This window comes from Micromonospora fiedleri (assembly GCF_016774385.1).
GTDB classification, from domain to species: Bacteria; Actinomycetota; Actinomycetes; order Mycobacteriales; family Micromonosporaceae; genus Micromonospora; species Micromonospora gifhornensis.
The window spans coordinates 1-57094 of sequence record NZ_JAETXL010000014.1 but is presented as its reverse complement, the minus strand read 5'-3'; the positions used below and the strand labels follow the sequence as shown (position 1 = coordinate 57094).

Sequence of the window (57094 nt, the reverse complement as noted above, 5' to 3'; positions counted from 1 at the left end):
ACATCCGATCCTGCCGATGACCGGATGTCGGAATTCCACCGGAGGGTGCCGAGCAGTGATGGATCTACGGGCCGCTCGGCGATGCGGATGTCCGTGCTTCGTCACGGCGAGGCAGCCGGTCAGGCTCAGGCAGGGAACCAAGCAATGCCGGCAGGGCGCCAAACACGAGGGGAAGACCGCTTAGCTCGCTGATCCCGACCCATGCGATGCCGTCATGCTCGTCCGGTGCGCGGTTGGTGGGAGAGCCGACCCATTCTCTGATGTGCCAGACGCCCACGTGAACGGCGTCCTCGCCACTGCCGGCATGCCAGTCGCCGAGCCGTGACGCGGACGCCGCCACAATGTGAACCCCTAGCTCCTCGCGCATCTCACGCGCGAGGGCCTGCAGTTCCGGCTCACCCGCTTCGACATGGCCCCCGGGCAGATCCCAGAGATCCGGGTATGCCCGGCGGGTCGCACTGCGGTGTACCAGCAGGACCGCGCGGTTCTGCAGGAGTGCGCCGCAGACGACGACATGCATGAGGGGATCAGAGCACAGGGATGGGACAGGCTCGCTCTCCAGCCAGAGGGCACGGCGGACTTCGGGCTCTGCCGCCGTTTGTAGGCTCGGCCCGTTCGCCGGCCGTCACTGTTGCGTGGATTGCTTGGTTCGCCCGCCGTAGAGGGCCACGAAGACGCGGTCCCGCAGGATCTCGTACTGCTGGCGGCATCGCCGAGGTGGGCCCGGCGGGCGTTGCTGGACTTGACCGCCGACAACGACTTCCGGTGGCTGGAACTGGTCAGCTGTCAGGTCGACCTCGCGGCCGTCGGCCAATCGATTCCAGTAGTGGTAGCCGACCCTGACGTCTCCGGCGAGGACCTCGCCGAGGATCAGCTCTCCGCCCAGCAGGTCCTGGATGATCAAGGCAGTCACTCCGCATTGACCACGGGCCGGGTTGCCGGTGTGCCAATCCCGCACATCGTGCGGGTCGCAGGTATCCGCTCCCCAGCCGCCACGCAGTACCGGCCGCAGCATCTCCAGGTCAATCGCGAGAGGGATCGATCGTCGGTCGCGCTCTTCAGACATCACCCAGGAAGGGTGATCCTTCGACCGGGTCGAGAGTCAAGGGACAACCCCGCCTCGGGTCCTGGCCGACCGAATGGCGCCACGAGCGGGCACGCTCACGCCGCGTACGGCGCTACCGGCTCGAAAGGGTAGGCCTACGGGGTGGAGGGGCCTTCAACCTGGATGTCACTGTGGGACGCTGGAAAATGATGGTGGTATGCCGTAGATGCCGGGTGTGGTCACGGTGGCATCGTCGATAGCAGTCGGGGCGATGCTCCAGCGACCGGCTATCGCCAGCACGTCGGACTCGCACGGCGTCGTGTCGTACCAGGCTGTCCACTCCTCATCAGACCAGTTCTCGCACCCCGGCGTCAGGCCACGAATGCCGATACCCAACTCGATCTCGTCGGCCGTCGCAGCACCGACGAACAGCGGCACCTCGCCTAGCTCGCCGATGAAACAGTAGGCGCGCATCAGCTCCCCATCCCGGGCCCAAGCCCAGGCGTGATAGTCCGGGACCCGTTCATTGGCGAAGAACTGCACCTCCCCCAGCTGCCGACTGAGCGCGGTGAGCCAGTCAGGAAAAGATGACTCCGCCGCGTCGAAACCCGGCGGCAAATGCCGGCGGCTGTGAGCAAGGGTCCAGCCCGGCACAGGCGCGGCCACATACACACCGTGCTGGTAGGCGCGGCCAGTGCCGGTTGCCCAATCGAGGAGTTCCCGGTCGTACAGTCCCAGCGCGTCGGCGACCTCGACGGGGGTCCGGTTCCGGACCGCCAGCCACGATGTCTTGTAACCGAACCCAGTCATGCCACCCATGATCCCCACTGCCCACGTAGCCGTCACCTAGAAGCATCCGGATCTGTCGCCGGCCGGGCGTTGCCGTGTCGGTGACCGCTACTTTCGGTATATCGGTCCTTCGGCCGTCTGGGCTCGTTCCCCGTCCGTCTGCCGGACCCGACGATGCTCAGGCATCCGAGTCTGCGGGTGTAGAACGATCGTGGCCCTCGAGCGTGTTCTCTAGGCTCACGCCATGTCGGCAGAGCGCGGATTCATTGATCTAGGCGACCACGATCACCAGTCACTGTCCTCGGGCCGGCCAGCCCCTGACCGCGTTACAGGCAGACGAAAGATGGGTGTACGGCTCGTCGCTGCCTTTGTGGTCGGCATGGTGCTTGGCGGTGTAGCGGTCAACCAGTTGCGGGACTCGCGGGAGGAACGGGAGCGGAACTCTTCGATCTCACTCGTGGCCTTCGTTGCATCCGGCGGTAGCGGGGGTGGGGACGCCAGGGGCATCTACCAGATGGCAGGACAACTGGCGGTGATCAATGCGGGGCCCGCGCCGATCACTGTCCGCGCGACGTCCGGTCAGCTGCCGGGTATCCGGGTCCGAGGTGCCGGGCAGTCTCCGCTGCTGCGTCCCGGCGGCACCGCCTGGATCGAGGTCGAGGTGCGCATCGACTGTTCGATCCCGTTCGGCAGCGAGCCGTTATCGACCCGGTTCACGGTGGAGGCCGCCGACGGGAGGGTCAGGGAGGTCAGCCACCCCGTCGCCGTGATCGGCAGCGCCTGGCACCGTGAGGTCGAGCAGCCCTGCGCGCACCTCGCTGACCTGGTCAAGCGTGACGGCTAACGGGCAGCCGCAGACCCATCGGCGACCTGGCGCGAGCGCCACGAGCAGAATCAACCCACGACCGCGTACCCGGACATGCCGCAGAGCCCTCGTCGCCGTCACCGGACGGCAACGGAAGCGGTCATTGGCTTTGCGTTTCATGACGATGGTGACCGCGATCTGGTCCGGGGCCAGTGCTGCGAATCGAGTATCGCGTCGGCCGGTAGGTGCGGACGCGTGGGTGAGCGGAGCGGCGGAACGCGGATTTTCGGACAGGGCTTGTCCTGAGTCGGCTCGCCCATAGGCAAGCACGGACGGCACCTGGGCCGTCGAGACGACCCGCAGTGGAGCCGTGCTGTCCGGGAGTAGCCCGGTGAGTGCCGCCCGTTCCTCAGCTGTTCACAACGGTCGGATCGCGATGCGGTCGACGGTGGCGCGCCTGCACTGGTCACGCGCGTGCTGTGCGGGCCGCGGGGCTCGGTCTTGACGGGATGACCTGTGGCCTGCGGTAGCGACGCCGGGTCCATCCAGGCCGTTGCCGCCTCGGTCATTGCGGCGTGGACGTCCCAGCCGGTTGCGCGGAGGCGTTCGGCCAGTTCGGTTACTTTTGGCGGCCGGCGGAGCGGCGCACACGACGAGGAGGGCGACCGGGTCGGCTTCGGTCATGAGTCTGGTACTCCTGCTCGGCCGGCAAGAGCTCGCAGGCCAGAGGTGTGGCGGGGGCGTTCCCGCCGGAGCAGTTTCGTGATGAGGCCGGTGGCTGTGACGTTGAGCCTGATCGCCTCGGGGGCGAGGCGCTCGTACTCGAGAAGCTGGAGCATCGCCTGTGGGTCTGAGTCGCGGGTGGCGCTGTGTGCTGCGGCAAGGTCGAGGTGTACCTGGGCGCGTCGGCTGGTCAGCGCCTTTGGGGGCGGTGAGGTATCAAGCTGATCGGCGGCACGGAGCGCACGCTGGTTGTCCTGGAGTTCGACCGCGACGGAGATTGGGTGTAGTTGGACGTTGGTGGGGCCGAAGGCTGTCCACAATTCGTTGCTGTTGCGGCGGAGTCGGTCGGCGGCGGATTCGGCGGCTTCAGGTACGCCCACGCGGTGCGGGCGTTGGTGCCACGTGCTGCCGCCACTGCGGCGTGCAGCAGAAGCGCCCCGTAGGCCGAGAGGTAGGCGGGTGTGCGATGCAGCTTGTGACGTGCACTACGAGGAGGCTGCCTCACGGTTCAGCGGGGTAGCTTGTCGCGTAGGTCCTCGACCTGGCGTTCGAGTCGGTTCACCGCGTTCTCGTTGTTGAGGAAGGTGGTGAGGCCGGCGGCGAAGGCGATCGCGATCAGGACCGCGAGGACGCTGAGGATGAGTGCGCCGACGGCGAGACCCCGGCCAGTCACGTTCGGTCGACCGGCCATCCGCAGGCCGATGACGCCGAGGATGATCCCGATGATGCCCAACACCAGTCCGACTGACGCCAGGATCGCGGTCAGGACACTGATCAGGGCAGCGACCCCGAACACCAGGGCGAATGTGGCAGCGGCGCTGGTCTTCGCGGTCGTGCCACCTCTGCCCGACCGGGAACCCACCTGCGAACTAGATGCATTCATCTCTTTCCTTCCTCGCACTGACCCCAGGAGCTTTCGGCGACGCGTTCCCCTTCTTCCTGCCCTTACACGCGCTCGTCCGAAAGCCCCGCTTGCCGGGTCCACTTCAGGGAGGATTCGGCTCGCGGCGGCGCTGCCGAGATGCCCCCTTCGTTCTGGTCCCTACGCCGCGGCATCACCTTCCAGCGCACCAAGACCTGGAAGGAGTCGCCCGACCCTGATCGCGACGCCAAAGCTCGACCGGATTGAGCAGGTGCTGGACTGCTTCCCGGACCGGGTCTTCGCGTTCGACGAGTCCGGGCCTCTGGGGATCCGGCCCACCGCGGCCCACCGCGGGCTGCCGCTGCCTCGACCAGCGTCTGTACCTGATTCTGCGACGACTTCTCCCGCGCAAGCGCCCCCTGGTGCGCCGCCAACCAGGTCGACCTCGTGTTCCTGCCGACCTACGCATCCTGGCTGGCCATTATTCGAGGTAGCTCGGACTATCGGACGTGCACCAATCCTAATGCCGGAGCCACTTCAGGTAGGCGTCATATATCTTCAGCAGGACGTCCGCCGACTCGCGGGCGGCGAGAAACTCACCCAACTGATCAAAAAGCATCCCGATGAGCTTCTGCTCATCGTCCGAAGACAGGCCAGCCAGCCCTCCTTGATAGCCATCGGGCAACGCGAGTCGCAGCAATAGCCCGCGCCAATTTGGCACCATCACCAACTCGAACTACAAGCCACTCACGAAAACCCGCAAGCATGCCACCCTGCTGACCTACGTTAACACCTTCTATGAACGCGGCCGCCTGCCCGAATGACCCATCCACGCCAAGCACCGCAGGGTGATCTCGGAGAAGTTCTAGAGTGCGCTTCAGATCCATGCCCTCACCTCAGAATCCGAAATTAATAAGTTCACGGTCCAGCCAAGCGCGTTTGTATTCAGCAACAGGCACGCCCGTCCTGCCGCTGAACGCGTCAATGAGGTGATCTCAGCAGCGCAAAAGTGTTGATTAGTACGACACGGGCGAAGGTGTCGAGTCGGGCGGTGATGGAAACAGGCGTGGAGCCATCGATAGACACGTCCTTGCGACAGAAACACGTCTTCGAGAGGGCTCCACGTGATTGCCTATCGTGCCATGGTCGACGTCCCGAGGGAACTCGTGCAGCATCTCGGCCGGCTGCTTGCCGCCGAGCGTCGAGCCAAGGGGACCCGGCGCGGCACTCGCGCGTTGACCTGCTTCTACCAGGCGTTGTTGGTGCTGATCTGGTTCCGCAAGGGCGAGGACCTGGCCCTGCTCGGCGCGGGGTTCGGGATCTCCCGGGCGACCGCGTACCGCTACCGCGACGAGGGCATCGCGGTACTCGCCGCGCAAGCAAGCGACTTACACACCGCGCTGCGCCGTGCCGCCGACGACGGCTGGTCGCACGTGATCCTCGACGGCAAGCTGTTCGACTGCGACCGCCTCACCGAGACCACCCTGTCGGTCAAGGGCGAGACCATCGACGCCTGGTACTCCGGAAAGCACCGCGACTTCGGCGCGAACATCCAAGCGATCATGCGCCCAGACGGGCTGCCGATCTGGACCTCGCAGGCTATGCCCGCGCATCTGCACGACACCAGCTGCGCCCGCGAACTCGGTGTCACCGCCGCATTGAACTGGTCCGCCGCCGAACTCGACCTGCCCACCCTGGCCGACTCCGGCTACGAAAGCGCAGGCCACGGCATCAAGACACCGATCAAACAGCCCGCCGACGGCAGCCGACTCGCACCCGACAACCGCGCCTACAACCGGCTGCTACGCGGCCTGCGCTGGCAAGGCGAACGCGGCTTCGCCATCCTGACCGGACGCTGGAAAACGCTCCGCCACACCACCGCCAGCCCACGCCGGATCGGCGAGATCGTCGCCGCCGCGCTACACCTGACTCACTTCGAATACCGCTACCTACCCGAATCTTGCTGAGATCACCTCAATAACTCTGCCATCTTTAAGGACAACAGTGTGGGAATGCCATCCTGCATCCTGGCCGCGATACTTCCCTAAAAAGATCACCATGAAGCCGCCACCATCCTCCAAACGACCACCGATGATCCCGTAAACGCCGCAACCGCGCTACAACGCCTCAGTCCCCGCACCGTCATCGTCACCGCAGGCCAACACGGTGCCGCCTACTCCCATCCCGACGGAGCCGCCACCGTACCCGCGCCCACCGTCCACGCCATCGACACCACCGGAGCCGGCGACACCTTCCTCAGCAGCCTCGCCCTCGACCTCGCCCACAACATCGCGCTACACAACGCCATCACCACCGCCGTCCAGACCAGCTCCCACACCGTCCAACACGTCGGCGCCCACACACCAGCTCACAGGACCTGATGCGGCAGCCGCCCCGACACCGTCAGGCCTGCATCTGATCCGGACCTGCGCCCGTAGGCCGATGCGTGGTGGCGTGTCGATCGGGAGCGTGGCGACGCGTCTCCCCCTCATGCATCAGCCCGTGCCCTGCTACGGATCCCGGGTCCCCGTGCTGCCAGCATGTCGCGGCTACTGACCGTCGCCTATCCTGTCCGGATGGGTGAGCCGGCGGATGACCTTGGCCGCCTTGATGCCTTCACCTACCTGACGGTGCCTGAACGCGGCGTCTACCTCGCGATCATGCGTCTGTTCACGGCGTCGCTGATGACTGACCTCTCCGCGCAACAGGTGGTCGAGGAACTCGCCGCCCACGAGATCGACATTTCCCTCGACACTGCGGTGAGCCGCTTGAACCAGCTTGTCGGGTGGGGCAACCTGCTGCCCAGCTCACACACGGTGCGCGTCAAGAGCATCGAGGAGTACCAGCGCGCCCGGTCCCGTTATCAACTGTCTCCGCTCGGCGAACGGGTGCAGCGGCAGGCCGACGAGGTGCTCTTGAGCGCGGACGCCGCCCGGGAGATCAGTCGGGAGCTGCTGGGCCTGCTCGCCGCCGGTCTGGGTGACCTGGTGGATCGGGTCGAGCAGCCGGGCGGCGTCGATGCCGGCACGGCTCGCGAGGCGGTCGCCACGATCTTCGCCCAGTTCTGGGCGTTCCGTGACTCGGTACGCGACTTCTATGCTTTCCTCGGGCAGGTCCTGGCCCGCTACGACCTGGACAGCGCGGAGTACCGAGGCTTCAAGGATCTGCTCCTGGACTACGTCGAGTCGATCACCGAGGAGATTGTGCTCCTCGCGCCACGCATCGACCGTCACCTGCACCGCCTGGGGCCGTATCTGCCCGCTCTGGTGCATGTCCTGCGCGAAGGCGGGCTGGCCGGGGCCGCCGCCGACCTCGGCGTTGCCGTACAACGCAGCCGTGGTCATGAGCTCGCTGACTGGGCTGCGCTGCGGGCGTGGTTCAGTGACGTCGACGGTCGCCGCAGCGAGGTCACGCAGCTGCGCGATGCCACTATGCGGGCCCTGCAGTCGCTGCTGGCCAATGCGAAACGGATGGTCCGTTCCACCGGCAACGGTGCCTCTCGCCGTCGGGAGCTGCTGCGGTTGGCGGCCTGGCTGGACACCGCCGATGAGGAGACGGCCGCTGATCTGTTCACCTCGGCGTTCGGCCTCTATCCTGCCCGGCACCTCGGTCTCGCCGCCGAGGCGCAGGTGGTGGTGCCGGCGACGGCGAGTTGGTGGCCGGCGCCTGCCGTGCAGGTTCCCGTCGCGCTGCGCGAGCGTGGTGGGCGGGCGCCGCGCGGACGCGCTTCCGCAATCGCCGACCGCAGCGGGCAGAAGCAGGCGTTGATCGCACAGGCTGCCGCTCTTCATGAGCGGCGGGTCTCGGCCGCGGCGGAGTTGCTGTCCGCCGCCCCCGATCTGGGGGCGGTGCGTCTGTCCGCCCCGGCCATTCATCTGCTGCTCGAACTGATGGCGCAGGCTCTCGGTGCCGGTGATCCACTGCTGGGCAACGCGGTGGCTCTGGTCGTCGATCTGCAGCTGCGCTGCGAACTGTTGAGCAAGCCGCGCCACGTGTTGACCCTCCGTTCGGCTGTCGGTGATTTCACCGCCCAGGACATCGAGATCTCGATCATCCGCCTGGAGGACACCGATGGCTGACGAGCACGACATCGCGCTGGCGGTCGAGCGCCGCCGAGCGGTGCGGGCCCTGCTGTCCGCGCCGCTGCTGCTCGCCACCGACGATGATTTTCCGCTGGTCCGTCGGCATGCCGAATGGTTGAAGAGCTGGTTCGGTAACTTCCTCGGCTACCGGCTGGTGGTGGAGGCCGGTTTCGCCCGGCTGTTCAAGCCCGGCCTGGGTCCGGGGCGGGGCCGACCGCTGCTGCGCGCCAGCGGGCCGTTCACCCCACGCATGTACACGTACCTGACGCTGGGCGTAGCGGTGCTGCTCACCTGCCCTGAACAGGTGCTGTTGTCCCAGCTCATCGCTGATGTTCGGGCGGCGGCGGTGGAGGCCGGTATCGCACTCGGTGACGCTCAGCGGCCGACCGAACGTCGTGCGCTCAGCGCGGCGTTGCGGCAACTGGTGTCCTGGCAGGCGCTGCGTGAGGAGCAGGGGACGGTCGCCGGTTACGCCGACGATGACCGGGCAGAAGCCCTGCTCACCGTCAACCGTGACATCGTCGCGCACCTGGTGGCCACCCCGCCGGGCCGCAGCGTCACCGCTGCGGAGTTCGTTGGTGCTGCCGCCGAGCCCGGTCCGGGCGGCACCCGCCATGCGGTACGGCGGCGGCTGATCGAGCAACCGGTGGTGTACCTCGACGAGCTGAGCGCCGCGCAGCGGGCCTGGTTGCGTCGGGAGCAGCGCCGAGAGGAGCGGTCGTTCCTGGAGTACGCCGGTTTGCAGGCGGAGCTGCGCGCCGAGGGTGTCGCCCTGCTCGACCCCGACGACGGCCTCACCGACGTGCTCTTTCCGGGGGTCGGCACGGTCGCCCAGGCCGCGCTGCTGACGATCACTGCGCTGGTCGAGCAGTTACGTCCGGCGCCGGGGCGGCTGGTGATCGGGGTGCCCGTACCCGAGCACGTGCTGGACGGGATTCTGGCTGACCTGGTCGACCGTCATGCCCGGCGGTGGGCGGGCCGGTATGTCGAGGATCTGTTGTTGCTGCGAGAGGCGGTCGTCGCGTTGCTCATCACCATGGGGCTGTTGGCGCGGTCGGCGCCGACGGTCGCCGACGCCGAATCCACCGAGACCATCGCCGCCGAGCGGGCGGTCGACGCGCGCGCTGCTCGCGGTGACAGCCCCGAGGGTGGTCTGGTGCTGCTCGCGGCCGCGGCCCGCTACGCCGCGAGCGAGGCGGTGCGGTCATGAGCAGCACGGCCGTCGCCGCGTCCGGGACGCAGGTCGCGGTATCGCATCCGCACCGGTACCGCCTGCACCGTGCGGGGATCTGCAACATCTGGCAGTACGACAACCAGGTGTTCCAGTTCGAGCAGGGCCGGCTGTTGCTGCGCGGGAAGAACGGCGCCGGGAAGTCGAAGGCCCTGGAGTTGCTCCTGCCGTTCCTGCTCGATGGTGACGTCAAACGGCTGGATGCCACTGGCGCGGGCCGCACCACGTTTCGGTGGCTGATGAGTGAGGGTGCCAGCGGGGTGAACCGGCAGGGTTTCGTCTGGCTGGAGCTGCGGCGCGTCGATGAGCACGGGCCGCCGCGGTTTCTGACGCTGGGAGCGGTCGTGCGGTGGTCGTCCTCGACCGCCGAGGCACGGGTCACGTATGTCGTCACTGCGCGGCGCGTCGGTATCGACGTCGATCTGGCCGTCGATCGGCAGCCCGTGCCGATCGAGCGGCTGCGGGAGACACTGGGTGAGGCGGCGCTGCTGGGCAGTGCGCGGGACTACCGGGCGCGGGTGGGTCGTGAGCTGTTCGGGATCGCCGATGCGGGCCGGTACCGCAATCTGGTTCACCTGCTGTACCGGCTGCGTCGTCCCACCATCGGTGACCGGATCGAGGCGGGTCAGCTCGCCGCCGAGCTGAGCGAGGCGTTGCCGTCGGTCGACGATGACGTCCTCGATTCGGTCGCGCACAACCTTGACGACCTGGAGACCGTCCGCGCTGATCTGGGTCGGTTGGAAGCCACTCACGCCGCGTTGGCCGACCTGATGACGGCCTACCGCGGATATCTGCGCGGTGAGCTGCGCCGCCGGGTGCAGGCGGTCGACGATGCCCTGTCCCAGTTGCGTGCCCAGCGCCGCCAGGCCGGCCAGGCGGAGCGGGAGGTCGCGGCGGCGCTCGATGCGCAGCGGGCCGCGGAGGCGGTGGTGGACGGCTGGGAGCAGACGCAGCGGCAGGCCCGCGCCGAACTTGGGGCGCTGCGCGACAGCGCCGCCTACCGGGCCGTGCAGGAGTTGGGGCAGCGTCGTCTCGCGGTGCGGGCGCTGGAGTCGGCGGCCCGGTCCGCGGCCCGCGCCGCGGACGCGGACCGGCAGACGGTCACCGACGTCGTGGCACGTCTCGTCGCGGAAACCGGCCGGCTGACCGACACCATCGGCGAGCTGCGGGACAGTCACCGACGACTGCGTGACCTCGCCGCCGAGTCGGGCCTGGACGTCGGGCATCTCGGGGCCGTACCGGAGTCGCGTGGTCTCGGCGCTCCCGCCGACCCTTCGGTCCAGGTGCTGCACCACCGTCTGGCCGCTGAGGAGTTCGGGGAGCACCGTGTGCGCGTCGCCGGGGCCGAAGCGGCGGCGCGGGCCCGGCGTACGGCGGTGGCCGACGTCCAAGGGCGCCTGGACGAGGCGGACACGGCCGCCGCCGTCGCCCTCCGGGCGGAAGCCGATCGTGATCTGCTCGACGAACAGCAGCACACCGCGCAGGAGCACCTCGGTGATGTTGCCGCCGCCCTCGCCACGGCCAGCGGCGCCTTCGCGCATGCCGTACAGGAGTGGATGGCTCTTGCGGCCCTGGCCGGCGCGGACCTCGCACCGTTGCGGGAGGTTCTGCTCGGTGATGACCCGTTGCCGGCGGACGCACCGGCGCAGGTGCGCGCGGCGGCTGAGGCCGCCGCGGAGCCGTTGCGGGCTGCGGCCGAGGCCCGCCGCGATACGTTGCGCGCCCAGCGTCTCCAGGCCCAGACCCACCTCGACGAGGTACGCGCAGAGCACGCGCGGTGGAGCGCGATGACCGACCCGGAGCCGCCTCGGTCCCGGTTCCGTAGCGGCTCGCCCGCACGGCAGGGTGTGCCGTTGTACCGGCTTATCGATTTCGCCGATCACCTCGACGAGCGGCAGCGGGCCGGAATCGAGGCGGCGTTGGAATCCAGCGGGCTGCTCGACGCTCTGCTCGCCGAGGACGGCACGGTGGTGGACGCGGCCAGCGGTGAGGTGATCCTGCGGCCCGGTCCGCCCGAGCCCGCACCCACGGTGCAGCAGGCGCTGGTCGCGGTGGCCGGGGCGGAGCATGTGGCGGGCATTCTGCGCAGCATCGGCTTCGGGTCGGCCTCGGACGCGGGCAGTTGGATCGCCGACGACGGCAGGTGGCGGCTCGGGGTGGCCTACGGTGCCTGGACGAAACCGGCAGCCGAGTATGTCGGCGCCGCCAACCGTGCCGCTCTGCGTCGCCGTCGCCTCGCCGACCTGCAGCAGCAGGTGGACACGCTGACGAGCCGGCTCGGCGACCTCGACGGGCAACTCGACGTCAACGACCGGCACCGCGAGGCGCTCGCCGCCGCGCTGCGGGCACTGCCCGATGGTGGCGCGCTGAGCCGGGCGTGGGCGCGTCGTGATGAGGCGGAGGCGACGGCCGACCGGCTCGCCCGCCGGGCGGCCGAGGCCCGGCGTCGGGCGCGGGAGCTGCGGGGCGTCGCCGACGAGCGTCGAGGCCGCGCGCAGTCCGTGGCGCAGGCCCATCTGCTCCCCGACGACCGTGCCAGTCTCGACGGCATCGATCAGCGGCTGCGCCAGCTCGGTGCCGAGATGCCCCGCTACACCCGGGACATCGGGCAGTTCATCGACCAACTCGCACCGTACGAGTCGTTGATCGGCCGGCATGTCGAGGCCGTGGACACCGCCACCAGCACTGCCGACGAGGCGCTGCTCGCCGCCGAGGCGCACCTGGCCGCGGCGGAAGCGTTCGCCGTGCTCGAACGGTCGCTCGACGCCGAACCGGCGGAGATCCATCGGCAGGAGGCCGCCGCCGAGGCACGGCTGCGTGCCGCCGAGACGGAACTGCCGCCGGCTCGCCGCGGCTACGACCAGGCCCGCGACCACCGGGTCCGGGCCGAGGAGACACGCGACCAGACCCGGCGACTGCTGACCCAGCAGGAGCAGGTGGCCCTGGACGCCGGCACCGCGCTGCCCCGCGTGCTGACCCTGCCCGGTGTCGGTGACGCGCTCGCGCTGGCCGGTGACATGTCCTTCGCGCCGGGCACCGGGACCCCACCGGAGCGGATCCGGCAGCTCGACGAGCTCGCCGGCCGGCTCCGCGACGCGCTCGGCAGGCCCCAGCAGGACCTCGGCGAAAACGCCCTGCATCAGCGTTACAACGACGTCCGCAGCCGGCTGCCCGGCGGTTTCGACCTCATCTGGGAGGACCGCGCCGGGGTCAAGGTCGTCGAGATCGCCGACGACATCGGGCAGCACCCTGCCGCTGTCGCGACCGCTCGCCTCGGCGCGGAGCTGGAACAGAAGCGGTCCGCGGTGGCCGAGCGGGAACGGCACGCCTTCGAGCGTTTCCTGCTCGGCGAGTTGGGAGACGCGTTGTCCCGGCAGATGCGTGCGGCGGAGAGCCTGGTGTCGACCATGAACACCACCCTCGCCGGGGTACGTACCTCCCACGGGCTCGGCGCACGGCTGGTGTGGTCGCTGAAAGACGACGCGGAAGCGGACACCCGTACCGCCGTCGCACTGCTGCGCACGCCGTTCGAGCTACGGACCCGGGAGAACAACGACCGGCTGCGCGCGGCGCTGGCCGCCCGCGTCGAGGATGCTCGACGCGCGGACCCCTCCGCCGGGTACGCGGTCCACCTGCGCGCCGCGCTGGACTACCGCAGGTGGTTCGGCTTCACCGTCAGGGTCACCGACCAGGCCAACCCGAACCGGGAGCGCACCCTGTCCGCGCGTACCGCCATGTCGCAGGGCGAGCAGCGGGTGGTGTCGTACCTGGTGCTGTTCGCTGCCGCCGCCGCGCACTTCACCTCCGTCGGGGAGTCCTATCCACAGGCCCCACGGCTGATCCTGCTCGACGACGCATTCGCCAAGGTCGACGAGCCCACCCACGGACGCCTGCTCGGCCTGCTGGTCGACCTCGATCTGGATGCCGTTCTGACCAGCGAACGCCTGTGGGGGTGTTTCCCTGAGGTGCCGTCGCTGGGCATCTACGAATGCCTGCGGGACCCGACCCAACCCGGCGTCGCCACACTGCACTTCCGCTGGGACGGCCGCCGCCGCACGGTGCTCACCTCATGATCCCGGCCGGGGCGCTCGACTATCTCCGGTCCACCGGACTACGACCACTGTGGAGCGCGGTACACGCCCGCCTGGTCCGCAACGGTCGGCTGGTGACCGGACGCCTGACCCTCACCGGGCTGACCGACACGCAACGCGAAGCCGTCGGCCACCTCCTCGGCCAGGCTGTCGGACCGACACCCACGATAAAACTGGCCGACCTCGACCGACGGCTGCGCGACAGCGCCGCGGGAACCGGACTGCTCGGCGTGGTGGAAACGGTCATCGGTGCGGTACCCGACCGGCGCGCCGACGCCGACGCGGAGTCGGCCCGGCGAGCGTTGCTGCGCGAGCACGCCAACGCCGCCCTCGTCACCGCCGGCCTGACCGACCGCCCCTGGACCACCCTGTGGCTGGACCAGCTGTGGCGGCAGGGCCTACCCGCCCGGCTACCCACCGACGAGGTACGGCGCACCGTCAGCCAGGCAGCCATGACGCTCGGCCTCACCGTGGGTGAACAGGCGCGCACCTGGTCCCGGGGCGAACTGGCGCAACGGGTCACCGGCAGCGCCCACGGGCTCGACGATGACAGCCCGCTGACCCGTCTCGTCCTACGCGGACTCGCCCTCGCCCTCACCGGAGGCTCAGATCTGCCGCAGGGTGCGGCGCAACGCCGCGCCCTCTGGGATGCCGCCGGGGTAGCCAGCGACACCGTGGCGACCACCGTGCTCACCTACGGACTACGTCCCCTCGGCAACGACTGGCTCCGCTTGCGCGCCGACAGCGGCGCCGAGACCCATCTGACGCTCCGGGAGATCCGTCGCCTCACTCCCCTACGGCTTCACCCGCAAACCGTGTACGTGTGCGAGAACCCGCGGGTCCTGGAGGCGGCGGCGGACGCCGGTGCTGCGGCAGCGATCGTCTGCACGATGGGCAACCCCACCACCGTGACCCTCGCCCTCCTCGACGCCATCATGGAGTCGCCAGACGTGCGTCTGCTCTACCACGGCGACTTCGACTGGCCCGGCATCGCCATCGCCGACCGCATCATGCAGCGCTATGACGCCCGACCCTGGCAGTTCATGGCCGCCGACTACCGCTGGGCCGTCGCGCAGGCCATCGAACGGGGGACGCCGCCGCAGCCACTCATCGGCCGTGCCGCCGAGACTCCATGGGATCCCGCGCTCTCCACCACGATGGCGCAAACCGCCACCGCCATCCACGAGGAGGCGGTGATCGACCGTCTCCTCGCCGACTTCGAACTCGATCCGTCGAGGAATGTCACGCCGCAGTCCTGGAGATAGACAGCCCGTCAACTACTCAGCCAGGAAGCTGGAGATCGCCTCGGTGGAGGAGGCGCCCTTGGTTGCGGTGTAGAAAAGGTAGGGCACTTCGGCACGGTTGCATCGGCGCGGTTGCAGAACTGCTGGGATGAGGCGCGACTTACCGACCTGGTGCCGACCCCGAATGGTGACCGCCAGTCCGGCCCTGCCTGTTGCGAGCCGGTCCAATCGCTTTTGCAACAAGGCAAGTTCGGCCGCTCGGCCGACGAAAACCCCGCCATCAGGTAATCCCGATCTACGTAGACGACAACTATGTAGATGCGGTCTACCCAACTCGCTGCCGCTCGACGTCCGGCCAGTCAGCACACCGGCCGGTGCCGTAGGCGTGGTGCCGCGCCGCTGCGGGGAGACGGCAGCGCGCACCGCGCGCGGCACCAGGAAGCGGACCTTTTGTGCTGCCCTGAGCACCCGTGATGACGTCGTGCATTGCCAGGTTGTCCACAGGTGCTTGGTGCGCCCTGGTTCTTCGGTACGCCGAGACGTCGCGGGTGACCACCGCCAGTTCCTTCAACCCGTCGATCGGCCACTGGTCGAACTGCCGCCGCACGCCGCGCTACTCACTGGCAGCGGGCAGGCGCGGTGGTGCGCCGCCCGTCTTGAGGAAGGTGCCCGCTACCTGTATGGCCGTGTCTGGTCGCAGCCGGAGATGCTCGGTGGGGTATTCGGTGGGTACTCCGCCCAGGTCGAAGTGGAGTTCCTGGTCAGGCGGTGGCACTGTGGGGTCGTTGAGGTAACCGCCGTCGTCGGCGATGTGTACCGCGAAGGCGTGGGCGCGGTGGCCGAGCCCGATCTGGACGCCGGGTGGCAGGTCGTCGGAGTCGTCGGTGATGTCGCTGAAGATCGTGACGACGACGGCCTCGCCAGCCTGGTGGATATCGCGCAGGAGGGCTTCCAGGGCCGCGGGGTCGGTCAGGTCGACCTCGTGGTTGTCGCGGTGGTCGCCCCGGTCGTAGGTCCAGGTCACCTTCATGCGATCGCCTTTCCGTTGCCGGTGTAGGTGCGCCAGTGGCGTACCTGCCCGTCATCGTCGCGTACGTAGACGTCCAACTGCGCGCCGGCTGGCAGCAACCGGGAGAGGATCTTCTCGCAGCCGTAGGGGGTGTAGTCGCAGGGCGGATTGTTCGTGACCACGGCCGCCCGAGTGACGTGTTCGCGGCGCATCCGGGCGGCGAACTTGGCCTCCAAATGATCGGTCGTGGTGGCGATGAGTTGGTAGGCCGGTTTGAGGTCGACGGCGGCAGCCGAGTCACGGCCAGACTTCATGGGTATCCGCTGTCCATTGATCAGCGCCACACCGGAGGTCGGATCCTTTGCCTCCCGTCGAGGCAGGTCGCGAGCGGCGTCCGTCAGCCACTCGGGAAGCGGTTCGGACGGGGCAGAGTCCTCGGTAACACTGCTGAAGGTGTCGCGGCGGGTGGGCGGTTGGCTGATGGGGCCACCACCGCCCGTCGTCAGTTTCCCAGCTCACCGACCTGCCGAGCCTGCGCCAGCGCCGCGTCGACACGGCCTCGGGCCTCAGCCTTTCGAGTACGGACCCCCGCCAGAATCTGCATCACCTGCTGCAGACGCGCCAGCGTCGGACCGGGCTGACCGCCCTGCAACGCTGCCACGACGAGCCGCCGCGCCTCGTCGACCGCGGACGCCGCCGCTGCCACGCTGCCATCCACCGTATCCAACGCCGCGACTACCGGGGCGAGCACGGCAATGGTCTCCTGTGGCGACGATTGTTGCGCCACAGAACCTACCGACCGCGATGCCTCACTCAGGACGCCCGATGCCTCGTTCAACCGGGACCGGGCCTGCCCAAGCACCTCTCGTGCCCGGCCGAGAGCGGCCGCGATACCAATAAAGCCAGAGGCCACCGCCCGAGCGGCGACCTGCTCGATGGCGCGGTCGATCGCCGCGGTCTCATGCTGTGACCGGTCTACACCCGCGGTCATCGCCAGCAAGTCGACGCCGATGGTGTCGGTCAGCGACATCGCCCAATCCCCCGCTCGAACGCCTCGCGCCTACCACCCAACGGTGGCAGCCTAGAGACGCTCGCCAGCGGAAAACAACATCGGGAAGCGAAGCTGCCGGAGATGTCTTCCGCCTGCTTCCGGCGAGCGGATCCCGGATGTCCGGGCCATCGGTGTGCACCGAGTAGAGTCGCCGGCCCGTCGACGCGTTCACGAGCAGACCCTCGTTCCGGTATCGCAGAAAGTCGCCTCGGGGCATGGTCAACGCCGCCGCTGGTTGCGAAACTGCTTCAATCTGGGCCAGCACGGGCAATCGGGGCTCTCAAACACCTCGGCAGCTATGTGTACTGGGCAGGCGACACCCTGTCCCCGGCCGGTGGGCCTGACCACCAGCCGGGCCGGGCTCGGCGTCGGCACGACCCGGACGGAGGAAGCAATGTCCCGCACACCGCTGTCCCTGCCGCAGCCGCCCGCGCGCGCGTCCGAGTTCGGCCGGGACGCGCTCATCGTCTGCGAGAACCTGGTGCGGATCTACCAGACCGGTTCCATCGAGGTGCAGGCCCTGCAGGGACTGGACCTCACCGTGGACAGCGGGGAGCTGGTCGCCGTCGTCGGCGCCTCCGGGTCGGGCAAGTCGACGCTGCTGTCCATCCTGGCCGGTATCGACGCCCCCACCGCCGGGCGGGTGCGGGTCGACCGGTGGAACCTGCTGGGGATGTCCCGCGCGGACCGGGTGGACTACCGGCGGCACACCGTCGGGTTCGTCCGGCAGCAAACGGCGAGCAATCTGATCCCGTACCTGACCGCACGGGAGATGGTGGACCTGCCCATGACAGCGGCCCGCACCGGCAAGGAGGAGCGCCGCAAGCGTGTGGCCGAGCTGTTGGACAGCCTCGGTGTCGCCGACTGCGCCGATCGCCGCCCGGGGCAACTGTCCGGAGGGCAGCAGATGCGGGTCGCGATCGCGGTGGCACTGGCCAACCGGCCGAAAGTGTTGCTCGCCGACGAGCCGACCGGCGAGTTGGACGCCGCCACGTCCGCGGAGGTTTTCGGTGTGCTGCGGGACGTCAACCAGCGCTACGGCGTCACCGTTGTCGTGGTGACCCACGACCCGGAGGTCAGCGGCCAAGTGGAGCGGACCGTCGCGATCCGGGATGGGCGTACCAGCAGCGAGGTGCTGCGCCGCACCACCACCGATGCGGTGGGTGACACGCACATGGTCGCCGAGGAGTACGCCGTGATGGACCGTGCCGGGCGGGTGCAGGTGCCCCGCGACTTCCGTCAGGCGCTGGCGCTGACCCGACGGGTCCGGCTGGCCCTGGAAGCCGACCACATCACGATCCGCCCGTCGGGAAACGGCGAATGAGCAGCGAGCCGCTGCTGCGCGCACGCGGCGTGCATCGGCGTTTCCGCACCGGGCCGACCGTCGTGCACGCGCTGCGCGGTGTGTCGTTCGACGTGGCCGCCGGTTGCATGGTGGCGCTCGTCGGCCGGTCCGGTTCGGGCAAGACCACCCTGCTCAACGTCATCGGTGGTCTGGATCGCCCGGACGCCGGCACCGTACACGTCGACGGCGCCGACGTCACCGCGCTCGACGAGGACGGCCTGTCCCGGCTGCGGCGCGAGAAGGTGTCGTACGTCTTCCAGAGCTTCGGGTTGATTCCGGTGCTGTCGGCCGCGGAGAACGTCGCCGCCCCGCTGCGGCTGGCCCGCGTCGCTGCGGCCGAGCGGGAGCGGCGGGTCGAGTTGCTGCTGGATCTGGTCGGTCTGGCCGACCATGCCCGGCAGCGGCCGGCCGAGTTGTCCGGCGGGCAGCAGCAGCGGGTGGCGATCGCCCGCGCGCTGGCCGCCTCGCCCCGGCTTCTGATCGCCGACGAGCCCACCGGGCAACTGGACGCGGAGACAGGCCTGTCGGTGATGGCTCTGCTGCGTGGGGTGGTCGAGTCCGAAGGTGTCACCGCACTGGTGTCCACCCACGATCCGGTGATGATGGCGTTGGCCGACCGGGTGATCCGGATCCACGACGGGCACCTCCACGACGAGGCAGCCGGGCAGCTGGGCGAGCCTGTGCCGGACGCGGGGTGACACGGCCGATGCTGAGGCTCGTCCGGCGGCGTGCCCGCGCGCAGTGGCCGTTGCTGGCGGCCCTCGTCGGGGTCGTCACCGTCGGCGCGACCCTGCTGGGCACCTGCACTCTGTTGAGCACCCGCACCGCCGAGCGGGCGTTGGAGGTCGCCATGGCTCGCGCCGCCCCGGCTGCCGTCGACGTGACCGTCTACACCGGCACCGTCGAGGGCCCGGACGCGCAGTCCGTCGCCGCCGACACCCGCGCCGTGCTGGCCGCCACGCTCGCACCGTTCCCGGTGACCACCACCGCGCGGGCGTCGACGGTGCTGCGGGCACTGCCGCCCGCACTCGCCCCGGGCACCACCGTCGGAGCCCAGGCGTACCTGTCGGGGCTGGACGACCTGCCGACCCGAGCTGAGCTGGTCACCGGGCGCTGGCCGCGTGAGCGTGGTGACGCGGTGGTGTTGGAGTCCACCGCCCAGCTGATCGGCCTCACCCCGGGTCGGCGGGTGCGCCTCGGCGCCGAGCTGGCCCACGAGCCCGTCCCGGCCATCGACGTGAGGGTCGTCGGTGTGGTGCGGCCGTTGCCGGGGCGCGGCTGGGACCGTGACCCGCTGGCCGCGGCAGGTTCCGCCACCGGCTACCACGACGGCCGCTTCCAGCAGCCGGTCAACGCCTACGGCCCGTTTCTCGTCGATCTCGCCGACCTGCTCACCAGCGGCGCGACCATCGGCCGGATGGAGGTCACCGCCCATCCGGACCTGTCCCACGCCCACCGACGCGACCTGCAGACCGTGGCCGGCGCCGTCCGCGACGCGGACCGTCGGCTGGCCGGTACCCTCGGTGACCGTGTCCGGCTCGCACGGGTCGCCTCCGACCTGCCGCTGACCCTGCGCTCCGCCGACGACCAACGGCACGCCACCGCCGCCCTCGTGCTCGCCATCGCCGTCCTCGGTGGTGTCCTGACCGCGACGGCACTCGTCCTCGCCGGCCGGCTGACCGCCGGCATACGCGCCGACGAAACCGCCCTCCGGACCGCCCTCGGCACCAGCCGCCGCCAACTGGCCGCCACCGCGACACTCGACGGCGGGCTCGTCGCCGCCGTCGCCGTCATGCTCGCGATACCGGCCTCGTCGGCCCTACACGCCGGCCTGACCCACCTGCCTCCCCTGAACGACGCCGACCTCACCACCGCGCCGACCGTCACCGCCGCCCAGGTCCTCACGATCGTCGGCGGCGCGCTGGTCCTCGCCGCGATCCTCACCGTCCTGGCGATCCGACCCGGCCCGGCACCCGGCGACCGCCGCACCCGCCGCGCACTGCTGGCCCGATCCGGCGCCGACCTGATCCTCGCCGCACTTGCCGCCACCGCATGGTGGCAGCTGTACGCGCAGCCCACCACCGCCAGCCCCCGCACCGACACGGTCCGCATCCTCGCACCGGCGCTGCTGCTCACCACCGGCGCCGCCCTGACACTGCGGGTGGTACTGCCCGCCCTACGCGGCGCCGACCGGCTGGCGTACCGGACCCGTGGGCTGGCGCTGACGCTGGCGGCCGCCGAAGCCGCCCGCCGACCCCAGGCCGTCGCCGCCGGGCTCCTCGTCGCTCTGGCCTACGCGGCCGCAACCTTCGGTCTCGCCTTCGACACCACCTGGCACCAGTCGCAGCGTGACCAGGCCGCGCTCTCCGTCGGCACCGACCTGGCAGTGTCCCTCGACGCGACGCCCGTGCCCGGCGACGGCGCGAACCTCGCCGCAGCCACCGCCGGGACGGTAAGTCCCGTCCTCGACCGGGGTACCGCCGTCGGTCAGTGGCTCGGCACCGCCGGCGACGCACCACGCCTGGTCGCCGTCGACACCACCCGCGCCGACGCGCTGCTCCGCGGACGCCTCGACCACGACCGCACCTGGACGGACATCAGCGCACCACTCGCCCCACCCACCCCCGTCACCGGCCTGCCCGTGGCAGCCGGCGCCCCACTCGTCCTGAGCGGCACCACGACCGGCGGCCCCCCACTCACCGTGACACCCCAACTGCTGCTGCAGGACGCCACCGGTCTGCGCACACCCTGCACCGGTCCCCCCGTGCCACTCGACGGCCGCACGCACCGGCTGCCCGCCTGCGCGACCGCCGACGGACTGCACCTCGTCGCGGTGTCCCTGCCGGTCACCGCCGACCCCAATGCCCCACTCGGCAGCCCCATCGGCATCACCGTCACCCTCACCGTGCCGCCCACCACATCGGCGGACGGATCACAGTGGACGGCCACGTCCGCGCCGCCGATCCCGACCAAGTTACGCAACCCGACCGTCGTGCTCTCCGCCACCGCGACGGAGACCGCACTGCGGATGGCGGCGACCGTCGACCTCGGCGACGCGGACGCCGCCCGCACCCTCGTCGCCACCGCCTTCCCCGACCCCGGCCCGGTGCCCGTCGCCGTCGGCACCCGCTTCGCCACCGCGGTCGGCGCCGACATCGGCAGCCAACTCAGCATCACCGTCGGCACCACACCCGTCCCGATCATCGTCACCGAGATCGTGCCGACCGTACCGTCCGCCCCCGGCGCCGCCGCCGTCCTGGCCGACCTGGACACCCTGTCCCGCGCCCGCGCCGTCACCGGCGACCTGACATTCCCGGTCGACGCCTGGTGGGTCGGCCACCCCACCGACCCCGGCGCCGCCGAGCGGGCCACCGCCCTGCACCTGGGCACCGTCACCACCCGCGACGCGGAAACCGCCCGCCTCACCAGCGGCCCACTGCACGCCACACTGCCCGCCGCACTCCGCCTCATCGTCCCCGCCTCGGCCCTGCTGCTGCTCGCCGGCATCATCGCGCACGTGACCTGCGACCTGCAGGTCCGCGCCGTAGAGGTGGCGCGGCTACGCGGCCTGGGGATGACCCGACGCGGCATCCGGGCCGTACTCCTCGGCCAGCACACCGTCATCCTGCTGCCCCTGCTCGCCGCCGGCACGGCCGTCGGCGCACTCGCCACCCGCCTCGTCGCTCCCCTGCTCGTACGCTCCGACACCGGCGCCGCACCCATCCCGGCCGCCCAACCGCACTGGCCGTGGCCGGCCGAGGCCACGCTGCTCGCCGTCATGCTGGCCGGCTGCCTGCTGACGGTCGCCGCGGTGGTCAGCGTCCAGGTCCGCCGGGCCGACGCCGCGCACCTGCGGGTGGCGCCGTGAACCGGTGGCTGACCCGCCGGTGGCCGGCCCCGCACTGGCCCAGCGTCCGCGGCCGTGGCCGCACCGACGCGGGCGCACTGCTGCTCACCGCCGCCGTCATCGCCGTCGTCGCGCTGCTCGCCGCAGCCGTGCCGGCGCTGCTGCGTGCCGCCGCCGACGACGCCGTCCAGGACACGGTCCGCCGCGCCGGCAACAAGTCGCACCTCCTCGTCCACGCCGACTGGGAACGCGACGACGGCCCGACCGGCGGACGGCTGCGGATATCCCGCCTCGCCGACGACGTCGACGACCTCCGCGCCCGGGCGACCTACACGCTCGGACCCGACCTGGACACCGCACTGCTGCCGTCCATCGCCGTGGTCAACAGCCCGATCCTGCGCATCACCGACGGCAACCTGCCACGTACCGTCCAGCTCACCTACCTGGCCGACGACCTCGACGGCCCGGACGTGACCTGGATCGCCGGCAACGCACCCGGCCCCGCAATCCCCGAACGGTCCATCGAGATCCCCTACCACGGGCCGCCCTGGCCGGTGCAGGTCGGCCTCTCCGAGGCCGACGCCGCCGCCCTCCAGGTCGGCCCCGGTGACCGCATCCCGGCCGAGGACGACCACGGACGCGACAAAGACATCCGGATCAGCGGGATCTACCGACCCGCCGACAGCACCGACCCCGCCTGGCGACTCGCCCCGGCGCTGCTGCGCCCCGTGCCCGGCGCCGACGGCCCAGGCACCACCCGCGTCGCCGCCCTGCTGTCACGCGAGTCGCTGCCCGACGCCCGACTCGCCTTCGACCAGGACCAACTGCGGCGCACCGTCCACTTCGCCCCCGCACCCGACGCACTCACCTGGGACGCCACCGCGACGCTCGCCGACCAGGTGGTCAAACTCAAAGCATCCTCCGGCTCATCAGCCGCCCGCGACGGCTCCCTGAAATGGGAATCGCAGCTCGACACCGTCCTACGCGACGCCCGCACCCAGATCAGCGCCGCCTTCACCCAGGCCGCCGTCCTGCTCGCCGCAGTCCTGACCGCCACCGTACTGGTCCTGCTGCTCGCCGCCGATCTGCTGGTCCGCCGCCGTACCCCGGCGCTGAGCGCCGCCCGGCAACGCGGTGCGGCGCTACCGGACCTCGCCGCGGAACTGATCATCGAGTCCACCGTGGTGTCCCTGTCGGCCGCCGCCGTCGGCCTCGCACTCGCCCACACGACCGCACCAGGCGCCTCCTGGACCTGGACCATTCCCGTGGTCCTGGCCGGCGCCCTCGCCGGGCCGACGTTCGGCACCCTCGCCGCCGCCCGCGCCAGCCGCGACCGCCACCAACCCGCCAACCCGGCCGCGCGGCGCTGGATCCTGACCACCGGCCGGCTGCGCCGCGCCGCCGTGGAAACCGCCGTGCTGATCGCCGCGGTCGCCGCCGTCGGCACACTGCACCAGCGCGGACTCCTACCCGACGCCTCCCACGGCGACACCGGTGAGCTGACCGGCGACCTGATCCTCCCCATCAGCGCCGTCGCCCTGAGCGCGCTCGCCGGCGCGCTCGTCGTGCTGCGGCTGCTGCCCGTCGGACTACGGATCGCCCTCCGACAGGCCCTGCGCTCGCGCCGCCCGCTGGCCGTGTTCGGCGCTGCCCGGGCGGCCACCACCGCCGCACGCGCGCTGCCGCTGCTGGTGCTGATCAGCGCCACGGCGCTCGCGTCGTTCGCACTTGTCGTCGGCGCCACCATCACCCGAGGTCTCGACGACGGCGCATGGCACACCACCGGCGCCGACGCCCGCCTCGACATCAGCAGCGACGTCCAGGCCGCGACCCCCGCACTCGCCGAACGCATCGCCGCCGCACCAGGGATAGAGCAGGTCGTCGCCGCACAGATAACCGACTCCGCACCGCTCTTCACCGAATCGACACTGCTCACCCCACGCCTGGTCATCGTGGACGCCGCCGCGTTCGGCCGCCTCCTGGCCACCACCCCGCTACCCGACGCCCCGGCACTGGCCCAGCTCACCGCACCCGGACCTGACCCCGCCGCCGTGCCCGCGCTGGTCCGATCGAGCACCGGCGACCTGCACACCGGCACGCAGCTACAACTGTCCCGCGACACCGGCCCGACGATCCGCCTCACCGCAGTCGGCACCGCTCCCCCCGTCGGCGGCGCCGGCGACGTCGTCATCGTGGACGCCGCCGCCCTCGCCGAGGCCGGGCTGCCCGCCGTACTCAACACCATCTGGGTGACCGGCCCCGGCACAGCACAGGCCGTGTCGCACAGCGGCGTCCCCGCCGACATCGTGCTGCGCACCGACATCCTGCAGGCACAACGAGTCGCGCCACTGACCGCAGGAACACTACGGCTGGCCTGGACGACCGCCGCGGTGCTGCTGGCGCTGGGACTGCTCGGCCTCACGCTCGCCGCCGCCGCCGGTGCGCAGGAGCGGTGGCAGACCCTGACCCGACTGCGGACCCTCGGCCTGCGGCCACGCGACGCCCGCTGGGTCGCCGCAGGAGAACTGCTGCCACCGGTCGTGGTCGCCGCGGTGTGCGGCCCGCTACTCGGAGCCCTGCTCGCGCACCTGACGCTCGGCCCGCTCGAGCTACGGCTGCTCACCGGTCAAGCGGCCGACCCGGCGACGGTCCTGCCGTGGTGGCTGCTCGGCCTGACAGGTGTGGCGCTGGTGGCGGCGGCCGCCGCAGTCGTCCCGGTCGAGGCGGCGCTGCGGCGACACGACCGACTCAGCGAGGTACTCCGCGCCGGCGAGTAACCGGGCTACGAGGATCGCCCAGACCACCACGAAGCCATGGTCGACATCAGCATGGTCATGACCATGTCCCGCCGACTCGTCCGCACCGGCGGCTCGGTAACCAAAGTTCCCGGACGTTCACTCGGGGAGAATGGTGACATTCTGCTCGAGCAGTTCGTCCACGAGCTTGGCGTAGCGTTCCGGGCCCCACTGGGGTGGCTGTTCTCCGGGCTGGGGCTCGTCTCCGTTGTCCACGAAGAACTTCTCGTGTCCGCCCGGGGTGAAGATGACAAGCATTCTGGCGTCGGTGTCGCCCACGTTGGTGAACCTGTGCCGGTTGCCGCGCGGGATGAAGACGAAGTCACCGGCCTCGGCCACGTGGAGTTCATCGCCGTTGAGGAACTCCAGGCGGCCCGACAGCACGTAGAACGCTTCGTCCTCGTTGCCGTGGCTGTGTGCGACCGGTCCGGCCCCGGGTGGCACGGTGGCTTCGATGAATCCGAGAGAGCCGTTGGTGTCGTCTGCGGTGACCTTGATGGTGTAGGTGTCACCTGCGAGCCACCTGTGGGTGCCCTCGGAGTGCCGGACGAAGATGCCGCCGCGAGCGGTCCACCGCGGGTCGTTCTTGTCGGGCACGGGGAACGGGAAACTCATCTGCTACTCCTTGGACTCGTGCAGGGAAGGGCAGCCGGGTGCCGCCCTGTTGCGTGGGCTTTTGTGGAGGATTCAGGGAGGACGCTCGTCAGGCCTTTGCAGATCGGTGCAGGATGCCGTCGGGGTCATAGCGCTTCCACAGCTCGCGGACCCGGGCGCCGGTCGGCCCTGGGTAGGCGCGAGCGAATGTCGTCATATCGGGATGGCTCTCGAAGTTCACGTACGCGCCGTCCACGTGCGGCGCGAAGGCGCCCCAAGCCGTCGAAAGGGCCTTCCGGCCGTACGGTGGGAACGTCGAGGCGATGACCAGCGTCTTGTGGTGACGATGTGGGTAGGCGGTGGCGTCCGGGTCCAGGTCGTTGGCGGCGCCGCCGAGTGAGCGCAGCTGGATGAGGACCGGGTCGCGGCCCGTCACCGCCTTCACCAGGGCGCGGGCCGCGTCGCGGTTGATGCCCGCGAACAGTCCGTTGGTGGTGTGAGTGGGCATCTGACCGGTATTCGGGTGCAGATGCGCCGGTGGGACCAATTTCGGGTACGGCAGGACCTGTGCCTGTTGGACCGCGATTCCCCTGATATCGAGGAGCGGCTGAAGGGCTTGCTGGATCGTGGCCGGCTTGTCCGAGGCCACGACGGCGGTGATGGAGGCGACCGGCGTGTTGCCCTGGGAGGTCAGCATCACCGCCGTTGTCAGGGCACGTGGCGCGGCTGCCATGACGGCACCCCAGCGCTGCAGGTTGCCGCCGGCCCCATCCACTCGCATGACGAGCTGGGCGAACCCGACGTCACGCAGTTCGATGGCCTCGATCTCGAAGGCCACCGCGATCCCCGCGCCGGCTCCCGCACCGCGCATCACCCACAACAGATCGGGCTCGGTGGCGGCATCGGCGCGGACCTGGGTGCCGTCGGGCAGCACCACATCCACGGCGCGGACGTGGTCGATGGTGAGTCCGTAGTGCCGGACGAGCCATCCGATGCCGCCGGCCGTTGCCAGGCCTCCGACACCGACGTTGCCGTGGTCGCCGGAGCTGATAGCCAGTGCGTGCGGGGCGAGTGCCTGTGCGACCTGCGCCCAGCGGGCGCCCGCCTCCACCCGCACCAGGCGCGTACCGCGGTCGAGGACGTCGACGCGGCGCATCGCGCTCAGGTCGATGACGAGTCCGTTGTCGTTCGTGGCGCTTCCGGACAGGCCGTGCCCGCCACTGCGGACCGCGAGAGGGAGATTCCGCTCGCGGGCCAGCCGCAGCGCTGCGGCGACGTCATCGGCCGACTCGGCGAGGATGACCGCTGCGGGCCGGCCGACGGTGGTGTACGTGGAGCGGAGCAGTGCGTAGCGAGGATCGCCCTCGGTGACGATTTTGCCGGTCAGGCCGGCCGGGACGGGGCCAAGGCGCGTGGTCATCGTGTACTCCTGAGGGCTTCGACGCGGTCGCGGACCGCCGGGACAATCTCGGAGGCAAAGATCGAGAGCTGGTTTTCGTGGTCCGCCACGGGCCAGAACACGAAGGTGTCGAACCCGAGGACGACCACCCACTCGCTGAGCGTGTCCACCCATTGGCGCACGCCACCCACCAGCCCCTGGGCGCCCCGGAAATGCCCGATGGCGCCGATCACGTTGTAAATTCGCCGAACCGATTCCGGGGCACGTCCGGCAGCCGTAGCCGCCTCATCGATGATCTGCTGGCGGGCGGGCACTTGCTGCGGCGGAACGTAGATGTTGAGCGGCGAGACCCACCCGTCCGCCGCCCTGCCGGTGACCGCCAGCATCTTGGGCCCTTGGGCACCGAGCCAGAGTCCGACGGGCTTGGGCGGCCGAGGGCCGGCGCGATAGCCGGTCACCGAGTGATGGGGGGTTTGCAGTCGTACGGGGTCCGCGGCCAGGGCCGCCCGCAGGAGCATGAGCGACTCCTCCGTGAAGGTGACCATCTGTCCGCCGCGTCGAGGCACACCGCCCATTGAGGCGATCGCGTCGGCAAAGGCGCCACCGCCGACGCCGAGGTGGATGCGGCCGTCGGTGAGCACGCTCAGCGAGGCGGCGGCCTTGGCGAGCATCGTCGGTGGGCGCAGTTGCAGGTCCGCCACGTCGGTGAAGAAGGAGATGCGCTCCGTGGCCGCAGCGAGGCTGCTGATCAGAGTCCAGCTGTCCAGGTGCCCCGGCTGGTAGGGGTGGTCCTGCACGGCGAGGAGGTCCAAGCCGAAGTTCTCGGCCAGACGCGCGAGGTACCGGGTCTGGTCCAGTGACGCGGCCGAGGGATCCAGGCTCAGCCCGAAGGCGAGAGGGCGTCCGTAGTCGGTCATGGGTCCACGATGCGGCGGACGGCACGTCGGAACAAACGACCGGTAAGATGCTTATCTTTAGTAAGTAGATGTCGACTCGGGAGCCGCAAGATGATCAACACGCAGCAGCTGCGCCCGGAACGCAACTCGATCCACGATGACGCGTGCCCGAGCTTCCAGGAGACGCTCGAGCTGATCGGGCGCCGCTGGACAGGCTCGATCCTGGCCGCCGCCGCTCAAGGCGCTCGCCGCTTCGGCGAGTACCGCGCCGCCATCGATGGCATCTCCGACCGAATGCTGACGCAGCGCCTGAAGGAGCTCGAGGCAAACGGGCTCATCGAGCGGACCGTGATCCCCAGCACGCCGGTGCAGATCCGCTACGACCTCAGTGCCGACGGCAAGACCTTGTCGCAGGCCCTGCAGCCGCTGACGAGATGGAGCATCGAACGTTCCGCTCGGCGTGCACGGTAGTCCTGCGGCCGGCGGCATCCCTGGCGCTCGCCGACCAGGTCGTGTTCAAGCACCAGGCCGCACAGGCTAAAGATCGAGGTTGCTCGAACTCGTTCTCAGCCTGCGGTGGATTATGCCGACGTAGGCCGCAGTAGGGCCAAGCACAGCACCGGCGCCGCACAAGCACAGCAACAGTGTGCCAACGACCGTCGGTCCGTCGGTTAGTACTGTTAGACCGGCCACATAGGCCATGGCCAGCACCGCCGCGACGGCGAAAGCGACCAGCAACTTCATGTGAAGGCGTCCGCTCTTCGCGGTGATCTCGCCAACCCAGCCCGCCGGCACGAACAGCAACGGCACGAGGGCGGCACCCACACACGTCAGCGAGCAGCACATTGCCGGAAGTGCGAGTGGGCCACCTGGATCCCCGTTGGTGTTCCAGGCGTACACGAGCAGCCCGGCGTAGACGAAGGGCGCCTGAGCGACGAACACCACCCAGGCGACAGCCGCACCGACAGCGTGGCGATTAGTCGTACTGCTCATGACGCCTCCCGTGCGACGACCCTATCCCCGCCGCCCGCACGGTGCCGGCACGGCCCGGCTGTGCTCAGCTGATGGTGGCGAGCAGTTCCCGGCACGCCTGCTCGCAGGCGCGGCAGGCGTCGGCGCAGATCCGGCAGTGCTCGTGCTTATCGGCGTGGCCGGCGCACTCGTCCCCGCAGGACTTGCAGGCGGCGGCGCATGCCTGCAGCAGGGTGCGGCTGATGTTGGCGTCGTAGCCGGTGTGTCGGGACAGGACCCGGGCTGTGGTGGCGCAGATGTCGGCGCAGTCCAGGTTGATCGACTTCGGGTACGTCTCAAGCATGGGCAGCGTGGTGCTCGGCATCGGGAAGTTCCTCTCAGCGGTGCTCTGCCGCGCGCTCAACGCCCGCTACTTCGTCACCGTCGCCCCCGCGCACCGGGCCGAACTGCCCGACGTCGGACGGGAGCTGCTGGCGGTCGCCGAGGCGGCGGGGCTCACCGCGTACCAGTGCGAAGCTCACCACATCCTCTACCAGGCCGCGCTCGCCGAGGCCGACTTCGACCGGGCACGCCACCACGTCGACCGGGCGATCGAGGAGGCCACGACCGGTCAGCTCGGCCTGATCCTCGCCGTCATGTGATGGTTCACCGGCCTGCGTGCTCTCTTCGCCGGTGATCTCGATGAGGCGTCGCGCCGGTACGCGGAGATCAGCGACCGGATGAGCCGTGTCGGTGGTCCCAACGCGGCGGTGATGGGGCTGATGGGCCGGTTCACCGTGCTGAGCACGGTCGGGCGCGGGCACGAGGTGATCGAGGAGATTCGGCAGGTGCATACCCGGGTGCCGGACGACACGCACGACGTGCTCGCCCACGCGCTGCTCTCCGCAGGCGACCGGGAGGCCGCCCGAGCTGTCTGGCGGCCGGACACCCCGATCCGCCCCGACGCGCCGCCCTGGGCGACCCGGCCGTCGTCGCGCACCGCGACGCCGGGCTCCGGCTGACCCGCCGGGTCGGCGCCGTGCCATGGAGCGACGAGTCGGCGTACGTGCCGGCGGCGGGGCGTTGAACCGGGTCACCGCCACGCGGACGGGTTACCCGCCGAAGACGATCGCTTCCCGGCGGCGGAAACCCGGTCGCAGCGCCGCGAGCATCAACCGCAGCACCGGTCCGGCGATCCTTCTCAGTTCGGCCAGCTCCTCCGGGCGGGCGTACTGTTCGATTCTGGGCAGTTCGAAGCGGAGCGCACCGCCTCTACAGACCGCCCGCTCCACGGTGTTCCAGTCGGCCACGCTGACATAGCTCCGGATCACCGGGAAGATCAGCCGCTCCTCCTCCTCAATGTGCTCGTCGAGGACATCGCGCAGCTGAACCAGGGCTGCGGCGAGCTGCGCTGCGATGGTGCGTACCCGGCCCGCCCCTGACGAGCCCGAGGCGAACACGGCGACCAGATCGTCGGCTGCCACCCGTACCTCGTCGAGGACCGGATCGAGCGCGGCGTGGTCGTCACTGAGTTCCCGCAGATCGATCTCCGCGCCGGCCGATCGTTGCAGCACCGGCCAGAGGACCTCGTCCTCCATCTTGTGGTGGTGATGGATGCCGTCACAGAGCAGCCGCAGGGCCGCCGCCCGCCGCCGGTCGTACGCGAGTTGTCCAGCAGTCATGCGACTGAGCAGCTCGGCCAGCCGACGAGTGTCGGACCGCATGGTGCGGTGGTTGATCCGGAAGCCGACAAGGTTCGGCTTGGGTTCGGGAGTCGTGGTGGCCATGGTCTCCTCCGGCCGCACCGCTGGCGGCCTGTTCGGGATGGGGCGGTCAGTGGCGGGCCGCCACGGTGCCGGCTACGGACGGCCGACTCGCTGTCGTGCTTCCCCACTCTCCGGCGCGGCGCCTGGCACGCACTTGGTGCCGACTTGGCGCGCGCTGCGCGGGATATGCCCGGCAGTCAGTGCGAGACCTGATCAAGTGCCCGCTGCTCTGGCTCCGGCTCGGGGCGGGGGCTTGGTGGCGGCGGCGCGCGTGGGCTGCTGCGCTCCCCGATCGCCGGTCCGCTCCAACAGCGCCGGATGAGGGACCGGCGACGGCAGTTCCCGCAGGTGCAGCAGTGATGTTGGTTCGGTTGCCTGCAACCCGTTGTGGCGTCAGCTGCAGAAATCGGCCTGGGCGCGAAGCGCCACCGCCGAGGCTTCGCCCTTGGCGTACCTGGTGGCACACACCACCACACCGGTCTCGGCGTCGGACCAGGTGGAAAGCTTCCCCTTCGCCGTGCTGCCGTCCGGGCACTCAGCGGTTAGCGGTACGGAGAGCCGCTGCACCGCCGCGTAACCGACGTACGTACGCGGTTCCTTGACACCTGCCAGGAAGCGGTCCAGGTCGACGAGGGTGTCACTGGTCCCAGAGGCGACATAGTCAAGGGAGCCCTCAATGGCGGCGACCGCCGCGGCCCTGTCGACGCGGGAGATGTTCCACTCCACCACGGGAACAAACGGCTGGTCGATCTCGGGTGGCAGAACCTCATCGCCCAACTCCGGCACCACCTTGCGGACCGCGGTGAACGTCCATTCCGCAGGGCCGGGCGCCGGACCGTCGGCGACCACGCTGGTGGGCCAGCAGTCCGTGCCGCTCGGATCTGTGCCAGCCGGGCTACCTGGACCTGCGGAGGCAGGACTGCCCGCTGTCGTCTTCACCGATGTTGGCTTGCCGCTTGCGGTACAGGCAGTGACCGAAAGCGCCAGTAGCCCGCTGACCGCCAACACTCGTGCCAGCCTCACGACATCACCATTCTCTTCGATAACTGCTCTTGGCGACGGCCGCCATGCTGCCGGAGGGCTGGGTGACGTCGCATTGGACGGCACCGACCTCCTGCACGTGGTGCGACCTGCCGGTGCCCTGCCCGGAGACAACGACCGAGCCGCTACCACTGGAGCAGGTGTTCTTCTTCCAGTTGCCCGTGACCTGGACCCTGCCGGCGTAGGTGACAACGTACTTGTTTGGCTTCACGGTGGCGGTCACCGAGACCGAGGACGAGCTCGTGCTGCTGCCGGAGACTGCGAGAGATAGGCTCGTGCTCGCCTCCAACTCTCCGATGATTGCGCTTGCGGAGATCGACGCACCAGTGGTGATTGTGACGCCGGCGGTGAGCGTCTGCTGGTGGCCAGTAGTGCAGCCCCCCGATTCGAAGATCAGGGCCAAGGCGGCATTTGATAGTCGAGAGTCAACTGCGTCGACTCGTTACTGCCCCCGTGTCGCTCCTACCTGCGTGAACGTAAGGTACATGATCCTCTATCCTCGGGGAAGGGCGTAACGCGTGCGGCATGCCGCAGGGCCGACCACAGGCCACGAACCCCGTCCCCATCCCGAACGACCACACCCGGAGCAAGCCGATCAACCTAACTAGCAAACGGCCCACTCTTCTTCGCCACGAGGCCGCCCCGGCTTTCACCCGGAGCGGCCTCCTTGCGTTTGCGGTCCACGCCTGTCCCGTGCTACAGAGGTTGAAAGGCTGAAGTTCGGGTCGTCACGGTAGTTCGGGTTCGAGGGTCATGCCGGTGTTGGCGAGGAAGCCGGCAAGGAGATCGGTCTGTTGTTGGCAGGCTCGTAGCCGTTGTCTGACCAGGTCGGCGAGGTGGTCGACGCCGTTGGCGGCGGTGTTGGTCAGGCCGCGTTTCATCCAGCGCCAGACGCCCTCGGCGGGGTTGAGGTCGGGCGCGTAGGGCGGCAGGCGGATCACGGTCAGCCAGGTCCGGGCGGCGATCAGGGCGTGCATGCGGCGGCTGACGTGCACGTTGAGGTTGTCCCAGATCAGCACGATCGGCGTCTGGAGGCGTTGGTGGGCTTGGTCGAGGAAGGCGATGTAGTCGTCCTCGCTGAAGCTGCCCCGTTCGCCCGCGCGTGCGCGGTGCAGCCGGGTTCGCCACATCAGCCGGCCTCGCTGTCCGGGCTTGAGGCAGACCAGGCCGGCGATCGAGACCCGGCCGGAGCCCTTGCCGGAAACCTCGACGACGGGCGTGTGTCCACGCCGGGCCCAGGTCTTGGCCACCGGCGGTCGCAGAACCTGCCCCGCCTCGTCCTGGAAGCAGATCCATGCGCCGCGGGCTGCGGCTAACCTCTTACCGACGGCCACCGCCCCCGGTGCCAACTTGCGATCGCCTCGGGGTCACGCTCGACCGCCCGGCGAGTCGGGACCTGCTGGCTGTAGCCCATGCGGTGCAGCAGGTACGACACCCCACGCAGGGTGTAGCCGACCGCGAAACGCCGTTCGATGACCTCGGCGACACGCGCCAGGGTCCAGCGGGCATCCTCCCAGCCGTGGGCACGAGGACCCTCATCGAGCATCTCCGCGAGTTCTTTCCGCTGGTCAGCCGAGAGTTTGCAGTCCGAGCCACCCGGCCCAGCCGACGCAAGAGCCTCCGTCCCGCCGGCTACCCATCTCCGTCGCCACTCACGGACGGACTTCTCGGAAACCCGCAGCTCAGCAGCGATCTGCGTCGTCGATATGGACTCCTCGAACATGGACGCGGCCTGGATCCGGACCTTCTCACGCCGGACCCGGGCTGCCGCGTTCATGCCACCACCAGCCGGATATCTCATCACCCCGACCTACCCAAACCATCGACGCAGATCACACGGACACGTCGAAGAACGTCAGCCTTTCAACCTCTGTAGTTGAAGCGACCCGTCATGGGAAACCCGGTCTCGCGCTAACACTGCAGGTACAGTGTCGATCGCTGGTCTCACCTTGTCACTGATTGTCAATCATCAGCCAGGGTTTTTGGGGGTACTGTCGGCACGCAGCACGGTCATCCACAACCATGGCAACCTTGCGCCAGCCCGTCGGCGACACGAAGCTCGACCGGGGCCGCAGCGCCGACCAGGTCGAACCGAGTCTGACATAGGCAGGATTCCTGGTTCGGCTTTGCGCTGCTCGACGCCGGTGTGCGCCGGGTCCTCATCGAACGCGTCGCCGATTGACCAGCCGTCGGTGCGGCGGTGCGGGACGCTATGGCAGCGGTGGCACCGCGTGATCGCCGAACCCGAACCGGCGCAATGCCGGCAACGTCAGCCCCCATTCTGGCTGCTGGCTTCCCGCCCGATGCTCGGGACGCTGGCCATGCGCGCTTTCGCTCGGCGACCGGTGCCGGCCTGAGCACGTAATACTCAACTGGTGTGGCGTGTCCGATCCAGCTTCCAGCGCACTTGGAATGTCAGCGCCGCGGCCATCAGCACCGCCGGGACCACGGTGAAGCCGATCAACAGGGCGGTGTGGGCGGACTCTGGCTGCGTCACGGTCTGCCCCTCGGTGGTGGAGATGAAGCCGCCCAGGGCGAGTACGGCCGAGTACACGTACGGGCCGATTGCGGTGCCGGTGGCTTCGGTGGCAGTCCAGACACCGGTGTAGGCGCCAGCCCGGACGGTGCCGCGCTGCTCGGCGGCCGCGACCGCATCCGGGACCATCGAGAACGCGAACAGCTGCAGCCCGGCGAACGCGATGCCCAGGACGCCGACCACCGCGACAGCCGGCCCGGTGCCGTAGCCGAGCAGCGGCGCCAGCGAACCGGCCACGAAGACCGCCTGGCAGATCAGCAGGCCACGCTGCTTGCCGATGCGCCGGGACACCTGCATCCACACCGGACCGGCGACGACCGCTGGACCGAGGAACGCCCCCATGAACACGGCGGTCAGTCCAGAGTTGTCGAAGACGTACCTGGTGTAGAACGGCAGTGCTGCGAGGAACAGGTGGGTAGTGGTGCCGGTGAACAGGTAGGACAGCACCAACGCGCGGAAGTCGGGGTCCCGCCAGGCGACCGCGATGTCACCGATGGTCGAGTGGGCCGCCTGCTGGTCGGGCATCCGGAAACCGGCGTGGGCAGTGAGACGCCGTACCCCGGTCAGTGCGACCAGCCCGGAGATCACCATGACGCCGGAGAGCAGCAGGGCCATCCGGCCGTAGTCGCCGCGCTGTCCCGACGCCACCAGCGCCGGTGCGGCCACACCGGCACCAAGCAGCCCGAGGGTGAGGAAGAGCATCCGGAACATGAACACCCGGGTGCGCTCGTGGTACCCGACTCGAAGATCGGACGGGGTGGTCAGGTAGGGCACCTGGAAACACGCGAAGAGCAGGTTGCCGGCGATGAACCAGCCGCCCACCCAGAGCGCCGCCGATGCGCCGGAGAAACCGGCGGGCACCGAGAACATCGCCACCATGGCCACCGGAAGCAGCAGGCCGACCCGCAGCATGCCGAGCCGGTGTCCGCTGCTGCGCGCTTCCCGGTCGGATCGGCTGCCCAGCATCGGATGCACGATGATGTCGATGATCTTCGGCAGCAGCAGGGTGAGACCGGCCAGGAACGGCGAGACACCGAGCGTGTTGGTGAGGAAATAGAGCAACAGCAGGCCGGGGACGGTCACCCAGACGCCCATCCCGACCGAACCGGTGGCGTACGCGGTCAGGTCACCTGCCCTGGTCCGCACCTCGCCCGCGGTCCCGCGCAGCGCCGTCATCGGGTCGCCTCGTGTCGTGCGACCACACCCGCGGCCAGTTCGGCGCCCTGGAACGCGCCGGAGCGGATCCGGCCGGCGAGGGTGCGCGCCACGATCCGATCGGTCAGCGCGGGCAGGTGACGGGCCAGGAAGAACTCGACCGCGCCTCGCCGGGTGGTGGGTAGATCACGGCGAGGACGGCGACTGAGCGCGGCGCGCAGCACGGTGCGGACCACCCCGTCCAGCGGCTCGTACTGGCTCATGCCCTCCAGCGAGAGCCCGGCCGCGGCCGTCGAGTCGTGGATCGGGCTTCGTACCGCCGACGGGTACACGCAGGTGACGCCGACATGGGTGCCGAGTTCCAGACGCAGCGCGTCCGCGTACGCGACCAGGGCGCGCTTGGAGGCGCCGTACGCAGCGGCCAGCGGCAACTGCATGACGGCCATCCGCGAGCTGAGCATGACTATCCGGCCACCAGAGGCGACCAGCGCGTCCACACATGCGGCGGTGACCCGCCAGGTGCCCAGCAGGTTGATGTCGAGCTGGCGGCGTACTTCCGCGCCCGGCGCCAGTTCGGCCGGGGCGGGCCCACCGATTCCGGCGTTGTTGATCAGCAGGTCGAGCCCACCGAGGTGGTCAATTGCTTCGCGTACCGCCGCCGGCACCGCGTCGTCGTCGGTGATGTCGCAGGCCAGGACCCGGACCGGGTCATCGGCACGGGGTGCCAGGTCCAACCCGACGACCTCGGCTCCGAGTTCGTCCAGGCGGGCACAGATGGCCCGGCCGAACGTGCCGGAGGCACCGGTGACGAGGACACGCAATCCGCGGGGGTCTCGGGCGCTCAAACCACACTCTCCTGGGCGGTGAAGGTGCGTCCGCCTCGGGCGAGGCGATTGCGGCCAGCCGCGATCTCCCGGGGCAGGTCGGCGACGTACCTGTCGAAATCGATACGCATGTGCGGCCGCGCGTTCGTGCCCCACCGCTCGATCGCGGCGCGCAAGGCTCGCTGCACGGCGTGCTGCTGTTCGTCGATGCTGGGCAGGGCATAGTCGCCGGAGAGATATGCGGCGACCAGTTTGGCCTGGACCTCCACGACCGGCAGAGCGGCACCGGTGGACTGCATCAGGCCGACGAATGCCAGGCTGGGGTCGTCGAGATGGAAGACTCGCTGGTACAGCGGCAGCTGCTGGGGGTCGGGGCCCAGCCATTGAGGGGACAGGAACGGGATACTCACCCGGTACCCGGTGGCCCAGACGATCACGTCGACCGGGTCGGCGCTGCCGTCGGTGAACATCACCCGTTCCCCGTCCAGCCGTTCGATGCCGGGACGTGGGGTCACCTCACCGTGGGTGAGCCGGTGCAGGATCGTGTCGCTGATCGTCGGATGGTTCTGGAACAGGCCACCGGCCGGGGCGGGTAAGCCGTACCTCTGCGGGGTCCCGACGGCGAGCCGCAACAGGGTCTCGGCGATACGCTGCCGCAGCCGCCACGGCAGGGCGGCGAGGGCGCCACCGGTCGCGTCGGCCGGGCGGCCGAACAGGTACTTGGGGACGATGTGGACGCCGCGCCGGGCGGAGAGCAGGACCGGCCCTCGAGCGACGTGCGAGGCGTCCACCGCGATGTCCATGGCCGAGTTGCCCATGCCGACGATCAGCACCCGCCGATCCCGGAAGACGTCCGGCGTGCGGTAGTCGTGGGCGTGCATCTGGGTGCCGTGGAACGTCCCCGGATAAGCCGGATCCGGGTAGCGCGGATCCCAGTTGTGGCCGTTCGCGACCACCACGGCGTCGTACCGCTCGGTGTCACCGGACTCGGTCGTCACCGCCCAGAGCCGGTCACGCTCGACGCGGGTGACCGTGCTCCCGAACCGGATGTGCGGAATGAGCCCGAACGACTGCGCATAGTCGGCCAGGTAACTGGCGACGCGACTGGCCGACGGATAGTCGGGCCAGTCCGCGGGCATCGGAAAATCCGCGAACTCGGTGCGGCGTTTGCTGGTGTTCAAGTGCAGCGAGGCGTACGCCGGGGACAGGCCGCTGCTGTTGTCCCTGACCCACAGGCCACCGGGCCGGTCACCCTTCTCGTACGCCACCACCGCACAACCGGCGTCGAGCAGCGCCTTCACCGTGGCGAGACCGGCTGCTCCCGCACCGATCACCGCCACCCGACTCGACGAAACGGCCACGGTGCTCCTCGACGGTTGTAGCTTCCGCCAAACCGTAGGGCCTGGCACAGGGCGAATACATGGCGTGGAGCACGCAGTTTCGGGTTCTTGTTGTAGCGCACCACAACGGCGGGGAGCATGACAGGATGACGCATCCGGACGGCTGGACGACAGTGGTGGACCTGATCGAACGCGTCGTGGGCGATGACGAACTGCTGCCGTCGGTGGTCGCCGGAGTCCGTACCACCGTGCGGGAGGTCTCCGCACTGCCCACCTCCGACATCGCCGGACACACCCGCGCTCTGCTGGTGGCCGCAACCCGCGCCTTGGCCGCACGGCGCGGCCCCACCGAAGCTGAGCTGTCGTTCGTCGCGGACCTCGGTGTCACCCGCGCCCGGCAGGGCGTGCCCATCGAATCGGTGCTGGGCGCGATCCACTTCGCCGAGCGCGCGATCTGGGCCCGGGCCCGGGAACTCGCCCGAGCCCAAGGCGTCAGCGCCGAGCAACTGCTGGACGTCCGGGACCTTTACGACGACTGGGCCGAGGCCGTCCGGGCCCGGCTGATCAGCGCGCATCGGGCTACCGGAGCCAGCACGGATCCGCTTCCCGGGCGCCGGGACACGGCACTGCTGCGGCGGCTGCTCCAGGGTGGTTCGGCGGCCACGCTGGCAGCCGCCGAGGCCGGCCTTCCGATCACCGACGGGCTGTGGGTGCTCGTCGCCCGGCCCGGGGAAACCGCCGCCGGCATCGAACGAGCCGTACGCGAGCACCCGCCGGTGCTGTGCGCGACCGTGGACGACCTGATGGTCGGAGTTCTGTCCCGGGCTCCGTCCGCCCGCCTGGAGGGGATCGGGGCTGTGGCAGGGCTCGCCGGTCCGGCCGAACCGGAGAAACTCGCGCCGGTGCGGCGGCTCGCCACCGCGGCCCTGACCGCCGCCGAGTCCACCGGCCGCACCGGACTGGTTCACATTGCCGATGTGGCCTGGCTGGCGGCGTTGACCGAGCGGGCAGACCTGGCAACGGTGCTGCTCGACAGGTACGCGCCCGCTTGGGCGGCACTCGGACCGACTGCCGAATCGGTGGCGCACGCCGTGCTCGCCTGGCTGGAGAGCGACCGCGATGTCGACCTCGCCGGGGCGAGACTTTTCGTGCACCCCAACACGGTTCGCAATCGGGTCCGGCGCTTCGCCGCCGTCACCGGCATCGACCCGGCGGGCACCTTCGGTGCCATGACCGCCTGGTGGCTCTGCCGAACCTGGCTGCGCGACGCGACCTGATCTCGCACCGTACGACGTGTTGTCCAAGCGGTGTTTCCGCTGTGAATCCGCAGGTTGCCAACACAGGATCACCACCCTCCCGCCAGACGGGAAGATCGGAGCCGCGAGGCCGCTTTGACGTCGTCGGTACGCTCTCGACGGTTCCGCGGCCGCGCTCCGCGGCGGCTTGAAGGTCCTCCCGCTCCTGTGCGGACCACGCGGGCCGCAACACCCCGCGGCCGAAACGCAGCTCGCAGACCCGCCGCCCCACCACCGGCTGCCGGCACCCGTGGACGGACCCCGGCCGATCGCGGCGGATCGACCGAGGCCCGTCGGAGGCGTGCCGGATCAGGCGTGCCGGATCAGGCGTGCCGGATCAGGCGAGGTCGAACCGGTCCAGCTCCATGACCTTGGGGGGCCGGTCGACGGTGCGCCTGTGACGAGGGGTCACTTCTTCTTCGCGGGGTAGGCGGCGTCCACCTCCACCTCGACCAGCCAGCCGTTGACCGGCAGGTTCTCGATCTCGATCGCGAACCGCGACGGCCGGGCGGGGTTGACCACCATCGGCGGGGTCGGGGCGGCCGACCCGAGCGGCACGAGCACCGGCTTGCCGGTCGACAGGCTGGTGTTGGCGAAGAACTGGCGGTACGCCCGGTTCCAGCCGTTGAAGTCCATCCGCTCCTGGCCGTCGGGATTCTGGAGGAACACCCGCATGCTGATGACGTCCTGGTAGGTCAGGCCCGCGCGGGCGAGGTTCTCCCCGATCCGGCGCAGCACGTTGATGCCCTGCGCCTCGGTGATGGTCACGCCGGGCGGCAGCACACCGCCGGGGAACACCTCGGTGTCGATGTAACGCGCCTCCGACCCGGCCGGTGCGGCCGGGTTGAGGGCGGCCGGGCCGAGCCCGCTGGACTTGTAGAGCGCGGTGTTCTTGCCGATGGCCACGCCGTCGGCGATCGAGGGGTTGTCCTGTCCGGCAGGGAGCAGGGTGACGGTGGTACCGGGCCGGGGCGGGAACAGCCCGCCGGCGACGGCGCTGGCGGGGATGGCGAGAAGGACGACGGCGGCGGAGGCGAGGATGGCGCTTCGGCGCACGGTGGGGACCTTTCTGCCGGGGCGACCGGGGGTGGCGGGCGTGCTCAAGCGGCCGTGACGCGGGCGTGCAGGGACTCGACGGCGACACGGGCGGAGACCATCGCGCCGTGCTGCCAGGCGATGGCGTGGCTGAGGTGGTCGCCGGCGAAGTAGACGTTGCCGGCCGGCTCCAGGAGACTGCGGTACGCGGCGCCGGTCTGCCCACCGATGGCGCCGGGCCAGCTGACCCACGCCCCTTCGGAGAACCGCGTGGAGGCCCAGTCCCGGGAGTAGGAGGCGGTGATTCCCTCGCCGTACACGTCACCGAATATCTTCTTTCCCTGCCGTACCGCCTCGGCCAGTCGCTCCGCCGGGGACAGGTTGCCGTAGAAGTTCGCGTTCCCGCCGGTGTTGTAGTAGCCGATCATGGTGCCCCGCTCGCCGTTGTAGCCGTACGACGGGTGCCACATGTTCCCGAGGTTGGTGTTGGCGTTCGTGATGCCGCCGTAGATGCGGAAGTCCTCCTCCCACCACCGGCGGTCGTACTCGATGCCGATCTTGCCGGCATTGGTGACGCTCACCGACCCGAGGGCAGTGACGACCGCCGTGGGCAGGTTGGAACTGATCTTCGCGGCGATGTGCGGCGGAATAGTGTTGATCGCGAAGTCGGCGACCGCCTTCTTCGGACCCTTCGGGGTGGTGTACACGACCTCAACGCCCGAGGTCGTGTTGCGGTACTCGACGATCTCGGCGTTGTAACGCATCCGGCGGGCACCGATCGCCGAGGCGAAAGCGTAGGCGATCCTGTCCATCCCGCCGACCGGCTGGTACATCATCATCGCCTGGTCGAAGCCCATCTCGAACGAGAAGTAGTTACCCACGGTCGAGGCGAGAAGGTCAGACATCGCGTACGGCGGGATGGTGGTGCCCGACTCCAGGCCGGCACCCGGCTGCGTGGCGTAGCCGCGCCGCCCGCCGCCGGTGTACCGGAAGCTGGCCGCCGGGTCGCCGGCGACCCGGTTCCCGATGGCACCGAAGCTGCGTAGGTAGGCCAGGAGGCGCTCCTTGTCCTCGGCGGTGAGGTACTGGTCGAGCGAGCCCTGGTCGGTCGCCTTCGCGAGCAGCTCGGCCGTGTACCCGTAGGCGTCCGCCTTGGCGGCCCGGTGCCGGACCGGGACGCCGTTGAGGGCACCCGGCACGTTCTCGCGGTAGAGGAAGGCGTCGGCGTTCTGGTTGGTGAAAACCTCGATTGGGACGCCGAGTTCCCGGCAGTAGTCGATAGTCACGTGCATCTGCGGGATGCGGCCGGGGCCGGCGTTCATGTACTGGCCCTTGGAGAAGGTCGCCCGCTGGGTCTGTCCCTTGAGGTCGGTGATGGTGTCGCCGCCCCGGATGGTCCGGTTACGGCCGCCGGGCCGGCCGCGTCCCTCCAGGACGGTGACGTCGTACCCGCCCTTGAGTAGTTCGTAGGCCGCGGTGAGGCCGGCGATGCCACCGCCCATCACGATGACCGTCTTACGGCCGTGCCGGCCGAGGTCGCTCTTCTTCGGTGGTGTGAACGGTGGTGTCTCCGCGGCGTGGGCGCTGGTCAAACCGAGCGCGCCCATGCTGTGCAGCATGACGCCGGCACCACCGGCGATACCGACGCGACGGAGAAAATCCCTGCGGGTCTGGCTCATCAGGCCTCCGGGTGTGGGGTTGATCGAGGACGCTAGATGGCCTTCGTTAAGCCCGCGGATCGTCCCGAGGTCGGCCGTGTCACGTACCCGCCGGTAAATCGCCTTTCCGGTCAAGGAGCCAGGGTCCATCGGGGACATACCGGCTGTCCCGCGTCGGCCGCCGCTTGGCTCGGCACGTGTCGGTCGTGACGACCGAAGGATCAGACGGCTGGCGCGGTCCGGACATGGGGTCGCGCTGGCTCGGTCCTCGCCGTTTGCGACCACCAACCGGCCACGAGGCCCTACGTCAGCACCGGTTGACCCGGGTTGGCCCGGCCGATGAGAGCACAGGGACTGCGTAGATTTCCGTATTTGACCTGGGTGTGGTCCGTTGGACAGGACGTCGGTCCTGTCCAGGAAGGACCGCGTCATCGCAGACAAGAAGAACGCTGCTCAGCTTCCTGAACCGACGCCCGCGGATGTGGAGTTCGCTCAGCAGCTGGTCGAGCGGGCCAAGGCTGACGGAGGCTCGTTGGTCGGGCCGGGTGGGCTCCTCGCTGGGATCACCCGGACCGTCCTGGAATCAGCGCTCGGTGCGGAGTTGGGATGCTCATCTCGACGAGGCCACCGGCCGGCGGGTCAACATCCGTAACGGGCACGGTGCGAAGACGGTGCAGACCGAGGTCGGGCCGGTGCGGATCCAGGTCCCGCGGGATCGGGCGGGTTCGTTCACGCCGCGGATCGTCCCGAAGCACAGCCGCCGGCTGGATGGGTTCAAGGAGGCGATCGGCGTCGCTGTATGCCAAAGGGCCGACCACCGGGGAGATCTCGGCCCAGCTGGCGGACGTGTATGACGCCGACGTGTCCCGGGAGTTGATCAGCCGGGTCACCGACAGCGTCGTGGACGAGATGAGGCTAAGGACTGCTGCCTGCCCTACGCCCGACCACCTGATCCGTAGCCTTGGCCGGACTGTCCGGCTCGGTTTAGACACGCCCACAACTGCTGGTCTCGGCGCTGCCTGCCTGCTGCTGCGTCGGCCCGTCCAGCGCTGCTCCTGGCGCCGGTTGCTGTCATGGCGGTCTACTCGGACGAGAGCCAGAGGCCGGGAAGCTTCGTTCCCTCCGGAACGCTGTCGAGGACCAAGGACGTGTTCATGCCGGCGGGAGCAACCTGCGGGTCGATGAACCTAGTGCAGAGGTGGTGAACGGCTTGCACGATGACCTTGTGCCGTACCTCGCCCCCGTTGAGCCAAAGGGGATCCCCCTCGCGGATGTCCGCCGACTCTGGGCATCCTGTGACCACGACGCCAACACGAGGAACCACGAAGGAGTCAACGATCAGCATCCGAGTCACAGGTACACACTCCACAAAACTGGTTCCTGCCTTGCTGAATTCAAGACCGTTGTCGGCCGGCGTCGACTACTGCGGCTGAGCTCCTCGACTTGTCGGTTACCGCCGCTCGCGGTCCTTGTCTGTCCGCCGGTTTGGCTGTACCAGTCAAGCGTTCTCATGCCTTGTGTCCGCTCCCGTTGCGCTTCATGATCCGCTCAGCGCGAACTCGGAGGAGCACATGGGCACCTGGGATGACGGTCCGTTTGACAACGACACTGCCGCAGACTGGTGCGGCGATCTCCACGATGCCGATCCGTCTGCGCGGGCGGCAATGGTTCGTGCTGCCCTGACGACGGCAGCATTCGACACCGGGTACCTCGACCATGTCAATGCCGTCTCGGCGATCGCGGCAGCGGCGATCACGGCGTCTCAGATGCCCGGCGGAGACCCGATCACCTCGCCGTACGCACCGGACTTCCTGCTTGCTGGTGAATCCCTTGACCTAGACGACGACCTGCCGCAGCTGGCGGTCGAGGCACTTGACCGGGTCCTCAGCGACGACTCGGAGTGGCGGAGCGATTGGGCCGAGGCGGGAGTGAGTGAGTTCCCGCAGATCAACAAGCTCCGCGCAGTGCTGTCCGGGCCGCCCGAACTGCCCGGTCAGATCGCGCTGTTTTGAACTGGCCGGAAGATCACTGAGGACCGCACACCCCGTGTTACCCGACGTACCGGCCGATGCCGGCCGGAGGCCGCCCGCAGGGCAAACCGCGAGCGGCACGCCCTCGCGCCGCTCCATGACCCAGAAGGTGAACGATTCGGCAGCCATCCCGGCTGGACACTTCAGACTTGACCAGCGGTGAAGGAGCGCTACCGGACGGCGCACTTGACCGGCCTGGTCCCCAGAAAGCAGAAAAGGGCCGCCCGATATCCGGATCAACCCTTTGACCTGCGTCGGGACGGCCGGATTCGAATCGACCACCCCTTGACCCCCAGGACGCTTCGCCACACGTTCACGCACGTCACGCACGCAGTCCCCACGATCAAGCCGTGCAGTCGCCGGCATGCGGGCCACCATCGCGCACACCGTTTGGTCCCCACCTGGTCCCCGGACGCTGACGCTTGGCGACTGCAGCACGCGGTTTAGGAGGTGCGGACACGGCCGGAAGTCGCACGGCAGCGACTTGGCTTGACGTACGCCGCCATACCGGCTGCCACGTCCAAGAGCCGCCCGTCGTTGACCCTCGGGTCCCGTCCCATCGGACACGCGACGGGCACGCTCGCACTCCCCTGCCTTTCAAAGAGACTGCTGTCTTGCAGTGCCGGTGGCTGCCGATGAGTTGCTCACCGTGTCGCCTCCCGTCGATCCCGGACCGTTTGCATCGGCGGGCTTGGCTGTACGGGGGGCTGTCCAGCCAAGCCGACTCCTTCGTCTCGAACGCTGGGCCTGTGGCGGCGCCAGTTGCGACCTACGATCGGCTGGTGAATGACGCTGTCGTTCTGCCTACGGTCGCGATGCCGCCCGCCCTCGCCCTCGTGCTTCGCCCTTGGCGCATGGAGGACGTTCCCGCACTGGTTGAGGTGTTCCAGGATCCCGCCTTGCGTCGCTGGACGAACTCTGCCGTGAAGAACGATGCTGACGCGATCCGGTGGGTGCAGGCCCAGCAGCGGGGCTGGGCGGCGGGAGACCGATTCGGTTTCGCGGTCCTTGAAACGCGCTCCGATTCACCCCACGGGCAGTTGGTGGGCAACGTGGTCCTGAAGGAAGTAGCCCCCGGCAAACCGTCGGCCGAGGTGGGCTATTGGACTGCGGCGCACGCTCGCGGAAAGGGTGTGGCGCCGCGCGCCGCGCGCTCTGGAGGCTCTCACCGGCTGGGCCTTCGACACTTTGGGGTCCGATGGGCTGAAGCGTCTTGAACTCCTGCATCAGGTGGACAACTCGGCTTCGTGCCGAGTAGCGGAGAAAAGCCGGTACGACTTCGACAGGGTCCTGCCCGCAGCGCCGCCTGCATTCCCTCTCGATGGCCATCTGCACTCACGGCGCAGAGATGCATGAAGTCCACTCGGGGCCAAGCCACGGCAAGATAGCTCAGTTGGTGCGAGGCTCCGAGAACAAGCCGAATCGTCCCGCACGGCGTCGAGCACCGCGGCGCAGTCGTCCTGCGGGATGGGGAACCGCACGGGCCTCCCCCGTCCGTCGACCGTGCCGCCCAGCTCGGCCGGCACCGGGCACAGGCGGTAGTCGACAGACACGACGACGACGTCGGCCCGCCCGGCGATGCCGCGGGCGACCTCGTGCGCCTCGGCCATGTCCAGGTCGCCCCAGGCGAAGGCGCCCCCGTGCATCCACACCAGGCAGGCGCGGCCGCCGTCGGGCGCGGGACCCGTGGACATGTAGACGCGCACGGGCACCGGGCCGTGCGGGCCGTCGATCGTCTGCTCGGCAACGCACAGGTCCCACTCCTCGGGCGGACCGAACGGCGCCTTCCAAAGGTTCGTGACGTCCTCGGGGACGTCCGGGAACTGCGCGTACCCCTCGATGAGGTGCCGGCGCGCTTCGATCTCGGGCACGAGCAGTCTGGTCATGGCCTCATCCCGCCTGGCTCGTCGACCCCCCGATCCGGGCGCTGGCCGCCGGGGAGCGTCGGCGCGACCGAGGCGACCGCCCAGGCGGGCAGCGTGAGGTCGATGTCGAGGACGCCGTCGTCGCCGACGGTCAGCGTGCTGCGGTGGAGGCTGTCGGCGACGTGGCGCAGCTCGGCGGTCTGTTCCCGCGTGATGTTGAGTGGGGCGCCCATCTGGTACCAGGCCTCGGCGACGTTCCCGTGCTCCCAGTCGAGGATCTCCACGGTGAGCTCGGTGCCCGGGCGCAGCCCCTCGACCCGGTGCCGGACGCGGCGCTCGGGGCCCATCTCGGCGAGGGCTCGCGTCTCGGCGTAGCCGTTGCGGGACGCGAGCCCCGTCGTGCCCATCTCGGCTGGGTAGTTGTAGAAGATGGCCGAAACGTCACCCGTCGCGGAGGAGCGGGTGATGACGCCGTCGGGCAGTTCGGCCAGGAGGCGGTCACCGAGGCGGTGGAGCATGGCCATCGCGTGGAACGTCGGCTTGTGCAGGCCGTTCTCGTTGACCAACCCGAAGCCTCCGTGGAAGGGGCCGATGCCGCCGCCGCCCTCCTCGAACACGTCGGTGAAGGTCCAGTAGGAGATCGAGTCGGCCAGCGGCGCGCCCTTGAGGAACGCCCGGACGATGTACGCGGCGGCGAAGAGCGTGTCGTGGATCGCGTCGCGGCTCGACGGCGAGGTCGACCATTCGGTGATGTGCAGCTCGGCGTCCGGGTACGGGCTGGTCTCGATGATCGTGCGCATCAGTTGCAGGTCGTCATAGGTGGCGTCCTTGTGACGCGTGACCGCTTTGAGGTTGCCCAGCGAGTCCGCCGCGTAGTCGGTCGGGTACAGGTGGGTGGTGAGGAAGTCGACCGGCAGTCCGCGCTGTGCGCAGTACTCGATGAACTCGTGGATCCATACCGGCTGCCAGTCGAGCTTGTCCGGGTCGGTGGCCACCGCGGTCTCGACCTCGAGCGATGGGTCGTGGGTCTCTCCGGAGTAACGGCCGTCGGGGACGAAGACGCTTGTCGACGGGCCACCGACCCGCAGCTGCGGGTCGATCGCCTTGATCGCCTGCGCGGTCGCCTCGTACAGCTCGAAGTACTGGGTGCGTGTTCCGGTCCAGAAGTTCGGCACCAGGTTCGGCTCGTTCCAGACCTCGAAGGGCCACTGCCGCACCTCGTCGATGCCGTACCGGTCGATCCAGTGCCGCACTGTCGTGTCGACCAGCTCGATCCAGCGACTCATCTCCTTCGGCGGGCTGCAGTGCGCCTTCCACCAGAAGAGGGTCTCGGTCTGGGTGGCGAGCCCACGGGGCATGAACCCGAGCTCGACGAACGGACGAGCGCCGGCGTCGAGGATCGCGTCGAACACCTTGTCGACATACGCGAACGTGTAGACCGGCTCGGGCAGCGGCTGGTTCGGGCCGAAGCCGCCGCCGTAGTCCGTCCGGTAGACGAACATGTCGTCGTGAAACAGGCCGTGGAAGCGCACGTGCCGGGCGCCCAGCACCTGGACGGCCTCGCGGAAGTGCGCCTGCCAGTCGGCCCGCAACGCCTCGTTCGCGCGGCCGGCACCGACGCACTCGTTCCACACGTGATGCAGCGGCACCTCGGCGGGTGCCTGTCCGTCGATCAGCAGGGCTGACGTCGCCTGCTCAGTCATGGACAGCTCCTTCGCTCGGTCGGTGAGTAGGGTTTGCGAGCCCGATGGTGTCGCTGACCCGGAACCAGTCCACGTCGACGTGTCCCCCGGGCTCGGTGGTGGCGTAGTTGAAGAGGGCGAACCGGTACCCGGTGAAGTGCGCGAGGTCGTACCGCATCGGCACGGTGTCGCCCAGACGCGTCCAGTTGCTGCCGTCGTACGAGTACGCGAACGACGCCGTATCGGCGGCATCCCGGAAGTCGACGTCCGCGCGCAGGTAGACGACGTCCGCCCGCAGCGGCACCGGTGCGCTGGTGAAGGCGATGACGCCGTCGCCGCCTGCCCGGCGCATCACCAGGCTCCTGGTTCCGCCCTCCATCGTCACGGCGATGTATCCGTACGTGCGCTGGTAGGCGGAGATGCCCGCGACGTCCCCGTCCTGCATGTGCGAGACGTCCAGCGAGATGGTGCCGGAGCTCGTGGGTCCGAGCGTGCGTTGGGTGAGCGTGTTGCGCGCATCGAGGATGCTCGACGCGACGCTGCCCGTGGTCAGCCGCAGGTGTCCGGGCCGCTCGGTGAGCGACCACAACCGGTTGTCCGGGTTGTGGTTCCACTGCCACTGCAGCCCCAGGTTCGACCCGTTCCATGCGTTCTCGGCCGACTCTGTCAGAAAATCCGCGTTGGTGGCGTTCCAGTAGCCCGCGCGCTCACGGAGGTTGTCGAAGTCGTCCGAGGCAACGACGGCGGCCCCGTCGCCGGCCGTCCGTGCGCCGCCGCGGGCGCTTGCGGATTGAGAGTGAAAACCGGCCACCCGTCGTCGTCCCAGGTCACGCCGACGAGCTGAGGCGAACGACCCAGCGGGCCCTCGTCCTGGAACAGCATGGCGTACCACTGCCCGTCGTACGTCTGGACGATTCCGCCCTGGGCCACGCCGGTTCCGGGCCGGCCCCCGACCGTCACGCCCTGGCTCAGCACGACCCGGCCCTCCCACGCGCCGCCCGCCGACTGCGGCGTGAGCGACGGCGACCGCCACAGCACCTCCTGGCGGACGCCACCCGACGGCCACTCGATCATGAAGACGTAGTAGTAGTCCCCGATCTTGTACGCGTGAGCGCCCTCGGCGTGCAGACCGCTGGTCTGGTCGACGTTGGCGTCCTCGACGAGCCGCGTCGCCGGGCCGTCCCACCCGAGGGTCCCGTCGTCGTGCCGCCGCAGCCTGCGTAGGTCGATCGACCCGCCACCGTAGACAAGCCAGACGTCGTCGCCGTCGAACAGCAGCGACTGATCGTGGGCGTACCCGTCGAGCACCGACCTGCTGCGCGGCCCGCGCTCGATGTTGGGAGTCGAGTAGACGTACGTCTGCTGCGTGGTGAGGCTGCCGACCGACACGTAGTAGGTCCCGTCATGGAGCCTGATGCTCGCTGCCCAGCTGCCCTGGCCGTACGCGTCTTGGCCGTTGCGCAGCGCCAGCGCGTCCGCGTCGTCGAGGATCGCCGCAGCGTACCCGGCGATGGACCAGTGCACCAGGTTGCTCGAGCGCATGATCGGCACGCTCGGCGCGAAGTACATCGTCGTGCTGACCATGTAGTAGTACCGGCCGTCGAAGACGACGTCCGGGTCGGGCACGTCCGCGAAGATGACAGGGTTGGTGAAGTCTGCCCCGCCCCGCCGTCGCGAATGTTCACGTTTGGTCGGTCCATCAGCGCAGCTCGAGCGCCACGGTGACGTAGGAGTGGGCGGGCAGGTCGACCTCGAGCCCCCGGGGATGGGGGCCCACGCCGGCATGGTTGGTGGGGGCGACGGCGTCGAGCTGCTCGGGGCTGTTGTGCGCGTCGAGCGCGGTGGCGGTCAGCACCCGCGCGGTGTGCCCGACGACGTCGCGGCCGCGCAGGTCCAGGACGAGGGTGCGGTCCGTCTCGGCGTCGAGGTTGGACAGCGAGACCAGGGCGGTGTCGCCCTTGACCGACGCGGACGCCGAGACCAGCGGCAGCTCGGTCGCGTCGACGGCGCGAGTCTCGACGTCGCGCAGGTGAACCGCGAGGGCGGCGGCATCGTGGTGGCCGGTGTTCATAGCGAAGACGTGGTACGTCGGGGTGAGCACGAGCGCCCCCGTGTCGGGGTCGGTGAGGATCATGGCCTGCAGCACGTTGACGGTCTGGGCGATGTTCGCCATGACCACCCGCTCGGCGTGCCGGTGGAACGCGTCGAGGTGCACGGAGGCGACCAGGGCGTCGCGCAGCGTGTTCTGCTGGTACAGGAACCCGGGGTTGGTGCCCTTCTCCACGTTCCACCACGTGCCCCACTCGTCCACGACCAGGCCGACCTTGCGGTGCGGGTCGTAGCGGTCCATGACCGTGGAGTGCCGGGTGAGCAGCTCCTCCATGCGCCGGGCGCGGGCCATGGTCACGTACCACTCGTCGGTGCTGAACCCGGTGGCGTCGCCCTTGTCCGACCACGACCCGGCCATCGTGTAATAGTGCAGCGACACGGCCTGGAACGGGCCTGCCGACCCGGCCGGGTCCGCCGCCAGGTCGTCGAACGAGCGCATGAGCGTCTCGGTCCAGTGCAGGTCGGCCTCGTTCGCGCCCGCCGCGATCCGGTACAGCAGGTTGCCGCCGTGGTTGCGGCAGTAGGTGGCGTACTGCCGGGCCAGAGACGCGAACTGCTCGGCGCGCAGGTTACCGCCGCAGCCCCACGCCTCGTTGCCCAGGCCCCAGAACGGCACCCGCCACGGCTTCTCGCGCCCGTTCGCCCGCCGCAGCGCCGCCATCGGTGAGTCGTCCGCCCGGGTCAGGTACTCCACCCAGTCCGACATCTCCGCCACCGACCCGGACCCCACGTTCCCCGACACGTACGGGTCGGCACCGAGCAGCTCGCACAGGTCCATGAACTCGTGCGTGCCGAACGCGTTGTCCTCCACCACGTCGCCCCAGTGCGAGTTGACCATCCGCGGGCGGCTCTCGCGCGGGCCGATGCCGTCACGCCAGTGGTAGTCGTCGGCGAAGCAGCCGCCCGGCCAACGCAGGTTCGGGATCGAGATCGCCCGCAACGCCTCGACCACGTCCGAGCGGATGCCCCGCACGTTCGCGACCGGCGAGTCCTCACCCACCCAGAACCCGCCGTAGATGCACCGCCCCAGGTGCTCGGCGAAGTGCCCGTACACGTGCCGGCTGATCGTGGCGCCGGGCAGGTCGAGGTCGATCACTGCGGTCGTGGTCGTCGTCATTGTCTCCCCATCAGTTGCGTGTTCCGTCATTGCATGCCTCAGCGAGGAGCTCGCGGAAGCCAGACCCGCATCGGGCCGGGGGCGCGGTTGCCCCAGGTCGAGAACGGGATCGCTGTCACCGTGTGCTCGTCGACGAGCTCGGTGGCGGTGTCGGGGTCGTAGAGGCCGGTGCCGCGTCCCGGTGATCGGGGATGCGGGGACAGGCGCGCAAGGCGGACGTGCGCCCATAGGTGCTCGACATGGTTTCCTTCGACCGAAACGGGCTGAACGGCGCGGGTGGTTGCACGGCCCTAAGCCCCACCGCGGGTGGAGCCACGTACCACGAGACGGACGGGCGCGACGACGTGCTCGGCCGGGCCGGTCCAGCCCGCCATCTGCCGGTGCAGCAGACCCACCGCGGTCTCAGCGACACCTTCATGGTTCGCGTCGACGGAGGTGAGGCCGGGCGGGACGAAGCGTGACATGTCGAGGTTGTCGAACCCGGCGAGCTGGACGTCGGTGGGCACCCGGAGCCCGCTCTCTGCCAGGGCCGCGACCGCGCCGAGCGCGACGACGTCGGTGACGGCGAAGACGCCGTCGAAGGGCAGACCGGACGCGATCACATCGAGCAGGGCATCACGTCCGGCCGCCGACGTGAACGTGGAGATGGGCACCACATAGCGTGCGTCGACATCGAGGCCGGCATCGCGATGTGCGCGCTCCCAGCCAATGCGGCGGTCCGACGTCATCATGTGCGCGGTGTCGAACGTGCAGCCCAACCCAACGATGCGCCGCGAGCCGTGCTCGATCATGTGCGCCGTCGCGAGGCGGGCGCCCTCTTCGTTCGCCAGCCGCACGTGGTTGAAACGGTCGGGCACGTCACGCTCGCCGAGCAGCACGATGGGCTTGGCGGTACGCACGCGGTCCAGCTGGTCGCGGTCGAGTCCGACGACGGACAGCAGGACGCCGTCGTAGAGCTGGAGTCGCGCGACGCTCAGCGCCGCCATCTCATGCTCGGGGCAGCCGCTCGTCCGCTCAAGGACGAGGTGCCGCCCCTCGGCCTCGATCAGCGGCGCGATCTTGTCGGAGACCTCACCGAAGTAGTCGTGGAAGCTCGGCACGATGAAGGCGACGGTGTCGGTCCGTCCCGCGCGCAGGTGGCGCGCGGTCAGGTTGACCTCGTACCCCAGCGCCTCGACGGCGGCCATGACACGGGCGCGCGTCGGTTCGTTGACCGGGAGGCGCTCATTGACGACGTTCGACACGGTCATGACCGAGACGCCCGCCTCACGGGCGACGTCCGCCATTCTTACCACATATCCTCCTTATCGCGGCATTCTGCCAGCTCAGCAACGTCGTCTGGCGAGAAGCCCGCCACCCATCCACCCGCCGGGGCGGGCCTTGACGTAACACGATCGACTCTTTACTTTAACGCTAAAATCCGCCCGGAATGAGGACGCCAAGCCCCAACTCGCGTCGATATGCCCACAAATTCCAGTCAAGGACGACCGGAACTGTTCTCAAGGGAGAGCCCTCGGTGCGTACCACAAGAACGAAGTTGTCAATTGTTGTCCTGGCTGCAGCCGTGTTAGTAGGACTTGTCGGATGTACCTCTGCCGACAACCCCGAAGACGACTCGGGAACGCTGACTCCCAGTGACCCCACGACGTTCACGGTCTGGATCACGTCGAGCCAGCAGGCCCCGGCACCCAACAACAAGATCACCAAGCTGCTCAAGGACAAGCTCGGTGTCACCCTCAAGTACGAGATCGTCACGCCGGACAACGAGGACCAGAAGATCGGTGTCATGCTCGCCGGCGGTGAGTTCCCCGACCTCATCGGCACCGGCGACCTGAAGCAGCGTCTCCTGCAGGGCGGCGCTCTGCGGCGCCTGGACGACATGCTGGCCAAGGGGGACTACCCCAACCTCGCCGAGCACGTCAAGGACGACATCAAGAAGATGAGCTACTCGGGCGACGAGGTGGACAAGGGCCTGTACATCCTCCCGAACTACAACCGCTTCTACGGCGACATCACGGGCGGCGTCTACTACGGTCCCGCGTTCTGGATCCAGAAGCGTGTGCTCGCGGACGCCGGCTACCCGGACCTCAGCAACATGACGCTCGACCGCTACTTCCAGCTCATCTCGAACTACAAGGCGAAGCACCCCCAGACCGCCGGCGCCCCGACCGTCGGCTTCGAAATTCTGGCGTCCACGGGCCGTGAGTGGGGCATGACTAACCCGCCGGCGCAGCTGGCAGGCTCCCCGAACAACGGTGGCGTCATCGTCGACAGCAACAACAACGCGTCGATCTTCGCCGACAAGGACATCGCGAAGAACTTCTACAAGGTCCTCAACCAGCAGTACAACTCGGGTGTCGTCGACCCCGAGTCCTTCACCCTGACGTTCGACCAGTACACCGCGAAGCTGGCCACCGGCACCGTCCTCGGCATGCACGACCAGGGCTGGAACTTCCAGACCGCCACCCAGTCGCTGCAGAGCGCCGGCAAGGACGAGTACACCTACGTGCCCCTCATGCCCGTCTACGACGGGGTGGAGCCCTGGTACGCCGACCGCCCCGTCATGAACACCAACCAGGGGTTCGGCATCTCGGTCTCCAGCAAGCAGCCGAAGAAGGCACTGAAGTTCCTCGACATCATGCTCAGCGAAGAGTGGCAGAAGACGCTCTCCTGGGGCATCGCTGGCGAGGACTACCAGGTCGGCGCCGACGGCGTCTTCTCCCGCACGGACGAGCAGCGGAAGAACTACAAGGACCTCACCTGGCGTGCCTCCAACCGTCTCGATGCGCTGCTCGACATGCTGCCCAAGCGCAACGGCAAGTTCTCCGACGGCAACGCCTACAGCCCCGACGACCAGCCCGCCGAGTTCTACGCGACGCTGAGCGACTACGACAAGGACTTCATGGCGAAGTACGGCAAGAAGACCTGGCTTGACTTCGTGAACAGGGCGCCGGACAACCCCAAGTACTACCCGGCGTGGAACCTCACGCTCTCCGACGACGCCAACCAGGTCAACCAGCAGCTGACCGACACCAGCGTGCAGAAGCTGCCGGGGATCATCGCCGGCCCGCCCGCCGACTTCGACAAGAACTGGCAGGCCTACGTCGACTCCATCGGCAAGATCGACGTCAAGGTGTACGAGGACGCAGTCACCGCTGGCATCAAGGACCGTCTGGCCAACTGGTAACAGTCTGCGAGCAGTCGTGGTGGGGGGCGTGCGCCCCCCACCACGACGCGTTCTCGATTACCACCCACTGCTCCTGACGACGAGGTTGGACAGATGACGGACGCCCCGGTCAGCATCCCCGTGACCGCCACCGGGCTCGAACCGGCCCCGGAGCCCGCGAGCAGTTCGCGTGCCCAGAACCGCAAGGCCCGAAAGAATGCCGCGAAGGATCCCAAGCGCAAGATCACCTGGGACCTGGTCTGGGCGCAGCGAGCCCTGCTCGCGATGGCCGTCCCGCTGCTGCTGTACCAGATCCTGTTCAAGTACGTCCCGGTCTACGGCTGGGCGATCGCCTTCCAGGACTTCAAGCCGGCTCGCGGCAGCAGCCCCTGGCCGGGTCCCCGCAGCCTCTGGAACCAGCAGTGGGTGGGCCTCGAGAACTTCCACAACCTGTTCACCGGTGTCATGGGTGAGCGGTTCATCCGGGTCGTGATCAACACGATAGGACAGTCGCTCCTGACCCTGACCGTCGGTACCCTCGGGGCCATCGTCCTAGCGCTGCTGCTGAACGAAGTCAAGAACCTGCCGTTCAAGCGAGTCCTTCAGAACATCACCTACATGCCCCACTTCCTCAGCTGGGTGATCGTGGCGAGCATGGCATCGGTGGCGCTCTCGCTGCCCTCCTCCGGCGGGTTCATCAACCAGGGCCTCATGAGCCTGCAAATCGTCGACCAACCGGTCCTGTTCCTGACCGAGCCGAACTACTTCTGGGGGATCGTCGCCGGGACGAACCTGTGGAAGGAACTGGGCTGGAACACGATCATCTACCTGGCCGCGATCACCGCGATCGACCCGAGCCTGTACGAGTCCGCCGAGGTCGACGGAGCAGGCCGCTTTCGCAAGATGTTCAGCATCACGCTCCCGAGCATCAGGCCCACGATCGTCGTGCTGCTCATCATCAACAGCGGCTGGATCCTGTCCACGAACTTCGAGCTGCCGTACTTCCTCGGCAACGGCCTGGTGTCCGACAGGTCCGAGACCATCGACGTCTTCGTGCTGCGCTATGGCTACGAGCTGGGCAACTACAGCCTCGCCATCGTCGCGGGCATCTTCAAGACCATCGTCGCCGTCATCCTGGTGGGCGCGGCGAACCAAGCGGCCAAGCGCCTCAACCAAGAGACGCTGGTCTAGGAGGACTTCATGTCAAGCACCACTGTCGCGAAGCCTCCGGCGCGGCGCGCATCACGGGGCGGGTCACGGCGTCGCAAGTGGACGACCGAGCGGATTGTCTTCACGACGCTCAACACGACCTTCCTGCTGGCCCTCGCGGCGGTCATGGTCTACCCGCTGCTGAACACGCTCGCCATCTCCCTGAACGACGGCATGGACGCCGTCCGTGGTGGGATCGGCATCTGGCCTCGGGACTTCTCGCTGCAGAACTACAACGTCGTGTTCAACATGCACACGATCTACCAGGCGTTCTTCATGAGCGTCCTGAAGACGGTCGTGGTGGTGGCGACAAACCTGTTCTTCACCTCGATGCTCGCCTACGCGCTCAGCCGCACAGAGTTCATCTTCCGCCGCCCGATCACCGTGATCTTCGTGCTGACGATGTACTTCGACGCCGGGCTGATCCCCAACTACCTGCTCATCAAGGACCTGGGCATGCTGAACACCTTCCAGGCCTACTGGGTGCCGACGATCATCAGCGCGTTCAACCTGATCATCCTGCGCACGTACATGAAGTCGATCCCTGAGGAGATCATCGAGTCGGCACGGATGGACGGTGCGGGCGAGTTCCGCACGTGGTGGCAGATCGTGATGCCGCTGTGCAAGCCCGCGCTGGCCGTGGTGGGTCTGTTCGTGGCGGTGGGCAGCTGGAACGCCTGGCTGGACACCCTGCTCTACGCCTCGGGCAATCCGGCGTTGACCACCTTGCAGTACGAGTTGCAGAAGCTGCTGTCGAGCTCGATGAACGCCGGCGTGAACTCCGTGGCCGCCACGGGCGCCGCGTCCTCTGGCGGGCAGGTCACCACACCGATCGCGCTGCGGTCGGCGATCACCATGGTGGCGGCCGTCCCCATCCTGTTCGTCTACCCGTTCCTGCAGAAGCACTTCGTGTCCGGTCTCATGATCGGCTCCGTGAAGGGCTGATCGCGTCGGCCTCCCGCCCACCGCAGGAGGCCGACCCCGTCCCCAGGACCCGCAACTGCGCACACTGAAAGGCCCCGACCATTCTCCGTTTCAACCCCACGTCGCGACTGTGGCGCATCCTGGACTCGCTCGGCTCCATCATCGTGATCAGCCTGTTCTGGCTCCTGAGCCTCGGCCTTGTCGTGACGGCGGGAGCGGGAACGGTGGTCGCCTACGAGGTGTGCCGCCGGTACGTCCTGGGCAAGGACGGTGGCGTCCGGGCCATTGCTTCGAAGGCTTTGCGGCAGAGCTGGAGGCAGGCGACCGTCGTCGGTCTGCTGGCCGTCCCGGTCGCGGCCGTCGGCATCCTCTCGCTCTCCTACCTGCCCACTCGCGGGCTGGCCGAGGTCTGGGTGTCGCTCATTGTCGTCGGACTTTTCCTCCTGCTCCTGGTCTTCTGGTGCCTCCCCCTCGTAGCCCGCTTCACGAACCCCACCTGGCGCCAGGTGCTCAACGGGCTCACGTTGGGGCTGACGACGCCCAGCCTGACGTTCCTGCTCGGGATCGCCGTGGTCCTCGGGGGCGTCGCCATCTGGAACTTCATGCCCGCGGTGTTCGTGGTGCCCGGCCTGACCCTCCTGTGGTGGTGCTACCTGCTCGAGCGGTTCTTCGTCGCCCGGGGGTACGTGCAAATGGAGCCGAAGGAGGCAGAGGCCTGACGCTCTCCAGCCGTGGACCTGAGTTGTCTCGTGAAGCGGCTCGCGGCGATCTTGTACACAGAACGGTGGGGGTGGACCAGCTTCGGTGGCCTGGGCACCGACGTATGGGAGGTGCGAGTGGGACGGCAGGTTCGCCGGTTCCGGCACACCCCTGAGAGGGCGTTTGATTTACGCCTTTTGCGTCTTGCAGGGTTAGTAGGTGCCTCGCCAAGTTGGCGTGGTTTCGTCTGTTATGCGTTTGGCAAGGTTGTCGATCGAGGCAATGTGGATCATGGCTTCGGAGCTGGCGGGCAGGGTCTCGTAGTCGCGGGCAAGGCGGCGGTGCAGCATCAGCCAGCCCAGGCTCCTTTCAACCACCCATCGGCGTTTCACGACATGGAATCCGCGTTTCTCGGCGTTCCTGGAGACGACTTCCACGTCGATTCCGAGGGTGGCGCCGTGTTCGATCACGGCGTTCTTGAAGCCGGTGTCCGCCCAGGCTTTGGTGATCGTCGGGTAGGCATTCTTCGCCTCGCTCAGCAGGTGTGTGCCGATGGCGTTGTCGGATAGGCTCGCGGCGGTGACGATCACGGCGATGATGATGCCGAGGGCGTCTGTGATGATCCCGCGTTTGCGGCCCACGATCTTCTTGCCGGCGTCTACTCCTTGGCTGGTCACGGGCACGTTCGTAGAGGTTTTCACGCTTTGGGTGTCGAGCACGGCAGCCGTCGGATCGGGTTTACGGCCTTCTTTCACCCGGGCCAACCCAGCCAGGTCGTATCCGATTTTGGCGAAGATTCCTTCGTCGCGCCAGGCCGCGTAGTAGGCGTACACCGTATTGTGTGAGGGGAAGTCGTGGGGAAGGTATTTCCAGGCAATTCCGGT

General features: G+C 69.0%; 52 protein-coding genes and 2 pseudogenes. 22 read left to right on the top strand and 32 right to left on the bottom strand.

Annotated features, from left to right (window positions below; translation table 11 throughout):
* Positions 1-64 precede the first annotated feature (64 nt).
* From JMF97_RS28300 to JMF97_RS28290, 3 genes are all read right to left on the bottom strand, one after another.
* Entirely contained in the window at positions 65-520 is a 456-nt protein-coding gene (locus JMF97_RS28300) for an NUDIX domain-containing protein (RefSeq protein WP_203224303.1), read from the bottom strand.
* A gap of 105 nt (positions 521-625) precedes the next feature.
* Positions 626-1066 (bottom strand): YunG family protein, encoded by a 441-nt coding sequence (locus tag JMF97_RS28295; protein ID WP_102656212.1) that lies wholly within the window; start codon positions 1064-1066, stop codon positions 626-628.
* A 165-nt stretch (positions 1067-1231) separates the two neighbouring features.
* Positions 1232-1855 (bottom strand): hypothetical protein, encoded by a 624-nt coding sequence (locus tag JMF97_RS28290; protein WP_102656272.1) that lies wholly within the window; start codon positions 1853-1855, stop codon positions 1232-1234.
* Positions 1856-2078: 223 nt separating this feature from the next.
* Between JMF97_RS28290 and JMF97_RS28285 the strand changes: the two genes are divergently transcribed.
* The gene (locus JMF97_RS28285) at positions 2079-2678 is read left to right on the top strand and encodes a hypothetical protein (protein ID WP_203224302.1); all 600 of its coding nucleotides are present in this window, start codon (positions 2079-2081) and stop codon (positions 2676-2678) included.
* A gap of 641 nt (positions 2679-3319) precedes the next feature.
* On the opposite strand, the pseudogene JMF97_RS32110 reads toward JMF97_RS28285, so the two are convergent.
* The 3 genes and pseudogenes from JMF97_RS32110 to JMF97_RS28275 all read right to left on the bottom strand — a co-directional run.
* Positions 3320-3846, bottom strand: a pseudogene (locus JMF97_RS32110) (hypothetical protein); the annotation flags it as partial.
* 24 nt (positions 3847-3870) lie between these two features.
* Positions 3871-4158, bottom strand: coding sequence for a hypothetical protein (locus tag JMF97_RS28280; RefSeq protein ID WP_238360332.1), 288 nt, complete (start codon positions 4156-4158; stop codon positions 3871-3873).
* A gap of 586 nt (positions 4159-4744) precedes the next feature.
* Positions 4745-4951, bottom strand: a complete 207-nt coding sequence (locus tag JMF97_RS28275) for a hypothetical protein (protein ID WP_203224301.1) — start codon at positions 4949-4951, stop codon at positions 4745-4747.
* A gap of 415 nt (positions 4952-5366) precedes the next feature.
* On the opposite strand from JMF97_RS28275, the gene JMF97_RS28270 reads away from it, so the two are divergent.
* The 6 genes and pseudogenes from JMF97_RS28270 (at position 5367) to JMF97_RS28245 (ending at position 14893) form a co-directional block, all read left to right on the top strand.
* Positions 5367-6191, top strand: coding sequence for a transposase family protein (locus tag JMF97_RS28270; protein WP_203220950.1), 825 nt, complete (start codon positions 5367-5369; stop codon positions 6189-6191).
* Between the two features lie 99 nt (positions 6192-6290).
* Positions 6291-6605, top strand: a pseudogene (locus tag JMF97_RS28265) (PfkB family carbohydrate kinase); the annotation flags it as partial.
* Between the two features lie 195 nt (positions 6606-6800).
* On the top strand, positions 6801-8303 hold the full coding sequence (locus tag JMF97_RS28260) for a TIGR02677 family protein (RefSeq protein WP_203224300.1): 1503 nt from the start codon (positions 6801-6803) through the stop codon (positions 8301-8303).
* Positions 8296-9516 carry a TIGR02678 family protein gene (locus JMF97_RS28255; RefSeq protein ID WP_203224299.1) on the top strand — a complete coding sequence of 407 codons (1221 nt, stop codon included), beginning with the start codon at positions 8296-8298 and terminating at the stop codon, positions 9514-9516. The genes JMF97_RS28260 and JMF97_RS28255 overlap by 8 nt, the downstream gene beginning before the upstream one ends.
* Complete coding sequence (locus tag JMF97_RS28250; protein ID WP_203224298.1) at positions 9513-13610, top strand: TIGR02680 family protein; 4098 nt, start codon at positions 9513-9515, stop codon at positions 13608-13610. Before JMF97_RS28255 ends, JMF97_RS28250 begins: the two co-directional genes overlap by 4 nt.
* The gene (locus JMF97_RS28245; RefSeq protein ID WP_102656206.1) at positions 13607-14893 is read left to right on the top strand and encodes a TIGR02679 family protein; all 1287 of its coding nucleotides are present in this window, start codon (positions 13607-13609) and stop codon (positions 14891-14893) included. Before JMF97_RS28250 ends, JMF97_RS28245 begins: the two co-directional genes overlap by 4 nt.
* 592 nt (positions 14894-15485) lie before the next feature.
* On the opposite strand, the gene JMF97_RS28240 is transcribed toward JMF97_RS28245, so the two are convergent.
* Genes JMF97_RS28240 through JMF97_RS28230 form a run of 3 tightly spaced genes read right to left on the bottom strand, consistent with a single transcriptional unit; the run spans position 15486 to position 16911 of the window.
* On the bottom strand, positions 15486-15902 hold the full coding sequence (locus JMF97_RS28240; protein WP_102656205.1) for an Imm1 family immunity protein: 417 nt from the start codon (positions 15900-15902) through the stop codon (positions 15486-15488).
* Positions 15899-16363, bottom strand: a complete 465-nt coding sequence (locus JMF97_RS28235; RefSeq protein ID WP_275412589.1) for a DddA-like double-stranded DNA deaminase toxin — start codon at positions 16361-16363, stop codon at positions 15899-15901. The genes JMF97_RS28240 and JMF97_RS28235 overlap by 4 nt, the downstream gene beginning before the upstream one ends.
* Before the next feature lie 20 nt (positions 16364-16383).
* Entirely contained in the window at positions 16384-16911 is a 528-nt protein-coding gene (locus JMF97_RS28230) for a DUF6244 family protein (RefSeq protein ID WP_203224297.1), read from the bottom strand.
* A 415-nt stretch (positions 16912-17326) separates the two neighbouring features.
* Here JMF97_RS28230 and JMF97_RS28225 point away from each other — a divergent pair, with 415 nt between their 5' ends.
* The 4 genes from JMF97_RS28225 to JMF97_RS28210 are packed head-to-tail and all read left to right on the top strand — an operon-like array spanning position 17327 to position 24901.
* On the top strand, positions 17327-18256 hold the full coding sequence (locus JMF97_RS28225) for an ABC transporter ATP-binding protein (RefSeq protein ID WP_203224296.1): 930 nt from the start codon (positions 17327-17329) through the stop codon (positions 18254-18256).
* The gene (locus tag JMF97_RS28220) at positions 18253-18975 is read left to right on the top strand and encodes an ABC transporter ATP-binding protein (RefSeq protein ID WP_203224295.1); all 723 of its coding nucleotides are present in this window, start codon (positions 18253-18255) and stop codon (positions 18973-18975) included. Before JMF97_RS28225 ends, JMF97_RS28220 begins: the two co-directional genes overlap by 4 nt.
* 8 nt (positions 18976-18983) lie before the next feature.
* Positions 18984-22145 carry an ABC transporter permease gene (locus tag JMF97_RS28215; RefSeq protein ID WP_203224294.1) on the top strand — a complete coding sequence of 1054 codons (3162 nt, stop codon included), beginning with the start codon at positions 18984-18986 and terminating at the stop codon, positions 22143-22145.
* Positions 22142-24901 carry an FtsX-like permease family protein gene (locus JMF97_RS28210; protein ID WP_203224293.1) on the top strand — a complete coding sequence of 920 codons (2760 nt, stop codon included), beginning with the start codon at positions 22142-22144 and terminating at the stop codon, positions 24899-24901. Before JMF97_RS28215 ends, JMF97_RS28210 begins: the two co-directional genes overlap by 4 nt.
* Positions 24902-25018: 117 nt before the next feature.
* On the opposite strand, the gene JMF97_RS28205 is transcribed toward JMF97_RS28210, so the two are convergent.
* The 3 genes from JMF97_RS28205 to JMF97_RS28195 all read right to left on the bottom strand — a co-directional run bounded on the left by JMF97_RS28205 (position 25019) and on the right by JMF97_RS28195 (position 27829).
* Entirely contained in the window at positions 25019-25534 is a 516-nt protein-coding gene (locus tag JMF97_RS28205; RefSeq protein WP_203224292.1) for a quercetin 2,3-dioxygenase, read from the bottom strand.
* An 88-nt stretch (positions 25535-25622) separates the two neighbouring features.
* A complete protein-coding gene (locus JMF97_RS28200) occupies positions 25623-26933 on the bottom strand; it encodes an FAD-binding oxidoreductase (RefSeq protein ID WP_203224291.1) in 1311 nt (436 codons plus the stop codon).
* A complete protein-coding gene (locus JMF97_RS28195; RefSeq protein WP_203224290.1) occupies positions 26930-27829 on the bottom strand; it encodes an LLM class flavin-dependent oxidoreductase in 900 nt (299 codons plus the stop codon). Before JMF97_RS28195 ends, JMF97_RS28200 begins: the two co-directional genes overlap by 4 nt.
* Positions 27830-27919: 90 nt before the next feature.
* Between JMF97_RS28195 and JMF97_RS28190 the strand changes: the two genes are divergently transcribed.
* The gene (locus JMF97_RS28190) at positions 27920-28279 is read left to right on the top strand and encodes a winged helix-turn-helix transcriptional regulator (RefSeq protein WP_203224289.1); all 360 of its coding nucleotides are present in this window, start codon (positions 27920-27922) and stop codon (positions 28277-28279) included.
* Positions 28280-28345: 66 nt separating this feature from the next.
* On the opposite strand, the gene JMF97_RS28185 is transcribed toward JMF97_RS28190, so the two are convergent.
* Positions 28346-28801, bottom strand: coding sequence for a hypothetical protein (locus tag JMF97_RS28185; RefSeq protein ID WP_203224288.1), 456 nt, complete (start codon positions 28799-28801; stop codon positions 28346-28348).
* A gap of 64 nt (positions 28802-28865) precedes the next feature.
* Positions 28866-29144, bottom strand: a complete 279-nt coding sequence (locus tag JMF97_RS28180) for a four-helix bundle copper-binding protein (RefSeq protein WP_203224287.1) — start codon at positions 29142-29144, stop codon at positions 28866-28868.
* Here JMF97_RS28180 and JMF97_RS28175 point away from each other — a divergent pair.
* Together JMF97_RS28175 and JMF97_RS28170 are read left to right on the top strand one after the other, a co-directional pair.
* Entirely contained in the window at positions 29131-29421 is a 291-nt protein-coding gene (locus JMF97_RS28175; protein ID WP_203224286.1) for a hypothetical protein, read from the top strand. The genes JMF97_RS28180 and JMF97_RS28175 overlap by 14 nt on opposite strands.
* Before the next feature lie 78 nt (positions 29422-29499).
* On the top strand, positions 29500-29781 hold the full coding sequence (locus JMF97_RS28170) for a tetratricopeptide repeat protein (RefSeq protein WP_203224285.1): 282 nt from the start codon (positions 29500-29502) through the stop codon (positions 29779-29781).
* A 90-nt stretch (positions 29782-29871) separates the two neighbouring features.
* Here JMF97_RS28170 and JMF97_RS28165 read toward each other — a convergent pair whose 3' ends face one another.
* The 8 genes from JMF97_RS28165 to JMF97_RS28130 all read right to left on the bottom strand — a co-directional run bounded on the left by JMF97_RS28165 (position 29872) and on the right by JMF97_RS28130 (position 37442).
* A complete protein-coding gene (locus JMF97_RS28165; protein ID WP_203224284.1) occupies positions 29872-30546 on the bottom strand; it encodes a hemerythrin domain-containing protein in 675 nt (224 codons plus the stop codon).
* A 372-nt stretch (positions 30547-30918) separates the two neighbouring features.
* On the bottom strand, positions 30919-31374 hold the full coding sequence (locus JMF97_RS28160; protein ID WP_203224283.1) for a hypothetical protein: 456 nt from the start codon (positions 31372-31374) through the stop codon (positions 30919-30921).
* 178 nt (positions 31375-31552) lie between these two features.
* Positions 31553-31969, bottom strand: coding sequence for a hypothetical protein (locus JMF97_RS28155; RefSeq protein WP_203224282.1), 417 nt, complete (start codon positions 31967-31969; stop codon positions 31553-31555).
* A 325-nt stretch (positions 31970-32294) separates the two neighbouring features.
* The gene (locus JMF97_RS28150; protein WP_307817127.1) at positions 32295-32900 is read right to left on the bottom strand and encodes a transposase; all 606 of its coding nucleotides are present in this window, start codon (positions 32898-32900) and stop codon (positions 32295-32297) included.
* On the bottom strand, positions 32879-33343 hold the full coding sequence (locus JMF97_RS28145) for a winged helix-turn-helix domain-containing protein (RefSeq protein WP_273543957.1): 465 nt from the start codon (positions 33341-33343) through the stop codon (positions 32879-32881). The genes JMF97_RS28150 and JMF97_RS28145 overlap by 22 nt, the downstream gene beginning before the upstream one ends.
* Before the next feature lie 591 nt (positions 33344-33934).
* Positions 33935-35278, bottom strand: coding sequence for an MFS transporter (locus tag JMF97_RS28140; RefSeq protein WP_203224281.1), 1344 nt, complete (start codon positions 35276-35278; stop codon positions 33935-33937).
* Positions 35275-36102 (bottom strand): SDR family NAD(P)-dependent oxidoreductase, encoded by an 828-nt coding sequence (locus tag JMF97_RS28135; protein ID WP_238360330.1) that lies wholly within the window; start codon positions 36100-36102, stop codon positions 35275-35277. The genes JMF97_RS28140 and JMF97_RS28135 overlap by 4 nt, the downstream gene beginning before the upstream one ends.
* Positions 36099-37442 carry a flavin-containing monooxygenase gene (locus tag JMF97_RS28130; protein ID WP_307817126.1) on the bottom strand — a complete coding sequence of 448 codons (1344 nt, stop codon included), beginning with the start codon at positions 37440-37442 and terminating at the stop codon, positions 36099-36101. The genes JMF97_RS28135 and JMF97_RS28130 overlap by 4 nt, the downstream gene beginning before the upstream one ends.
* 125 nt (positions 37443-37567) lie before the next feature.
* On the opposite strand from JMF97_RS28130, the gene JMF97_RS28125 reads away from it, so the two are divergent.
* Positions 37568-38698: a PucR family transcriptional regulator gene (locus JMF97_RS28125; RefSeq protein WP_203224280.1), complete on the top strand. Its 1131-nt coding sequence runs from the start codon at positions 37568-37570 to the stop codon at positions 38696-38698.
* A 426-nt stretch (positions 38699-39124) separates the two neighbouring features.
* On the opposite strand, the gene JMF97_RS28120 is transcribed toward JMF97_RS28125, so the two are convergent.
* Positions 39125-39772 (bottom strand): Rid family hydrolase, encoded by a 648-nt coding sequence (locus JMF97_RS28120; protein ID WP_203224279.1) that lies wholly within the window; start codon positions 39770-39772, stop codon positions 39125-39127.
* 44 nt (positions 39773-39816) lie between these two features.
* Positions 39817-41430 (bottom strand): flavin monoamine oxidase family protein, encoded by a 1614-nt coding sequence (locus tag JMF97_RS28115; RefSeq protein ID WP_203224278.1) that lies wholly within the window; start codon positions 41428-41430, stop codon positions 39817-39819.
* A 458-nt stretch (positions 41431-41888) separates the two neighbouring features.
* On the opposite strand from JMF97_RS28115, the gene JMF97_RS28110 reads away from it, so the two are divergent.
* From JMF97_RS28110 to JMF97_RS32105, 3 genes are all read left to right on the top strand, one after another.
* The gene (locus tag JMF97_RS28110) at positions 41889-42263 is read left to right on the top strand and encodes a transposase (RefSeq protein WP_238360328.1); all 375 of its coding nucleotides are present in this window, start codon (positions 41889-41891) and stop codon (positions 42261-42263) included.
* A gap of 717 nt (positions 42264-42980) precedes the next feature.
* Positions 42981-43421: a DUF4259 domain-containing protein gene (locus JMF97_RS28105; protein WP_203224277.1), complete on the top strand. Its 441-nt coding sequence runs from the start codon at positions 42981-42983 to the stop codon at positions 43419-43421.
* A gap of 653 nt (positions 43422-44074) precedes the next feature.
* Positions 44075-44656 (top strand): GNAT family N-acetyltransferase, encoded by a 582-nt coding sequence (locus tag JMF97_RS32105; protein ID WP_307817125.1) that lies wholly within the window; start codon positions 44075-44077, stop codon positions 44654-44656.
* A gap of 9 nt (positions 44657-44665) precedes the next feature.
* On the opposite strand, the gene JMF97_RS28100 is transcribed toward JMF97_RS32105, so the two are convergent.
* The 7 genes from JMF97_RS28100 to JMF97_RS28075 all read right to left on the bottom strand — a co-directional run bounded on the left by JMF97_RS28100 (position 44666) and on the right by JMF97_RS28075 (position 51498).
* Entirely contained in the window at positions 44666-45325 is a 660-nt protein-coding gene (locus JMF97_RS28100; protein ID WP_203224276.1) for an alpha/beta hydrolase, read from the bottom strand.
* Complete coding sequence (locus JMF97_RS28095) at positions 45322-47007, bottom strand: GH39 family glycosyl hydrolase (RefSeq protein WP_203224275.1); 1686 nt, start codon at positions 47005-47007, stop codon at positions 45322-45324. The genes JMF97_RS28100 and JMF97_RS28095 overlap by 4 nt, the downstream gene beginning before the upstream one ends.
* Positions 47000-47617, bottom strand: coding sequence for a beta-xylosidase family glycoside hydrolase (locus JMF97_RS28090; RefSeq protein ID WP_273543958.1), 618 nt, complete (start codon positions 47615-47617; stop codon positions 47000-47002). Before JMF97_RS28090 ends, JMF97_RS28095 begins: the two co-directional genes overlap by 8 nt.
* Before the next feature lie 35 nt (positions 47618-47652).
* Positions 47653-48771 carry a glycoside hydrolase 43 family protein gene (locus tag JMF97_RS28085; protein WP_238360327.1) on the bottom strand — a complete coding sequence of 373 codons (1119 nt, stop codon included), beginning with the start codon at positions 48769-48771 and terminating at the stop codon, positions 47653-47655.
* On the bottom strand, positions 48686-50212 hold the full coding sequence (locus JMF97_RS28080; protein WP_203224273.1) for an alpha-N-arabinofuranosidase: 1527 nt from the start codon (positions 50210-50212) through the stop codon (positions 48686-48688). Before JMF97_RS28080 ends, JMF97_RS28085 begins: the two co-directional genes overlap by 86 nt.
* A gap of 38 nt (positions 50213-50250) precedes the next feature.
* Positions 50251-50331: a hypothetical protein gene (locus JMF97_RS32430; RefSeq protein ID WP_353505311.1), complete on the bottom strand. Its 81-nt coding sequence runs from the start codon at positions 50329-50331 to the stop codon at positions 50251-50253.
* Between the two features lie 171 nt (positions 50332-50502).
* The gene (locus JMF97_RS28075; protein ID WP_203224272.1) at positions 50503-51498 is read right to left on the bottom strand and encodes a LacI family DNA-binding transcriptional regulator; all 996 of its coding nucleotides are present in this window, start codon (positions 51496-51498) and stop codon (positions 50503-50505) included.
* A gap of 278 nt (positions 51499-51776) precedes the next feature.
* On the opposite strand from JMF97_RS28075, the gene JMF97_RS28070 reads away from it, so the two are divergent.
* The 4 genes from JMF97_RS28070 (at position 51777) to JMF97_RS28055 (ending at position 56230) form a co-directional block, all read left to right on the top strand.
* Complete coding sequence (locus JMF97_RS28070) at positions 51777-53399, top strand: type 2 periplasmic-binding domain-containing protein (RefSeq protein ID WP_203224271.1); 1623 nt, start codon at positions 51777-51779, stop codon at positions 53397-53399.
* 93 nt (positions 53400-53492) lie between these two features.
* Complete coding sequence (locus JMF97_RS28065; protein WP_203224270.1) at positions 53493-54569, top strand: ABC transporter permease; 1077 nt, start codon at positions 53493-53495, stop codon at positions 54567-54569.
* Between the two features lie 9 nt (positions 54570-54578).
* Positions 54579-55532, top strand: a complete 954-nt coding sequence (locus tag JMF97_RS28060) for a carbohydrate ABC transporter permease (RefSeq protein ID WP_203224269.1) — start codon at positions 54579-54581, stop codon at positions 55530-55532.
* A 143-nt stretch (positions 55533-55675) separates the two neighbouring features.
* Positions 55676-56230 (top strand): YesL family protein, encoded by a 555-nt coding sequence (locus tag JMF97_RS28055; protein WP_203224268.1) that lies wholly within the window; start codon positions 55676-55678, stop codon positions 56228-56230.
* A gap of 192 nt (positions 56231-56422) precedes the next feature.
* Here the strand turns inward: JMF97_RS28055 and JMF97_RS28050 are convergent.
* Positions 56423-57094 (bottom strand): IS5 family transposase (locus tag JMF97_RS28050; RefSeq protein WP_203224267.1); only part of this gene is annotated, 672 nt, incomplete at its 5' end.

Bases quoted from the DNA above. Each gene is read 5' to 3' on its own strand.
- JMF97_RS28300 (WP_203224303.1), bottom strand. From the start codon at position 520: ATGCATGTCGTCGTCTGCGGCGCACTCCTGCAGAACCGCGCGGTCCTG.
- JMF97_RS28065 (WP_203224270.1), top strand. From the start codon at position 53,493: ATGACGGACGCCCCGGTCAGCATCCCCGTGACCGCCACCGGGCTCGAA.
- JMF97_RS28195 (WP_203224290.1), bottom strand. From the start codon at position 27,829: ATGACCGACTACGGACGCCCTCTCGCCTTCGGGCTGAGCCTGGATCCC.
- JMF97_RS28165 (WP_203224284.1), bottom strand. From the start codon at position 30,546: ATGGCCACCACGACTCCCGAACCCAAGCCGAACCTTGTCGGCTTCCGG.
- JMF97_RS28260 (WP_203224300.1), top strand. From the start codon at position 6,801: ATGGGTGAGCCGGCGGATGACCTTGGCCGCCTTGATGCCTTCACCTAC.
- JMF97_RS28200 (WP_203224291.1), bottom strand. From the start codon at position 26,933: ATGACCACGCGCCTTGGCCCCGTCCCGGCCGGCCTGACCGGCAAAATC.
- JMF97_RS28080 (WP_203224273.1), bottom strand. From the start codon at position 50,212: ATGACGACGACCACGACCGCAGTGATCGACCTCGACCTGCCCGGCGCC.
- JMF97_RS28220 (WP_203224295.1), top strand. From the start codon at position 18,253: ATGAGCAGCGAGCCGCTGCTGCGCGCACGCGGCGTGCATCGGCGTTTC.
- JMF97_RS28145 (WP_273543957.1), bottom strand. From the start codon at position 33,343: ATGAACGCGGCAGCCCGGGTCCGGCGTGAGAAGGTCCGGATCCAGGCC.
- JMF97_RS28095 (WP_203224275.1), bottom strand. From the start codon at position 47,007: ATGACTGAGCAGGCGACGTCAGCCCTGCTGATCGACGGACAGGCACCC.
- JMF97_RS32105 (WP_307817125.1), top strand. From the start codon at position 44,075: ATGAGTTGCTCACCGTGTCGCCTCCCGTCGATCCCGGACCGTTTGCAT.
- JMF97_RS28215 (WP_203224294.1), top strand. From the start codon at position 18,984: ATGCTGAGGCTCGTCCGGCGGCGTGCCCGCGCGCAGTGGCCGTTGCTG.
- JMF97_RS28170 (WP_203224285.1), top strand. From the start codon at position 29,500: ATGAGCCGTGTCGGTGGTCCCAACGCGGCGGTGATGGGGCTGATGGGC.
- JMF97_RS28230 (WP_203224297.1), bottom strand. From the start codon at position 16,911: ATGTCGCTGACCGACACCATCGGCGTCGACTTGCTGGCGATGACCGCG.
- JMF97_RS28245 (WP_102656206.1), top strand. From the start codon at position 13,607: ATGATCCCGGCCGGGGCGCTCGACTATCTCCGGTCCACCGGACTACGA.
- JMF97_RS28205 (WP_203224292.1), bottom strand. From the start codon at position 25,534: ATGAGTTTCCCGTTCCCCGTGCCCGACAAGAACGACCCGCGGTGGACC.
- JMF97_RS28100 (WP_203224276.1), bottom strand. From the start codon at position 45,325: ATGACCAGACTGCTCGTGCCCGAGATCGAAGCGCGCCGGCACCTCATC.
- JMF97_RS28285 (WP_203224302.1), top strand. From the start codon at position 2,079: ATGTCGGCAGAGCGCGGATTCATTGATCTAGGCGACCACGATCACCAG.
- JMF97_RS28180 (WP_203224287.1), bottom strand. From the start codon at position 29,144: ATGCCGAGCACCACGCTGCCCATGCTTGAGACGTACCCGAAGTCGATC.
- JMF97_RS28075 (WP_203224272.1), bottom strand. From the start codon at position 51,498: ATGGCGGACGTCGCCCGTGAGGCGGGCGTCTCGGTCATGACCGTGTCG.
- JMF97_RS28295 (WP_102656212.1), bottom strand. From the start codon at position 1,066: ATGTCTGAAGAGCGCGACCGACGATCGATCCCTCTCGCGATTGACCTG.
- JMF97_RS28190 (WP_203224289.1), top strand. From the start codon at position 27,920: ATGATCAACACGCAGCAGCTGCGCCCGGAACGCAACTCGATCCACGAT.
- JMF97_RS28240 (WP_102656205.1), bottom strand. From the start codon at position 15,902: ATGAAGGTGACCTGGACCTACGACCGGGGCGACCACCGCGACAACCAC.
- JMF97_RS28225 (WP_203224296.1), top strand. From the start codon at position 17,327: ATGTCCCGCACACCGCTGTCCCTGCCGCAGCCGCCCGCGCGCGCGTCC.
- JMF97_RS28125 (WP_203224280.1), top strand. From the start codon at position 37,568: ATGACGCATCCGGACGGCTGGACGACAGTGGTGGACCTGATCGAACGC.
- JMF97_RS28105 (WP_203224277.1), top strand. From the start codon at position 42,981: ATGGGCACCTGGGATGACGGTCCGTTTGACAACGACACTGCCGCAGAC.
- JMF97_RS28140 (WP_203224281.1), bottom strand. From the start codon at position 35,278: ATGACGGCGCTGCGCGGGACCGCGGGCGAGGTGCGGACCAGGGCAGGT.
- JMF97_RS28185 (WP_203224288.1), bottom strand. From the start codon at position 28,801: ATGAGCAGTACGACTAATCGCCACGCTGTCGGTGCGGCTGTCGCCTGG.
- JMF97_RS28270 (WP_203220950.1), top strand. From the start codon at position 5,367: ATGGTCGACGTCCCGAGGGAACTCGTGCAGCATCTCGGCCGGCTGCTT.
- JMF97_RS28250 (WP_203224298.1), top strand. From the start codon at position 9,513: ATGAGCAGCACGGCCGTCGCCGCGTCCGGGACGCAGGTCGCGGTATCG.
- JMF97_RS28085 (WP_238360327.1), bottom strand. From the start codon at position 48,771: ATGCCGGCGTGGGCCCCCATCCCCGGGGGCTCGAGGTCGACCTGCCCG.
- JMF97_RS28110 (WP_238360328.1), top strand. From the start codon at position 41,889: ATGTGGAGTTCGCTCAGCAGCTGGTCGAGCGGGCCAAGGCTGACGGAG.
- JMF97_RS28115 (WP_203224278.1), bottom strand. From the start codon at position 41,430: ATGAGCCAGACCCGCAGGGATTTTCTCCGTCGCGTCGGTATCGCCGGT.
- JMF97_RS28290 (WP_102656272.1), bottom strand. From the start codon at position 1,855: ATGACTGGGTTCGGTTACAAGACATCGTGGCTGGCGGTCCGGAACCGG.
- JMF97_RS28255 (WP_203224299.1), top strand. From the start codon at position 8,296: ATGGCTGACGAGCACGACATCGCGCTGGCGGTCGAGCGCCGCCGAGCG.
- JMF97_RS28060 (WP_203224269.1), top strand. From the start codon at position 54,579: ATGTCAAGCACCACTGTCGCGAAGCCTCCGGCGCGGCGCGCATCACGG.